Below are 56,533 nucleotides of genomic sequence, written 5' to 3' on the forward strand. Positions count from 1 at the left end.
CGACACAGGGTTTGATGATCGTCTCCATCGCCAGCGCTTCAACAGATGCGGACAATACAGGCGCTGGCGAGTAGGCGCCCATGCCGCCAGTGTTCGGGCCAGTATCCCCGTCGCCTACGCGTTTATGATCCTGCGCAGTGCCCACGCTCAGCACGTTTTCACCATCACAAAGCACGAATAGAGAGCCTTCTTCGCCCTCCATGAATTCTTCGATCACGACCTCGGCACCCGCACCGCCAAATGCACCACTGAACATATCATCAATCGCATCAAGGGCTTCGGCCTCGGTCATTGCGACAATCACGCCTTTACCTGCCGCAAGCCCATCAGCTTTGACCACGATAGGGGCACCATTCTCGCGGATGTAATCTTTGGCCGGTGCTGCGCTGTCAAAACGTGCATAGGCCGCTGTAGGTGCGTCACATGCATCGCATAACTCTTTGGTAAAGGCTTTGGACGCTTCCAGCTTTGCCGCTTCTTGAGAGGGGCCAAAGGTCAAGATACCTGCCGCGCGTAAGCTGTCACCCACACCCGCCGCAAGAGGTGCTTCGGGGCCGATGATGACAAAATCAATACTGTGATCTGTGGCAAATTGCACAACCGAAGGGCCGTCGTTGATATCAAAGTTGGCGCATTCGGCGATCTGTGCGATGCCGGCGTTGCCGGGGGCCACAATCAGGCGGTCACATTTGGGGTTTTGCTTTACGGCCCACGCCAACGCATGCTCACGTCCGCCGCTTCCCAGAATAAGAATGTTCATCGCGCAGTTCCCCTTGGCCTTGGTTTGCGTGCGTTCTAAGCTGGTGTGAAGTGATGCACAAGGAACGGCCTGTGATGGATTTGATCGACGACCCCCGTAGCGGTGAAAACGCACCAGAATTTAGCGTTTCCGAAATTTCGGGCGCGGTCAAAAAGACGGTTGAGGGTGCGTTTGGGCATGTGCGCGTCAAAGGCGAGGTGGGCCGTGTGATGCATGCGCGCTCAGGACATCTTTATTTTGACATCAAAGACGACCGCACCGTGCTTGGCTGTACCACTTGGAAAGCCCAAGTCGCGCGCCTGAACGTGATCCCCGAAGAGGGTATGGAAATTGTGGCCACTGGCCGGCTTACGACATTTCCGAACCAGTCAAAGTATCAGATGAACGTTCAAGACGTTAGCGTGGCCGGTGTTGGTGCGTTGATGGCCATGCTTGAAAAGCGCAAGACCAAGCTGGCCGCTGAGGGGCTTTTTGATCCCGCGCGCAAAAGCAATATTCCATTTTTGCCAGATGTTATCGGGGTTGTGACCTCGCCAACCGGTGCTGTCATACGTGATATTCTGCACCGGTTGCGTGACCGGTTTCCACGCAAAGTGCTGGTCTGGCCTGTGGCCGTTCAGGGTGCGAATTGTGCCGCTGAAGTGACCCGTGCGATCGAGGGGTTCAACGCCATGACGCCCGGTGGCGCGCTTCCGCGGCCTGACGTTTTGATTGTTGCACGTGGTGGTGGCAGCATTGAGGACCTGTGGGGATTTAATGAGGAAAATGTGGCGCGCGCGGCTGCGGCCAGTGATATTCCTCTCATCTCTGCTGTCGGGCACGAAACCGACACAACATTGATCGATTATGTTTCGGACAGGCGCGCGCCCACGCCAACGGCGGCGGCGGAAATGGCGGTGCCTGTACGCCTTGATATGCTGGCCTTTGTAAACGAATGCGGCGGGCGTTTGTCGCGCGGCCTTGCAAACGGGATGACGCGTCGTGCAGACCGCCTGCGTGATCTGGCCCGTGGCCTGCCGCGGCCCGAGCGGTTGACCGAAGACCAGCGCCAACGTTTGGATGCGGCCTCTGACAGATTGGATGGCGCGCTGAACCGTTTTGTCAGTACCAAACGGGTTGCTCTGGCTGATGTTGCTGGTGGCGTGCGCCCCACAGTGCTGAGCGCGCGGATCGCCGAAGCACGCAGGCGCACGGATGATCGCGCGCGCCAATTGGTGCCTGCATTGACGCGCAAAACGGAACGCCGCCGCGAAGCATTGGCAGGCGTAAGTGCGCGTTTGCGCCCTGCAGTGGTTGCAAGTGAAATCACCAGACAGCGCGAACGCACTGGGATGCTTGGCATCAAGATGAGCGGTGGCGCCACGCAACGCATTACAACTGCGCGTGCAACGCTTGATGGGCTTGAAAGACTGCGCAAAACATTGGGGTATGAGGCCACGTTGGAACGCGGCTTTGCTGTGGTGCGCAGCGCAGGTGCGGTCATTACGCAAGTGGATGATGCGCGCGCTTCTGATGCCTTGGAAATCCAGTTCAAAGATGGCCGCGTTTCACTGGGGTCCGCAACGGGATCGCGGGATGCTGAAGCGACTGTGAAAAAGCCATCTACTGCGCCCAAAAAACGGATCAAAAAGGATGACACCCCGCCCGAGCAAGGCACGCTGCTTTAGGTTTGCATGTTGTTGTGGGTGGTGCGGTTGGCGGTGTTGGCTGTTGCTTTGACACGCTCCGCGTCCGCTTGGCCCTGCTAAATGTCGCTTTTGCCCCTGACCGCAGTTTGTGAACGGGGCTACAAGAAAATAGATTTTTCGGGGGATGCGCAAAATGGCATTGGACAGCAAGGATATGGACGCGGGCAAAGGCGTTTGGAAATCGGGCAAAGGCAAGGGCCGCCGCCACACCAAAGGCCGTCAGCTTGATGATGCTGCGTGGGGCGAAGTGCAAAGCCTGCTTGACGGGAAATCCCGCGACCGTGATCTGTTGATCGAGCATTTACACTTGATCCAAGATAAATTCGGCTGCTTGTCCGCGGCGCACCTACGTGCCTTGGCCGAGGAGATGCGTTTGTCTATGGCCGAAGTTTATGAGGTGGCGACGTTTTATGCCCACTTTGATGTCGTCAAAGAAGGCGAGACCCCGCCGCCTGCGCTGACCATCCGAGTGTGTGACAGTCTTTCGTGCGAGCTTGCAGGCGCCCAAGCGTTGCAAGATGCGTTGGAGAAGGGACTGAATGCCGATGAAGTTCGCGTGGTGCGCGCGCCATGCATGGGACGGTGTGATACGGCACCGGTGCTTGAGCTGGGTCACAACCACATTGACCACGCTGATTTAGCCAAAGTCGAAGCGGCAATCGCGGCGGGTGACACACACGCCCATGTGCCTGGTTATGAGGCGTTAGATGCCTATCGCGCCGCCGGTGGTTACGACAGCCTGACATCACTGCGCCAAAGTGGCGATTGGGAAGTGGTACAAGAAAAAGTGCTGTCTTCCGGTTTGCGCGGCTTGGGTGGTGCTGGTTTTCCGTCGGGCAAAAAATGGGGTTTTGTGCGTGCAAACGCAGGACCGCGTTACTTGGCTGTAAATGGTGATGAGGGCGAACCCGGTACATTCAAAGACCGCTATTATCTTGAGCGTACACCGCATCTTTTCCTTGAGGGTATGTTGATCGCAGCTTGGGCTGTTGAGGCCGAGAAGGCGTTTATTTACATGCGTGACGAGTATCCTGCAGTGCTCGAAATATTGCGCCGTGAGATTGCGGCACTTGAGGATGCGGGTATCGTTGAGGCCGGCTATATTGACCTGCGCCGCGGTGCGGGTGCGTATATCTGCGGTGAGGAATCCGCGATGATTGAAAGCATCGAAGGCAAGCGCGGCATGCCACGGCACCGGCCTCCTTTTGTGGCTCAGGTTGGCATTTTTGGCCAGCCTACGCTGGTCCATAACGTGGAAACCCTGCATTGGGTCGCGCGCATCTGTCGTGAAGGCCCCGAGATTTTGAGCAGTGTTGAGAAGAATGGCCGCAAAGGGTTGCGCAGCTATTCTGTGTCGGGACGTGTGAAGAACGCGGGCGTTTATTTGCTGCCCGCTGGCTCAACCATCACGGATATCATCGAAGCAGCTGGCGGCATGGCTGACGGGCACGTTTTCAAAGCCTATCAACCGGGCGGGCCGTCTTCTGGGTTGTTGCCTGCTTCCATTCACGATGTGCCGCTTGATTTTGACACGTTGCAGCCGCTTGGCACCTTCATTGGCTCTGCTGCTGTAGTGGTGTTGTCAGATCAGGATCGTGCCCGTGATGCGGCGCTGAATATGCTGCGCTTTTTTGAAGATGAGTCCTGTGGTCAATGCACACCGTGCCGTGTGGGCTGCGAAAAGGCTGTAAAGCTGATGCAGGCCGATACGTGGGATCAGGGCCTTCTGACCGAGTTGAGCACCGCAATGGTCGATGCCTCAATTTGCGGTTTGGGACAAGCGGCGCCAAACCCGATCAAATTGGTCATGGAACACTTCAAAGACGAAATCTGAGTACTTCTGCAGGGCCAGTGCGCAAAATTACAGCGCGTCTGGCCCTTGCGGTGCAACGGGCATCTTTCAAAAGCGCTGCCAAAGGGTTAGATCACTAAGTGAACCCTTTTCGGAGAGCCGATTTGTCTTTTTTCAATAAGCTGAAATCCAAGCTTTTTAAGTCTTCCTCCAAACTTGAGGAGGGATTGGATGCGATTGTCGAGGATGGTGGCACGGTCGAAGAAGAACCGCAGTCCGACGTAGCCGTTGCGGCAGAGGCCGAGGCTGAAGTCCAAGTCCACGACGCGCCTGGATCGGAACCGGTTAGTGAACCAGAAAAAGCGGTGCCGGAGCAATCTGCGCCGGATGAGGCCGTGCGGGATGAGGTGGAGTTTGTCAACGAACCTGTTGACGTAGCCGCTAAAACCGAAACTCCTGAGCCTGAGCCTGAGCCTGAGCCTGAGCCTGTTGCGGCGCCCAAGGTCGAAATACCTGCTGCCCCACAAGAAAAACCAAGCTTTTTGGGCCGTGTCTTTGGCCGAAGCGCTAAGCAAACTGCCGCACGCAAACGTGTGCTCGACGACGATATGCTTGAACAGCTTGAGGAGTTATTGATCGCCTCAGATATGGGGGTTGATACGGCTCTGCGCGTCACCGCAAACATGGCTGAGGGCCGCATTGGTAAGCGCCTGTCGACCGCTGAGATCAAGTCCTTGCTTGCCGGTGAAGTGGCGCGGATCATGGAACCTGTCGCCAAACCTATGCCACTTTATGCTAAAAAGCCCCAAGTGGTTCTGGTCGTCGGCGTAAACGGGTCTGGCAAAACCACGACGATCGGCAAGCTGGCCCTTCAGTTCAAAAATGCAGGTAAAAAAGTGGTCATCGCCGCCGGTGATACGTTTCGCGCCGCTGCCGTTGAGCAATTGCAGGTCTGGGGTGAACGGGCTGATGTGCCGGTTTTGACCGCACCCGAAGGATCTGATCCGGCTTCGCTTGCGTTCGACGCAATGATCAAGGCCGAGGCAGATGGTGCTGATTTGTTGATGATAGATACGGCTGGTCGCTTGCAAAACCGCGCTGATTTGATGGAAGAGTTGTCAAAGATCGTGCGTGTCATTCGCAAGAAAGACCCTGATGCACCTCATAACACGGTGTTGGTGCTCGATGCGACCACGGGGCAAAATGCGGTGAACCAAGTTGAGATTTTCCAAAAACTGGCTGATGTATCCGGCCTTGTGATGACCAAACTGGACGGCACCGCAAAGGGTGGCGTTTTGGTTGCGCTTGCCGATAAGTTTGGCTTGCCCATTCATGCGATTGGCGTTGGTGAACAGATTGATGATTTATCCCCGTTTGACCCCGAAGAATTTGCGGCGGCCTTGACCGGCGCGGATGTTTAGAAGCGAAAAATAAATATGAGTGAATGGTTGGTCTCGCTGGAGGGAACAGAAGCGGGGCATCAACTTGCGCTTGTTCTTGCGCTGTCTGCGGCGTTCTTGCACGCGGTCTTTGGAGCGCTGCAAAAAGGGCGTTTTGATCCTTGGCTGTCGCGTGCGTCGATTGATGCCTGTTTGGTTGTTATTTCGCTGCCGGTCGCGCTGTTTTTGGTGCCGTGGCCCGAAGGTGGTGCGTGGTGGTTGATGGCCGGTGCAGTGGTTATCCACTTGATCTACAAAGTGCTGATCGCCATGGCCTACACACGCGGCGCCTACACAGTTGTCTACCCTGTGATGCGCGGCACGGGGCCGCTTTTTACTGTAATCGGCGCTTATTTGATTTTTGGTGAGGTCTTCACAATCGTTCAGTGGTTGGGCGTATTCACACTTGTGGCGGGTATTTTCGGACTGGCTGCGTACAACTTTTTCCGGCTTGATAGTGGCCGCGATACGCTAATCCCTGCTTTGTGGTTTGCAGTCTGCACGGGGCTTTTTGTAGCGATCTATACAACTTATGATGCTTACGCGATCCGTGCATTGCCTGATCCATTCACGTTCATCGCATGGTTTTTCTTACTCACATCGATGGATTTTCCGCTGTTGATGCTGTGGCGCTACCGTAAAGGAGACTGGCCTGATGTGCGAGGTTTGATGGGGCGCTCGGTGATGGGGGCATTTATTGCCTATGGCTCTTTTGGGGCGGTGATGTTGGCCACGCGCCTTGATAAAGTAGGCGAGGCGGCTGTGCTGCGCGAAACCTCAGCGGTTTTTGCGGCTTTCATTGGCTGGATATTTTTGAAAGAAACAGTCGGTCCAAGACGGATAGGCTTGATGGCGCTCATTGCGCTTGGTGCAGTTATTGTGGAAATGGGAGGCTAACAAATGGCCGGAAAACCAATCAATCCAATCGTCAAACAGGTGCTTGAGTTAGGGCCGACAATCGCGTTTTTCCTGATCTATCTTCGCATCAAAGACGACAGCTTTACGTTTGCGGGCACTGAATACTCGGGCTTTATCGTCTCCGCAGTGATTTTCATTCCAATCCTGCTAGCAGCAATGGGTACGCTTTGGGTGCTGACAGGTGAGTTGAGCAAGATGCAGGTCTTCACCGCCTTCATGGTTATTTTCTTCGGCGGGCTGACAGCGTGGTTCAACAACGAGACCTTCTTCAAGATGAAGACGACCATTGTTTACGGTGTCTTTGCAGTGCTTCTGGGCGGTGGGCTTTTGCGTGGGCGCAGCCTGCTGGCTTATGTACTGGGCGATGCGATGCCCATGCGCCAAGAGGGCTGGATGATTTTGACCAAGCGGCTGACAGCGGCCTTTGTGCTTTTGGCAGTTGCGAATGAAGTTGTTTGGCGGACCATGTCCACGGACGCTTGGGTCAAGATCGAGACATTCGGGTTCCCGATTGCTCTGTTTGCGTTTCTGTGGGTGCAGATTATTGCATTGCAAAAATATATGGACGAGCCAGATCAAGCGGACTGAGTGGCGCGCCCATATTTTTGACCTCGGTGGCCTACTTCGTTTTGAATAGCGCTTTTTGTGCGTCCTTGCTGGAATGATCGCCACGCTTTTCAGCCAGCAGCGCACGCCCCTCAATAACAGCAGGCCGTGCGCTGACGGTCTCAAGCCAGCGGTGTAAGTTCGGCTTATCATCCAGCGTCTGTTGCTGGCCTTCCCACAAAGACGCCCACCCCCAAATTGACATATCGGCGATTGAATAAAAATCCCCTGCCACAAATTCGTGTTTTGCCAACTGCCTGTCTAGCACTCCGTAAAGGCGCGCGGTTTCTGCACGGTAGCGGTCTTTAGCGTAAGGAATATCTTGGGGCGGATCCATCGCCGGGGCGTATTTTAGGAAGTGATGCGCTTGTCCGGCCATGGGGCCTAAGCCGCCCATTTGCCACATTAGCCATTGATCTACTGCGATGCGGTCACGCTTAGTCGGGCCGCCGAACTTGCCAGTCTTGCGCGCCAGATACTGCAAAATAGCACCGCTTTCAAAAATAGATATCGGCACACCGTCTGGCCCATCAGGATCGGTGATCGCGGGCATGCGGTTGTTGGGTGCTATTTGCAAAAAGGCGGGATCGAATTGATCGCCTTTGCCGATGTTGATTTCATGCAGTTTGAACGGCAAGCCCATCTCTGCAAGTGCAATGCTGACTTTCCATCCGTTGGGGGTGGGCCAGTAGTACAGATCAATCATGGGCAAGCTCCTGTCATCACAATTTAGCAAGACAATGGCGGATTTGATTTATTGTGCAAGGGCCATGCTTGACGGCTCGAGCGGGCTTGGCATAGAACAGTTTCGTGGCGATTTGTTACCGGATTGCGGGCCACGTTAAATATGCCGCTAAAGAGGGTCAGGTGCCAGCGTTGCAACCCCGCCCTTGACCGGTGGGGTTTTTTATTTGGGCCACGGCCCGCCGAAGGAAAATGACATGACAAAGAAACATCCTCGCACTGCCGCCGTTCACGCAGGCACCCGCCGCAGCCAATACGGTGAACTTTCAGAGGCGATGTTTTTGACCCAAGGGTTTGTCTACCCCACAGCTGAAGCCGCTGAGGCGCGCTTTGTCTCGCTTGGTGAGGACGAGTTTATCTATGCCCGCTATGGCAACCCAACCGTGCGGATGTTCGAAGAACGCATCGCGGCGATTGAGGGCACAGAAGATGCCTTTGCCACGGCCAGCGGCATGGCTGCGGTGAACGGCGCCGTGATGGCCGGTCTGAAAGCAGGCGATCACATCGTGGCCGCGCGCGCGTTGTTTGGGTCGTGTCTTTATATCCTCGACGATATTTTGCCGCGCTTTGGTGTTGAGGTCACGTTGATTGACGGCACTGACCTGAACGCATGGAAAGAGGCCCTGCGGCCGGATACCAAAATGGCCTTCTTTGAGACCGTCTCGAACCCTGCTCTGGAAGTGATCGACATTGCTGCGGTGTCCAAACTGGCCCACGCGGTGGGCGCCTATGTTGTGGTGGACAATGTGTTCTCAACGCCTGTCTTCTCTGACGCTGTGGCGCAAGGGGCCGACGTGGTGGTCTATTCCGCGACCAAACACATTGACGGTCAGGGCCGTGTTCTGGGTGGTGTCGTTCTGGGCAGTCGCGATTACATTCGCAAAACACTTGAACCGTATCTAAAGCACACAGGCGGTGCGATGTCGCCGTTCAATGCGTGGACGCTGCTTAAAGGGCTTGAGACGATGGATCTGCGTGTGCGCGCACAAACGCAAAGTGCTTTGGAAATCGCTAAGGTTCTGGAAGGCGATGCGCGTCTGGAGCGGGTTATCTACCCCGGTTTGCCCAGCCATCCGCAGTATGACATTTGCATGAAACAGCTTGGCGCGGGTGGAACAGTTTTAGCCATTGATGTGCGGGGCGGCAAAGACGCCAGCTATGCGATGCTGAACGCGCTTGAAGTATTTACCATTTCAAACAACTTGGGCGATGCAAAATCAATCGTCACCCCACCTGCTTTCACGACGCATCAGCGTTTGCCCCAAGAGCAAAAAGACGCATTGGGCATCACGGAGGGGCTTGTTCGCATCTCGGTCGGGCTTGAGCATACTGCCGATTTGATCGCTGATCTTGAACAGGCGTTGGCGCAAATTTAAGCGTCAGACTCCGCATTTAACTGATCTAAAGCCGTTTGTGTCACGTAATTGTTTGGTAATATGTGCTACGCCCCTTATGTCTGAGTGGTTCGCGTTGCCCGATAACCAACAAGGGGAGGGACTTTAGATGAACTTTCACACGCCCGATATGGACCGTGAGCCTACCCGAGAAGAAGCCGAAGCGGCCCTTGCTGTTTTGCGGCGGTGGGCCGGTGGCGCCACAGATGTTGAACGCAGCGATCTTGATCCGGCTGTTGCGCGTTTGACTGTTGATGCCCCCACCGATTATCCAGACTTGTCGCATCAGTATCCGGCCGAGTTTACGGTGGACGCGGCGTATAAAGCATCGCTGCCTGATCTCCAAAACGGCCCCACATCCCTTATCCGCGGTGCTAAACGTCAAATTCAGCATGTGGGCATTAGTAACTTCCGCCTGCCAATTCGGTTTCGGACCCGTGATAACGGCGATCTGACCCTTGAGACATCTGTTACGGGCACCGTCAGCCTTGATGCTGAGAAAAAAGGCATCAACATGTCGCGCATTATGCGCACGTTTTATCAATCCGCTGATGAGACCTTTAGCTTTGATGTGATTGACCGAACTCTTGATGCGTATAAAACCGATTTGGAAAGCTTCGACGCGCGTATCCAGATGCGTTTTTCCTTCCCTATGAAAGTTGCCTCTTTGCGGTCGGGGCTGTCTGGCTATCAGTATTATGACATCGCGCTTGAGTTGGTTGAACAAGCAGGCGTGCGCAAAAAGATCGTGCACCTGGATTACGTCTATTCCTCAACGTGCCCTTGTTCGCTTGAGTTGTCAGAGCATGCCCGCCAAACCCGCGGACAACTGGCAACGCCGCATAGCCAACGTTCGGTTGCGCGTATTTCGGTGGCGCTTGAAAATGATGCGCAGGTGTTGTGGTTTGAGGATTTGATCGAAATGGCCCGCCGCGCCGTGCCAACTGAGACACAAGTCATGGTCAAGCGTGAAGACGAACAAGCTTTTGCGGAACTGAACGCGGCCAACCCCATTTTTGTTGAAGACGCCGCGCGGCTTTTTTGTGAGCAATTGCAAGCTGACCCGCGCGTTGGCGACTTCCGCGTGATTGCCAGCCACCAAGAAAGCCTGCACAGCCACGATGCGGTCAGTGTTCTTTTTGAAGGCGATACCTTTGCGTCAGACAGCATCGATCCCAAGCTCTTCGCCACGCTGTTTCACGTAGGCTAGAACAAAGCTGTGGTGCCCGCTTGCGACCCTAGTCATGCATGCTGCCTTGACACCCCATGGCGCAGGGTCCAACCCTTCTGACCATGTTGGATCTGCGTCCTATCGGTTATGTCATTGGCCTTTTGGTGGCCGCTTTGGGGTGCGCGATGCTGCTTCCCATGGCAGTGGATTTGTACGCCGGTGACCGCAATTGGATGGCCTTTTTGGAAAGCGCGATCATCACTGTTTTCACAGGTGGGCTTATCGCACAAAGCTGCGCTAATGCGGATCATCGCGGCCTCACCATCCAGCAGACATTCATTCTGACCACTTTTGTTTGGCTGGCATTGCCACTGTTTGGGGCTTTACCTTTTTATTTCGGCGCAACCCAAGCAAGTCCTACGGATGCGTTTTTTGAGGCCATGTCTGCCCTGACAACCACGGGCGCCACTGTCTTTTCTGGCTTGGGTGATCTGCCTGTGGGGATCAACATTTGGCGCGGTGCGTTGCAGTGGCTTGGGGGCATCGGGATTATTGTTGTGGCAATGGTCTTTCTGCCTGAGTTGCGCGTTGGAGGCATGCAGATTTTCCGCTCAGAGTCTTTTGATACTTTTGGCAAAATCCTACCCCGCGCCACAGAGATTTCGAGCAAAATTTCCGTGATCTACATCTCGATTACAGCCGCTGCGATCATTGCTTATTTGGCATGTGGGCTGTCGGGGATGGATGCGTTTATGCATGCCATGACAACGGTTTCCACGGGCGGGCACTCTAATTATGACGCCTCGTTCAGCGCACTTCCCGCCGCTGCCGAGTATGTAGCCGTCGTGTTCATGATCGCTGCTGCCTTGCCGTTTGTGCGCTATGTACAGCTTATCTCAGGTGATAATCTTGCGCTGTTGCGGGATGCGCAAATCCGCGGCTTCTTGATCATTCTGGCTGTTGGCGTAGCGGCCGTAACGATGTGGCTCTGGTCACAGGGGGGCTTTTCCGAAGAGGCGTTGCGCAAGGCGCTTTTCAACGTCACGTCCATCATGACGGGCACTGGTTATTCCAGCGCGGATTACATGCAGTGGGGCAGTTTTCCTATTGCCGTGATCTTTTTCATTGGACTTGTCGGGGGCTGTGCTGGCTCGACCTCTTGTTCGATCAAAGTGTTCCGGTTCCAGCTGCTGTTTGCCTCGATACGTGCGCAAATCAACGCAATCCACTCGCCTCACGGTATTTTCACGCCTCGCTACGAAGGCCGTGCGATTGAGGAAGACGTGGTAAACTCGGTCATGGCATTTTTCATGGTGTTTGTCGTAACTTTGGGCGTTGTGGCCGTGTTGCTTGGCCTGACTGGCTTGGATTTTACCACATCGGTTTCGGGTGCCGTTGCGACTTTGGCCAATATTGGTCCTGGCTTGGGGGACAAAATTGGACCTGCGGGCAATTACGGTGATATCAACGTGGCCGCAAAATGGATCATGATTGCGGCGATGGTCATCGGACGCCTTGAGTTGATGGCGGTCTATGCCATGCTGACCCTGCGTTTTTGGCGCAACTGATTATTCCCAACACTGCACCAGAACGGTAAATTCGCGGGCCTGTAGCGTCAGCTCCTCTGGCGAAAGGCGCTCCGTTGCGCTGTTTGGGGCCTCAATCGTAACATCAGCCGCTTTTGCAAGATCAACCAAAGTGCTGCTGTTGATTGCAAATTGCACATCCGCAGGTAGAGCTTGCGCGCTTGGGCTTTGGCGGGGGGCCAGCATGCCGATCACCGCGTTGTTGTTTGCCACAACGGGCCCGCCGATATCGCCCCTTCCGGCCAGCATAGACAGGCGGCTTAGGTCAGCCTCACCTTGCAATCCACGCAGGTCTTGCAGTGTTCCAAACGTCAGTGTCGCCGCGCGCAACACACCGCCATAGGGGTATCCCGCAACTGCAACGCTTTGCCCAAGCCGAATGGGGTCGCCCGTAAGCTGCGCATAGGATGCAGGGGCAAGCGGCTCAATGGGTATGAGCACGGCAAGCTCACCGGTGCCTGTGGTGCTTGGGTTCGCCAATGTTGCGGTGTAGCGATCGTTTAATGAAATACGCCCGCATCCCGCGACGTTTGCGGCATGGGTCAGTACCGTACCTTGATCATCGATGAAAAAGCCTGATCCTGCCCGCAGCGGTTGGCGTATTTCAAGACCCGCGACCAGATCAATTGCCTGCTCGGCAGGATCACCCAAAGTGGGGTCCAACACCCCTTCAATCGGTGTGAAGCTGTCTTTGAGGCCCTGAACAATCCGCGCGCGGCGCGGCTCGTCACCGGCGGGCCAGATCAGCGTGAAGCCTTTGATCTTGGCGCGTTTCGTTTCCGCAAAAGTGTAGCTGATGAAATCATCCCCAATGCCTTCCATCTCAAAAGTGTCGTCACGAATTTGCCGCGCGCCGTCAGACGGAACAATTTCAAGGGTCTGCATGATGTCGTAAAGCCCGCGCAATTCAGGTTCTGCCCCGTCCTGCGAGATCAACAAAAGCTGGGCTTGCTCTATGTTGCCCGACGCTGTGAAAAGGGCAAAAGGTGGCGCGTAGGCGTCAAAACTCACAATATTCGTAGGCACCAGCATTTCGATGCCCGCTTTTGCTTCGCGCACCACCTCAAGACCAAGCCCCTCAAAAACCGCATTGAATTGTTCAAGTAAAATGGCCCGCTCGCCGGTGGTCAAAATGCCAGTCTCGTCAAATCCTTGCTGTGCTTGCCATGCGCGCATCGCACCACGTGTGCCGCGCCCGTAGGATCCGTCAATAGCTGCTGCGTAAACACCTGCCCACGCTAACGCGCGTTGGAGTTCTTTTTTGTTGTCCCTTGATAAAAGCCGTTCTGATCTTTGCGCCTCGGCGCGCGTTTCATCGGGAATGTATGCCTGTGGAATTGGGGTAAGCTCAGCTGTTTCAAGTGTCGGCGTTACTGTTGGCGCCTGTGTTGGTGTCGGCTCACCTACCTCCGGAGTAGTGGCCGGAGCCGCGGCCGCAGTCTCGGCAAATTGTGCGCCGATCGGGAAAAACTGCTGCTGAAGGCGAGACGAAAATTGCACAAAGCTGTCGCGGGGCACCAACCCGTCGCGGCGCAATTGGCGCAGGGCCGCGCGGGCGTCCTCAGCGGTATATGGCCCCAACAAGATACCGTACCAGCCCGACCCAAGGTCGAAGCCCGCCACATTTGGGAAGGTCTGTCCGTAGTCGCGTATCCGGTCTTGCGCGCCCAAAAGGGTTGATTGCGCCTCAATCTGGATCCAGCTGCTTTCTTGTGGCGTGACTTGTGCAGCCGGTGCGGTTTGCCCTGAAATGGTCTGCTGTGCCAACGCGGGCAGGGAGGCAGTCAAGGCGGTTGAGCATGCGAAAAAACAGGCGGCAGTAATAGGGCGCATAAGGTCTCACTCTTGAAAATTGGACCAGCGGTCCGGCTACGTATCCCAGCAAGATTGCCCGCAATCTATCCAGATCACAAGGTGCGCGTAGAACCAAGTTTACGGGCGCCGGTTGACCCTTGTTGGGGCACGCTTTATGGGTCAGGCAACTCTGTTTTGATAGGCGGTTCGCCATGACTACACCAGCGCTTGATACCCCGCGTTCGTTCCAAGAAATCATCCTGCGGCTGCAAAATTACTGGGCCTCAAAGGGCTGCGCGATATTGCAACCCTATGACATGGAAGTCGGCGCGGGCACGTTCCACCCTGCCACAACGCTGCGCGCTCTTGGGGACACACCGTGGGCAGCGGCTTATGTGCAGCCTTCGCGCCGGCCAACAGATGGGCGCTATGGTGAAAACCCGAACCGTTTGCAGCACTACTATCAGTATCAAGTGCTGATCAAACCATCGCCTTCTGATCTGCAGGACCTCTACCTCGGCTCATTGAAGGCAATTGGCATCGACATGAGCTTGCATGATATTCGCTTTGTCGAGGACGACTGGGAAAGCCCCACGCTGGGCGCTTGGGGTCTTGGCTGGGAAGTGTGGTGCGACGGTATGGAAGTCTCGCAGTTTACGTATTTTCAACAAGTTGGCGGGCATGATTGTAAGCCGGTTTCAGGCGAGCTGACGTACGGGCTTGAGCGTTTGGCCATGTATATTTTGGGCATCGATCACGTGATGAATATGCCGTTCAACGACCCCTCCGCGCCAATCCCGCTGAGCTACCGCGACATCTTCAAGCAAACCGAAGAAGAGTATGCGCGCTGGAACTTTGATGTGGCAAACACCGAAACTCTCTTGCAGCATTTCAAAGACGCCGAGGCCGAGTGCGAAGCGATTTTGGCGCAGCCGCACGAGGATCCAAAAACGGGCAAGCGCATCGTGATGGCGCACCCCGCCTATGATCAGTGCATCAAGGCGTCACACGTGTTCAACCTGCTGGATGCGCGCGGCGTCATTTCGGTGACCGAGCGGCAGGCCTACATCGGGCGTGTTCGTGCGCTGGCCAAGCGATGCGCAGATGCGTTCGTGCAAACTGAGGCGGGCGGATACAAGGCGGCTGAGGCATGAATGGCGCACGCATCGCAATATCGGCCATTGTCGTGAGTGCTCTCATCGCGGGTATCGCGCTCTATTATCTTCAGGTTTACGCTTTTTATGATGAGGTCACGGACGGCGGTGTTGAACTGACCCCTGTGACCAGTGATGTGGCCGAGCCTATTTTGTTTGCAGACTTTCAAGCGATTGATGCAGACAGCTCACCGCTTCGGTACCGCGCATGCTTTACCACGCAGATGTCAGAGGCGATGCTGACGGAAACCTACAAAATCTATGACGCGGCCGAGCCCCGTGTGGCGCCCGATTGGTTTGAGTGCTTTGATGCGGATGCGATTGGTGCTGCCCTGGAAGATGGCACAGCAACGGCGTATTTGGGCGAAGCAAACGTGCAATACGGGATCGACCGTGTGGTAGGCATCATGTCTGATGGGCGCGGCTTTGTCTGGCACCAGATCAACGGCTGCGGCGAGGTGGTTTTTGACGGCCGTCGCGCGCCTGAGGGTTGCCCAACACCGCCGGAGACCCTTCAGTGATTTTGGCCACACCAATTTATTTGGGCGCGCGCGGAATTCCGCAGTTTGCTGCCCTTTGATCCGAAACGAAAAGATACCCTCGCGACCCGCGATTAAGGACCCGATATGCCCGATCTTTTGATTGAACTCTTTTCCGAAGAAATTCCAGCGCGCATGCAAGCGCGTGCCGCAAAGGACCTGCAAAAGCTGATTACAGGTGGCTTGGTTGAGGCAGGGTTGACCTATGCGGGGGCCGCGGCTTTTCACACCCCACGTCGTTTGACCTTGGCTGTGGGCGAGTTGCTGGCGCAAAGCAAACCGACTGTAGAAGAACGCAAAGGTCCCGCCGTTGGCGCACCCGACAAAGCAATCGAAGGGTTTTTGCGCGGTGCTGGTGTCAGCAAAGATGATCTTGAAGTGCGGACTGTTGGCAAGAAAGAGGTCTATTTTGCGGCAATCCATAAACCAGGGCGTTTGGCAGAAGATGTCATTGCTGAAGTTCTTGAAGCTGCGGTGCGCAACTTTCCGTGGCCGAAATCCATGCGGTGGGGGGCTGGCAATCTGAAATGGGTCCGGCCGCTTCATTCAATCCTGTGTATTCTCAGCGATGAAGAGGGAGCACGTGTGGTCCCTCTTGAGGTTGAAGGGATCGTTTCTTCTAACACCACACGGGGTCACCGCTTTCATGCGCCTGACGCGTTTGCTGTCTCGTCATTCGATGATTACACAAGCAAGCTTTCACGCGCTCATGTGGTTTTGGACGCGGCTGAGCGGTCTGACGCGATTTGGCAAGATGCCACTAACCAAGCCTTTGCGGGCGGTTTTGAAGTTATCGAAGATGCGGGCCTGTTGGCCGAGGTTGCTAACCTTGTAGAGCATCCGGTTGTGTTGATGGGCACAATTGATGAGGACTTTCTTGAATTGCCAGCGGAGGTTTTGCAGACCTCCATGCGCGAGCACCAAAAGTTCTTCTCGGTTCGCAGCACCAAAACGGGCCGCATTGAACGGTTTGTAACCGTGGCCAACATCGCAACAGCCGACAATGGTGCAACTATTCTGGCGGGCAACCAAAAAGTGCTGTCGGCCCGTTTGGCTGATGCAAAATTCTTTTGGGAAAATGACTTGCGCATCGCCAAAGCAGGCATGGCACCTTGGACCGATGCGCTAAGCAATGTGACGTTCCACAACAAGCTGGGCTCACAAGCAGACCGCATTACACGGATCGTCGCCTTGGCGCGCCGTTTGGCGGATGTAACCGGGTCTAATGCCAACGAGACAGAACAGGCGGCAGGTGTTGCCAAAGCTGACTTAAGCTCGGAAATGGTTTATGAGTTCCCCGAATTGCAGGGGCTTATGGGGCGCTATTACGCCACGGCCGCTGGTATGTCCGAGGCAATCGCAGCCGCAGCACAAGAACATTATTCCCCTCTCGGTCCGACTGATGCGGTGCCAACTGCGCCTGTGTCAGTGGCCGTTGCCCTTGCAGATAAGCTGGATACGCTGGCGTGCTTCTGGGCGATTGATGAAAAACCGACAGGCTCCAAAGATCCGTTTGCCCTTCGGCGTGCGGCATTGGGTGTGACTCGTCTAATTCTTGAAAACGACCTGACTTTGCCCCTTGGCGATATCATTTCAGCAGCGCACGCAGATGCAGATGCCTCTGATCTATTGGCCTTCTTCCACGACCGCCTGAAAGTCTACTTGCGCGATCAAGGCATTCGCCATGACATCATTGATGCGTGCACGGCGATGGACGGCAACGATGATTTGAACTTGTTGGTCAAACGCGCACGCGCGTTGTCGGACGCGCTAAAAACCGATGACGGAGAAAACCTGATCCAAGGGTTCAAGCGCGCCAACAACATCCTCAGCCAAGCGGAAGCTAAAGACGGGGTGGAGTACTCCTTCGGGGCAGACATCAAGTTTGCAGAAGCCGACACAGAGAAAGCCTTGTTCGGAGCCTTGGACACCGCTGACGCTGCGATTGCATCGGCAATGAAAAGTGGTGATTTTGCTGCTGCAATGTCGGCAATGGCGCAGTTGCGTGCACCAATCGATGCGTTCTTTGACGATGTGAAAATCAATGCTGATAGCGAAATTATTCGCCGAAACCGCCTGAACCTGCTAAGCCGTATCCGCACAACCTGCGGTGCGGTGGCTGACCTGACCCGTATCGAGGGATAGCGCGGTACGGCTCGGGTGGCTGGAACTGTGTGATTAAACGGCAAGGAGCAAGTACTTGTTCCTTGCCAAAAAGCCCCTATGCTGCGGCCAACTGAACGGGATGCGGCGATGCAGCAAGCTATCGAAATCAACGACTTCACGGTCATCTCAGCGCAAGCAACCATGGCTGCTGACACCCACGGCGGGCGGGCAAAATGCTTGCAGCGTCTGATCCGCCTCGACATGCCTGTGCCACGTACTGTGGCGCTACCGTTCAAAACTGTCCGCGCGATTGCCAACGGTATGGGCCCAGACTTGGGCGCTATTCTGGCGGAATTTGCGCAAGACGCTCTCTTTAGTGTGCGCCCGTCCAGCCAAGACAGTGATTGGGGGGGGCCGTCAGCAGTTCTAAACATTGGTATGAATGACGCGCGTTTTACGGGACTGTCTGATGAGATTGGCACAGACGCCGCCGCGCTGATGTATTTGCGGTTCGTGCAATCCTATGCGGTCAATGTGGCGCGCCTTGATCCTGATGAGTTCACCCAACCCATTGAGCGCCCGCGCGAGGCGCTTGATGATGCGTTACGCGCGTATTTTGCCGAAACTGATGAAGTATTCCCGCAAGACCCCAAGCAACAATTGGGCGAGGTTCTGCGGTCCATGGCGCGTGCTTGGGAAGGCACAACTGCACATTTGCTGCGCCAAGCAAAAGGCGCGCCGGCAGATGCGGGCTTGGGACTTGTTGTGCAAGAGATGAAGCTTGGCGTCGGGCGGGGCAATTGCGGCTCTGGTGTGATCATGGGCATCAACCAAACGACCGGTGAGCGGATGATTTGCGGTCGGTTCTTGGGCCAAAGCCAAGGGCGCGATGCAATGGATGCCGACCGTGCGATATACCTGACGCGAGACGCGCGCGGCCCCTCTCTGGAGGAGCGTCATCCCGAGTTATATGCGCAGCTTTTGGCGCATATGGAGACTTCGCGCGGTAAGCTGCGCGAGGAAATGGAGCATGAATTTACCATCCAAGACGGAGAGCTGTTCATCCTTGATGGTATCCGCGTAACACGGTCCGCCCGCGCGGCTGTGAATGTGGCGGTGGCTTTGGCACAAGACAAAATCATCGCGCGCGAGGATGCGTTGCTGCGTATTCCGCCCAACATGTTGTCAGAATTGCTGCACCGCCAAGTTGCGGCTGGCACTGACCGGAATGTGGTCGCAAAGGGCCTTGCTGCATCGCCAGGTGCTGCAATGGGGCAAATCACATTTTCTGCCAATGAGGCGCAGGCGCTTGCGGCGCAAGGCGAGAAATGCATATTGGTGCGCCGTGAAACTGCGCCCGAAGACATTCGTGGAATGAACGTGGCTGCGGGTGTTTTGACCGAGCGGGGCGGCATGACAAGCCACGCGGCTGTGATCGGCCGCGGTCTTGGCCTGCCGTCAATTGTTGGGGCTGCGGGCCTGAGTATTTCCGCCCGAGACAAAACGCTTACCACCCAAGATGGACTTGTCTTGAAGGCCGGTGACAAGATCACGATTGATGGCACCACGGGCGAAGTTTTGGTGGGTGAGGTCACTCTTGTGGAGCCCTCTCTTGATGGGGCCTTTCAAACGCTTTTGGGGTGGGCCGATGAGGTGCGCGATATTGGCGTGCGGGCCAACGCGGATACCCCTGCGGATGCGCAAACCGCCCGTAATTTCGCCGCGGAAGGCATTGGGCTTTGCCGTACAGAGCACATGTTTTTTGACGGTGACCGCCTTACCGTGATGCGCGAGATGATCTTTGCAGATACCTCTGAGGACCGCCGTGCGGCGCTTGAGCGGTTGTTGCCAATGCAGCGGGATGATTTCGGACAATTGTTTGAGATCATGGCGGGCTTGCCCGTGTGTATCCGGCTGTTTGATCCGCCGCTCCATGAAATTTTGCCGTCGGATCGGGATGGCATGCGCGATTTGGCAGAAGCTATGAACCTGCCGCTGTCAGATGTGATTGCGCGGGTAGATCAGATGTCAGAGTTCAACCCAATGTTGGGTTTGCGCGGGGTGCGCCTTGGGATCACGTTGCCCGAGATTTACGATATGCAAGCCCAGGCGATTTTTGAGGCAACGGCGGCAGCGCATCAGCGCGGCCATGCGGTGACGCCTGAAATCATGTTGCCTTTGGTCAGTGCCAAACGTGAAGTTGAGCTGTTGAAAATTCGCATCGATGCGGTTGCATCGGCCGTGATGGTCAGCTCGGGCCAGACATTTGACTATAAGCTGGGCGTGATGGTTGAAACGCCGCGCGCGGCTTTGCGCGCAGGCGACATCGCCCAGCATTCCGCGTTTTTGTCCTTTGGGACGAACGATCTGACACAAATGACCTATGGCTTGTCTCGTGACGATGCGGGCCGGTTTATGTCGACCTATGTGCAGCAACAAGTTTTCGCAGAAGATCCGTTTCAATATTTCGACGAAGAAGGTGTGGGCGAGTTGGTACAAATTGGTGCAGACCGTGGGCGGGCGACTGCAAAAGACGTGGTATTGTCCATCTGCGGCGAGCACGGTGGATCGGCACCAGCGATGGCATTTGCGCGCGCGCAGGGATTCGATTACGTGTCCTGCTCTCCGTTTCGGGTTCCTGTTGCACGGCTGATCGCGGCGCAATTGGCGTTGGGCCGCCCAAGCTAAGTTTCCAGCTTTTGTTTGGAACATATTGGTTTTCCTAAACCTTTTGCTGCACTGCGACGATTTGCATCCCGTGCATACCGCCTAGTCAGGAACGGGGGGTAGATTTGTATGCTGAATTGGCTTAACAGCCCGCCTCAGACGCGCATTTAAGCCTTATTTATAGATGTATTGGCTGTGCTGTCTGCCCTTGAAACAACTCTGGATGGCGCATGCCCCGAACTTCTTTGATCTCACGCGCTCAGCGCGTTTGCAGTGTTTTGGCTCTCGTTGCCGGTTTTGGCGTTATCGCTGAGACCCGCGATGCTGAGGCGGCCGATGGCACAGCGCTCAAGGTTTCAGCGCATATTGTTGGTCTTCTAAAGACTGAAAATGCGGCTTTTCAGATGGTCCCGTCAAACCGGCTTGATACGCTGACTGCTGCCCCTCAGGTGTCTTTGCTGCCAAAGCGCCGGCCCAGCGGGTTGCTCGGCGTCGCGTACGAGCGCAGTTATTTGGCGCAATTGCCTGCCGCTTCAGGAGGTGAAAGTTGGAAATGTCTCTCAGAGGCGCTTTATTTTGAGGCGCGCGGCGAAAGCGTGAAAGGCCAATTTGCAGTGGCCGAGGTCATTATGAACCGCGTTAAGTCTGCTAAATATCCCAACACTGTGTGTGGCGTTATTAATCAAGGGACAGGCCGTAAGTTTGCGTGTCAGTTCACCTATACTTGCGACGGCAAGAAAGAAATCATCGGCGAGCCACGGGCATGGACCCGTGTTGGCAAGATCGCCAAGCTAACGTTGCAAGGCAACCTTCCAGCGCTGACTGCTGGTGCGACCCATTATCATACCAAAAGCGTGCGGCCTAACTGGGCACGGGTCTATCCGCGCACCGCGACAATTGGCTTTCACCATTTTTATCGTCAAAGCTACGGCAGTTAGGGCTGTCTGGCCTTTGTAGGCCAGACCTCGAGAATTGCAGCACTTAGGACCAACGCGCCGCCGATCAGCTCGAACGGAAGCAATGGCTCTCCGACTAAAAAAGCGGCAGAAAGCGCGCCGATCAGCACTTCGCTCATCAGCAAGATGCCGACGCGCGCAGGTTCGAGCAGGGCCGTTGCCCACATCAGACCTGCCATAGAGACACCCCACCAAAGCGTGCCGGTAACAGCTGTGATCAAAAGGGTCGGCGGTGTTAGCACGCTAAGGTCAAGCGGTTGCGTTGGCAGGGCCAAGATACAAACACCCGAAAGCACTGCCGCACCACTGGCAAATGCGAAAGCCGCAAGCAGCGGTTTGATCGGTTCACGCTCATGAATGATCGTGCTCGAAAGGGACCAGCAGATGCCAGACGCCAGCGCAAGCCAGTCCCCGATGCTACGCGGTAACGGTACCCCACCATCCGCGCCGAGCATCACAAAAAGCCCAAGCAGCCCGATCACAATTGCTGCAAGGCGGGTTACGCTGGTTGTACGACCCAGAATGAAACGTGCAATCAAGGTGCTCCAGACTGGGGTCAAAAAGAAAAGCAGGATGACGATTGCCACACGCCCATAGGCAAAGCCCACCGAATACATGGCGAAGGCTGCACCGCCCAATGCCAATGCTCCGTAAGTGGGCCAATCACGCGGAACGTTCGGGCGCGCAATCAGGACTGAAATCCCCAACACAAAGGTTGCCGCGAGGGCGATGCCGAATGTACCCCAAGCCCCGGGCAGGCCTGCGTCTTGTAAATACCGGACGGGCATCCAGTAAAACCCCCACAGAACGCCGATGACAACAACGGTCACGGTTGCCACGGCGGAGGAGGAGGGCGCTTGGTTCATGGCGTTGCTTAGCATCTGGGTCGCGGGCCAGCAAACACCGTATACGGTTGCCCCCATGTCGCAATCTGTCTGGTTCTACGCAATTATCCGCGATATGCCCACGGCCATGACAAACGACATCCATCTGGCTTTTGCCCATCCGTCCGAGCGTTCCGAGGCGACAACTGCGGTTCATCCGCTCGACCGTATCTCTGTGCGCGACCATATTGTGGATGTTGAGATTGGCGCTTTTCAGCTTGAGCGTGGCACAACACAGCGCGTTCGTTTTGATATCGTGGTGGAAGTGAAGCCGCTTGAGGGGCCCATCGGCGATGATGTGGACCGGATTTTGTCCTACGACCGCATTACCGAGGCTGTTGCCATTGAGCTGGCCGCCGAGCGGTTGAACCTGCTTGAAACCTTGGCAGAACGGATTGCGGACCGTATTTTGATTGAGCCACAGGCGATGCGTGCTTTTGTACGCATTCAAAAGCTGGACCGTGGGCCGTTTGCCCTTGGGGTTGAGATTGTACGCTCGAGGTCGCTGAGTGTTGTTGAGGACGCGCCGGAAACGGTTCACCCTTGTGTTGTTTATCTGTCAAACGAGGCACTTCATTCGACGCATCTAAGCGGCTGGATTGATACACTTGCAAAGCGCGAATTGCCTTTGATCTTGTGCGTTGGCATGGGCGAGACTACCGCGCCGGCCGTATCACTTGGCGCGCCGCAACGCCGGATTGATTTGCTGGCAATTGAACAAAACGCTTGGGTGCTGGCCGCCCGTGACGCGCGATGCGTGGTGGTTGGAACGTTGACTGAGCTCGATTGGTCAATGAAAAATGGCCAAATCGCCGTATGGGCACCGTCTAAAATTGTGCTCGATGCTGTTGAAGGACCCGCGACGGCCCCATCTGATGGCCCTTCATTAGCAGCCTGGTTTGCCCGCCACATGAGCGCGTCTGAATTGATGCTTATCGGCGCTGAGTTGCCCGCGGATGCCGCAGTTGGCGATATTCGTGTCACACGTCATGCCGACGATGCGGCACAGCTTTGAGTGTCACGAAGGCTAATGACTGACTATTTTCGCCCAATCGTTCAGACTGATATCGCCCGTCCGAACGGCGCCTATGTTTTGGCGGGTGGGTGGACGTGGTTCGACACCGTAGAAGTTATGAGCCGCAACGCGATACCGCGCATCATCCCGGCGGCTGACGTGCCAGATCACGTTCTATCGCGTCTTACGTCCCCGCGTGGGCAGGTTGCGGGGCTTAATATGGCGCGTGCCAACATCATGGGTATTCTCAATGTCACGCCAGACAGCTTTTCCGATGGCAGTAAGTTCGAAGGTTTTGACGAAGCAATAAACCACGCGATTGCGATGCAGGAGGCTGGTGCGGATATGCTGGATATCGGCGGGGAAAGCACGCGGCCCGGTGCGGACTATGTGCCCAGCCACGTTGAGATAGAGCGCACGGTTCCCGTGATTGCAGCTTTGCGAAACCACGACGCAACAGCACACACGCCAATCAGCATCGACACACGAAAAGCAGATGTTGCCGAGGCGGCTTTGGCGGCGGGTGCGACTTTGGTCAATGATGTCTACGCGATGACCCATGATCCGGCTATGGGCACAGTCACCGCGTCGTCCCGTGCGCCTATCTGCTTGATGCACGCAAGCGGGGATCCGGAGACGATGCAGGACGATCCGCAGTACGATGACGTTGTGCTCGATGTGTATGACTTTTTGTCTGAGCGCATTGAGGCGGCTGTGGCGTGTGGGATTGCACGCACAGATATCTGGATCGATCCTGGCATTGGTTTTGGCAAAACGCTTGAGCATAATCTGGCGCTGTTGAAACGGCTGAGCGTGCTACACAGCCTTGGGTGCCCGATCTTGCTCGGGGCGTCGCGCAAACGCTTTATTGGCACAATCACAAATGCCCCCCAAGCGGACCAGCGGGTTATTGGTTCTGTCGCGGTGGCGCTTGAAGGGTTTCGGCAAGGGGTTCAGATCACCCGCGTTCATGATATAGAGGCGACACGCGCAGCTTTTGATATGGCCGGCGCAATTTTGTAGCTAACGGGTACTAAATATGACTACGAAACTGTTTGGCACCGACGGGGTGCGCGGCACGGCGAACCAATATCCTATGACCGTCGAGATGGCTTTGCGCCTTGGTGCAGCGGCGGGGCGGTACTTTCGCCGTGACAACAAACGTCACCGTGTCGTGATTGGCAAAGATACCCGTCTGTCGGGCTACATGTTTGAGAACGCTTTGACGGCCGGATTTACCAGCACCGGCATGGATTGTTTCCTGCTAGGCCCGGTGCCCACACCGGCGGTGGGGATGTTGACTACATCGATGCGCGCGGATGTGGGCGTGATGATTTCCGCCTCCCATAACCCGCATATGGATAACGGTATCAAGCTATTTGGTCCTGATGGGTTTAAGTTGTCAGATGAGGCAGAGGCCGCGATTGAACAACTGGTTCACGAAGGCACCAGCCCCGCGCAACCTGATAATATTGGCCGCGCCAAGCGAATTGATGAGGGGCGTTTCCGCTACGGTGAGCGCCTAAAAACATCGCTTGCAGGTATCTCGTTGCAAGGGCTGAAAGTTGTGATTGATTGCGCGAATGGTGCGGCGCACCGAACGGCGCCCGAGATTTTATGGGAACTTGGCGCTGATGTGATCCCCGTTGGGACATCGCCAAATGGGTTCAACATCAACGACAACTGCGGCTCAACGGCACCGCATATGGCGGCGCAAGCGGTTATTGAAAACGGTGCGGATCTGGGCATTTGTCTTGATGGCGACGCAGACCGCGTGATGATCATCGATGAAAAGGGCCGCATTGCAGACGGCGATCAGTTGATGGCGCTTTTGGCAGGCTCATGGGCGTCTGCAGGGCGTTTGAACGCGCGTACTTTGGTTGCCACAGTGATGTCGAACCTTGGTCTTGAGCGGTACCTAGCGGATCGCGGGATGACCTTGTTGCGTACGGCGGTTGGTGACCGGCATGTGGTTGAAGCGATGCGCAAAGGCGGGTTTAACTTGGGCGGCGAGCAATCGGGCCATATTGTGATGACGGACTATGCCACAACCGGCGACGGCTTGTTGGCGGGGCTGCAGTTTATGTGTGAAATGATCCGTACCGGTCACAGCGCGTCTGATCTGTCGAGTACGTTCGAGACTGTGCCACAGCTTTTGAAAAACGTGCGCTACCCAAGCGGAACAGCGCCGCTTGAAGCCGCGTCAGTTCAGCAGGCGATTGCTGCGGCTGAGGTTGATCTGGCTGGCAAGGGGCGGTTACTTATCCGTAAATCAGGGACTGAGCCGTTGATCCGCGTCATGGCCGAATGCGAAGATGCGACCCTTCTTGAAGCAGTGGTGCAGGGTGTTGTCGATGAGATAGCAGCACAAGTGGTCTAGGCTGTTACTTCTTTGAGCGGATACTTTGCGCGACCAGAACCAAGCTGCGCCATTGGCTGATCCCGATACCCAAAAGGATGAGCGCGAGGGCGATGAACAGCTGTGCTGACAGGGCCTCGCCAAGCAGTACGATCCCGAACACGGCTGACCAGATTGGCACTTGATAAGACGTCAGTGACATAAAGACGGAGCCCGCTGATTGCACAACAATCACACGGATTGCCGCAGCCAAGCCGGTTGGCAGGGCAGCAAGATAAAAGACCGTTAGGGTCTCAAAACTCCAGCTAAGACGTGGCATGCCTTCGGCAATAATCGCAAATGGGATAAGCATCGCAGCGCCGACAGCTAGCGTGCCACTGGCGAATGCCACGGGCGGGATGCGCGGCGCACGCCGGGTAATAATTGAGCCGACCGCATAACACGCAGCCGCTGCAAGACAGGCAAGCTGTCCCCAAAACGTCTGGGCAGATGTGGTCTCAAGCGCGCCTTTTCCCAACAGCAGCGCCAATCCAGCAAAGCCCAGCACCACACCGATAATGCGACGTGGGCCGATGCCTTCCTCAGGTGAGAAGATATAGGCAAGCGGCAGGATAATGAGCGGGATTGCCCCCATCGCGACACCAGCGAACGCGGATGGCACGTATTGAATACCCCAACACAGCAGCAAAAACGGTGCGGTGACGGTGATAAAACCAATGACGGCGCTGTAGCTCCATCCGGATAACCCCGCGGTCTGATGAATGCGCGTGATTGGCTGGCCCATGATGACGCCCATGATGCACAAAACAATTGCGCCGAAAAAGACGCGCAGCGCTGCCAGAGTAAATGGCGGGTATTCTTGTAGCGCCACGCTGATGCTCATGAATGCGCTGCCCCAAATCACGCCCAAAAAGCAGATCAGGAACCAGTTAAATGCACCGGGATTTTCGGGGGTAGGGATGGTGTTACTCATGGGCTGACACTAGGCGCGCTTTGGTCCAGTGGCGAGAGTTAAATGCGCCTGTGCAGGCAAACACAAACAAAAAGGCCCCCGCAGATGCGGAGGCCCAAGTGAACAAGGTAAGAGACCTTAGTTCTTTTCTTTGTCGACCATTTTGCCAGCAGAAATCCACGGCATCATTTCGCGCAGTTTCGCACCAGTTTCTTCGATCATGTGCTCGTCGTTGATGCGACGTGTGCCTTTGAAGAACGGCTGACCAACAGCGTTTTCCTGCATGAAGTCACGCACGAATTTACCTGTTTGGATGTCTGTCAGGATCGCTTTCATGCGGGCTTTTGTTTCGTCGTATGGCAGCACGCGTGGGCCGCTGACGTATTCGCCGTACTCAGCTGTGTTGGAGATTGAGTAGTTCATGTTGGCGATGCCGCCTTCATAGATCAGATCAACAATAAGCTTCACTTCGTGCAAGCACTCAAAATACGCCATTTCTGGTGCATAGCCTGCTTCAACGAGTGTTTCGAAGCCTGCGCGGATCAGCTCAACAAGGCCACCACAAAGGACTGCCTGCTCACCAAAGAGGTCAGTTTCGCACTCTTCACGGAAGTTGGTTTCGATGATGCCTGAACGGCCGCCACCAATTGCGGAACAGTATGACAGACCGATTTCAAGCGCTTTGCCTGATGCGTTTTCATGTACCGCTACCAAGCATGGCACGCCGCCGCCTTTGGTGTATTCGCCGCGTACTGTGTGGCCTGGGCCTTTGGGAGCCATCATGATCACGTCGACGCCTTCTTTTGGCTCAATCAAACCAAAGTGTACGTTCAGGCCGTGGGCAAACGCGATTGCGGAGCCTGGCTTGATGTTGTCATGGACGTATTTTTTGTATGTTTCTGCCTGAAGCTCGTCGGGCATTGTGAACATGATCACATCACACCAAGCTGCGGCTTCGGCGATGCCCATAACTTTTAGGCCTTCGCCTTCGGCTTTCTTCGCGGAAGGTGAGCCTTCGCGCAGAGCAACAACAAGGTTTTTCGCACCTGAATCGCGCAGGTTAAGCGCGTGGGCGTGGCCTTGGCTGCCATAACCGAGGATGGCTACTTTTTTGTCTTTGATCAGGTTAACATCGCAATCGCGATCATAATAAACGCGCATATCAAATTCCTTTGTCTGAGTGCTTTGTGAATGTCTGAGAACCTTCTACGACCTGTTCAAGACAATTGCGATGTTAGAAATATAATTTTTGTGACTATTTTCGACAGTTTCATTCGTCGGAAATTGTTTTATAGATAAATTCATGCTTGATGACCTTGATAGACGCATTCTGCGCACGTTGCAGTACACGCCAGATGCAGCAATGCATGAAATTGCTGACCGGTGTGGTCTGACGGCCGCTAAAGTGACCCGCAGGCTTGATAAGTTGCGTGATGCTGGGCTGTACCGTGGGCAAGAGGCTGTGGTCGATTGGGCGGCACTTGGATTTGAGGTGTCCGTTTCGTTGCGCATCACCCTTGATAAAACCCAAGCGCGTGCGTTTGACGAATTTCAGGCCGCCGCCCGTGATGTGCCTGAAGTCACTGAAATTCAGACGTTTTTGGGGCGCGTAGATGTGCGGCTTTTTGTGGTCGCGCGGGATATGGCACACTATCAGATGCTTTACCGGGACCGCATCCTAACACTGCCACATATCTCGGATATTGAGGCGTTGATGTTGGTGTCGACGCTAAAATCAGATGAAAGGTTGCCGTTGTGAGCTGGGACGCGATCGATATGGCTTTGGTCAAGGCGATGCAGCGTGACGCTACACAATCTGCGGGTGCGTTGGGCCGTGATTTGGGGCTGAGCCAACCAGCCACGTGGCGCAGATTGCAAAAGTTACAAGCGGCAGGCGTTTTCAAAGGACGGCGCGTAAAGCTTGATGCCGAAAAGTTGGGTTTTGGTGTTACGGTGTTTTTGGGCGTTAAGCTGGCGACCAAAGGGCGTGTCAGCCTGGATGATTTTGAGCGCGCAGTTATCGCAATTCCCGAAGTGCAAACGGCCGAGCATATGTTGGGGCTTTATGATTACCGGCTGAGGGTGGTTGCACGGGATTTGGCTGATTTTGAGCGCATCTTGCGGCGCCGTATCATGACCCTTCCCGGTGCAGGTGATGTTGAGGCCAACGTGCTTTTGTCAGAGCAGCGCTTGCCCGGTCCGTTGTGACATGTAGCTTCGCAGCGGTATCAGCCGCGCGCCCCAAGACCGAGCTGCATCAGCGTTTTGCGAACCGGCGCCAGCGAATAAAGCGTGGCAACCCCCGCGGCGCGCGCATCGCGCAAAGGCCGCGCTGCCATCATTGAGGCACGGTTAAGCGCGTCGACACCGGTTACCCGCGCTTTGACTTCAGTCATGCGTTTACGTTCGTACTGCGCGAGCATCTCAGGCTCACCCAGCTTGGATGGGTCCCGCAGAGATAACTCCAACAGCGCCGCCATATCCCCGATGGACATGTTCAAACCCTGCGCACCGATCGGCGGCACAACATGGGCGGCTTCGGCGATAAGGGCGGTGCGTTCTGCATAAAAACGATCGCTGATTTGGCTGATTATTGGCCAAATTGTGCGCCGGCTCGCAAGGGTCAGCGAGCCATAAAGGTGGCAGGACCGCTCTGACATGGCGTCGTTGAACGCATCTTCGGGCATCTCATAAAACTCTTTGGCGCGCGCGCCGCGTTCCATCCAAACCACCGCCGAGGACGGCATCCCGTTGTAATCTGGCAGCGGAACCAACGTGAACGGCCCCCCAGTACGATGCACCTCGGTACTGACACCTTCATGCGGGATCGGATGGTTGACCGCAAAAGCCAGCGCTTTTTGACCATATCGAGTTGTGCGTGCCCCAATCCCGTGGGCGCGGCGCACAGGGCTGTTGCGGCCATCTGCGCCAATCACCAGACGTGCAGATACCTGAGTGTCATCGCTAAGGCTGACAAGCGCTTCGCTTTGGCGTGTAAGTAGTGTTTTGGTGCCGACGCCCGGCCGAAACGTGGTGTTCGGCAATTCATCAAGGCGGGCCAACATTTCACGGCGCAGCAACCAATTAGGCAGGTTCCAGCCAAAGGGCCTGTCGGAAATATCGGAGGCGTCAAAGTCACGGGTGAGGCGGGGCTCTGCAACTTCGCCGCCCGCATCCACGATACGCATCGTTTGCAAGGGGCTGGCGTGAGGGTTGAGTTTGGCCCAAATGCCTGCAGTTTCCAAAAAGTCGCGGGCGGGCTGCAACAGTGCGGTACTGCGCAGATCGCTTCCATCTGTGTTGCGTTCGGTCACTGGGGCCGTCGGATCGACACAAATTACGGAAAATCCGGCCGTGCCGAATGCAGCAGCAGCCGTCAGCCCCGCGATGCCACCGCCTGATATGAGAATGTCGATTTTTGCACGTTCCATACCTATAAAGTAGGCCCGCGATGCGGTGAGGGAAAGGTGCCTTAGGTGATCTGCGACAAAAATTCTTCCAAGTCAGCGGCCTGATAATCAATAAAGGCACTGTGGTTGGGCGTTGGACTTATCAGCACTGTGGTAAGCCCCATTTCCTTTGGGACCTCAAGGTTACGGGGGTCGTCTTCGAACATGACCGCTTTCGCTCGGTCGAACCCGTCGAGTGCGAAAACGGCTTCAAAAGCAGCGCGGTTGGGCTTGGGATGGTAATGCGCGTGCTCGACCCCGTAGATTGCATCAAACAGCCCCGCGATACCGCGCGCTGTGGTTACGTCTTCAGCGTAAGGTGCGGTTCCGTTGGTGTAGATGATTTTGCGGTTATCCAGCCGCGTGATCAGATCGCGTAGGGTTGGGCTTTGGGGGACAACGCTGAAATCAAGCTGATGCACGTCCCAAAGAAACGGGTCCGGATCAATCTGATGCTCTGCCATGAGGCCCGCCAATGTGGTTCCGTGATCGCGCCAGTAGTTGGCGCGCAGGGCATTCGCTGTGTCACGGTCCAGCTGCAAAACGCGGCACATGTAGTCCACCATACGCACTTCCATTTGGGCAAACAGCGGAACATCGGGTGGGTAAAGCGTGTGGTCGAGGTCAAACACCCAAGTCTGGGTATCACTGAAAGCGTCGCGAAGGTTGTGTGTCATCCGCGGACCGTACTTGTGTCACACTGTGGGTCAATGGCAAACGGGTTGCCAGCGTGCGAGCTGTCGGGCTAGGGTCAGGGAACGCACGAAGAACGGACGCCAAAATGTTGAAACCAAATCAAAAAGATGCATATGACCTGATCCTCGATGCGATTGATGTAGGTGTTTACAAGCCCGGATCGCGCTTGGTTGAGAGTGAGCTTGCTGACCGTTTTGGCGTATCTAGAACACCTATTCGCGAAGCGTTACAGCGCCTTGAGACACAAAGTCTTTTGACCCGTGATGGGCGAAGCCTGATTGTTGCGTCGCTGGATCATAATCAGTTGGCAGAGCTTTACGTGGTGCGGGCAGAACTTGAGGGTTTGGCCGCGCAGCTGGCCGCACGCCATGCCACACCTGAAGAAGTGAAAGTTCTGCGTGAAATGGTCGACGAAGATCACAAGCTGATGGGGGACCCGTCTGCGTTGTCGCGGGCCAATCGTAGGTTCCACAAGCAAATTCACTTGGCCAGTCATAACCGCTTTTTGGTGCGCCAGCTTGATCTTGTTCACCGTTCTATGGCGCTGTTGGCGACCACATCACTTGCGATTGAGGGGCGCGACAAGCTTGCCCTTGAAGAACACGATGCGATTGTTTCGGCTATTGAAACCGGTGACGGCGACCGTGCTTATCAGGCTCTGCGCGAACATATTTCGGTGGCTTTTCAAACGCGCCTACGTGCGGACGCCGAAGCGGTCGAGGCAACGGGGATTTAGCGCCTGCTGGCGATGGCTGGGCACTTCTGAGGGATTTGCCGTGGCTTGTTTTATCCCAGTAGAACGGATCGCGAATAAGCTCCCACAGGGCCTTGTAGCAGGCCAGTGACGCCAAGAAGAAATAGGCGTGTAGTGTGGGTATCCATATCCAAAACCGGCGATGTTCCGCCCTTCGAGTTGCAAGTGCTGTAACCGTGATGTTGGCAATTTCAGCCATGATGAACATCGCCACGATTGCACTTGTCAGCCAGCTGATCCCCGTGCTTGAAGCCACCTCTTGAACGGGCAGAAGCCACAAGCCTAAAATCAGGGGCGCCAATGCGAATTGGCTAAGCGTACACAAAAAGATCAGCTGTACGCCCAGAAACCCACGCCATCCTAATTGCGTGAAAAGCGCCTTTGGTTCCTTCATTAGCACCATATATGTGGCGGCGTATCCCTTTAGCCATCGTGAGCGTTGACGGATCCAAGCGCGTGGCGCGCAGCACGCTTCTTCATAGGTCGTGGTGTCAATCAATTCGGTTCTGTAGCCTGCTTTGGCCAAACGCATGCCGAGTTCGGCGTCTTCGGTCACGTTGTGCGCGTCCCATCCGCCTAATTCCTCAAGGACGTGCCTGCGAAAGAAAACTGTTGTGCCACCCAGTGGAATTGGCAGTCCGAGGGCTTGGAAGCCTGGCAAGATTAGTCTGAACCACGTGGCGTATTCGAGGGTAAAGCAGCGCGACATCCAGTTTTGTTTTGGATTATAGAAATCGAGAGCACCCTGCAGGCATGCCACTTCGGCGGGGCGGTTGGCAAAGCCATGGACAATCTTGAGCAGCTGATCTGGTTCCGGCGCATCTTCAGCATCATAAATCCCGATGATGCTGCCACGACAAAAATCGAGTGCGTAATTCATCGCGCGTGGTTTGGTTTTAAGGCTGCCCTTAGGAACCTCGTGAACCCGTATCCAATGGGGCAAAATCGTCTCGCGCAATGTGGTTTGGGTCACCTTATCACTGGCTTCGGTGATCAAGCACACGTCAAGCTTTTCACGGGGATAATCGAGGCGGCTAAGCTGTCTGACTAACTGTCCGGCGATGTTGCGCTCATTCAGAAGGGGAACCAAAATTGATACTGTTGGTAATTGAAGGAGTGCGGTCTCTTGGCGTGCTTTGAGGTTTTGGCACAGATAAACAATGCTGGCCCAAACGCGGAGCGCAAGAACTGCGAACATGCTGAGAATGGCCCAGCCAATCAGCGCTGCAAATAGGACCTTTGGCATAAACAAAGCGACGCTGCCAAAGCCCAAGAGCCAGAGAATTTTTGCTGTTCTTGATGTGGGCTTACTTAAATGCCGGCAACTATCTTCGGAATGAACACGACTTTCGGCCAGTTCAGCCAGCCGTGTTTTGTGATCATTGGCGATGACATCTGTGATCTGATGGCGTGTTGCCAGTGCCATTTTGAGCGGATGCAGGTGATCGGGTAAATGTGCAGTGTCCGCTGCAAAGCTTGTAGGCGATGATGTCACGACTAAAGTGGCGGAGCCCACATTACGCAGTGGAATAATGGCTTTCTTGATACATTTCCTGATGTCTACATCTTCAAGCAACTCGGGTTGGCGGAACGGAGTTGCGGGGTCAACTATACGTGCACCGCATTTAAGGCTTTGAGCGCGCAGGATATCCGCCTCGTCAAGCATGAACATAAAATTAACATATTCGCAGGTTGGCGTCCAATCATGCCGTGCATTGCTAGCAACTTCTTGCGCATCGGCAGGTGCAAGTGTTCCGAGGTCAAGCATCACATCAAGCAAGGGGCTACTTGCGTCCTGAGAGCCGCTTTTTACCGAACCAAACGAATGTCGTGATTGCCCCTCAACAAGGGTAAGTGGATGGGATGACATGACAACTCTTTACTAACGCACAGCCGCAATAAGCTGCATGTTAGTGATGGCGTCTGATCCTTAAAGAGTGGTTAAACCCAAGCCGTTCAAGCAGATGTTTTTGCCTGCTCAGACATGTGCTCTACAAACCGTTCAAACAGGTAATAACTGTCCATCGGGCCCGGACTTGCTTCAGGGTGGTATTGCACGCTGAACACGGGCCGATCAGCCATCCGGATGCCACAGTTAGACCCGTCAAACAAAGAAACATGCGTTTCTAGCACACCGTCGGGTAGTGTTTGGCTATCTACCGTGAAGCCGTGGTTCATTGAGGTGATCTCAACTTTCCCGGTTTCCAAATCCTTAACAGGGTGGTTGGCGCCGTGGTGGCCGTGGTTCATTTTCACAGTTTGTGCACCAAGGGCGAGAGCCAACATTTGGTGACCCAGACAGATACCAAAGACCGGAATGTTAGATTGCGCCAAAACGTCTTTGATCATTGGTACAGCGTAAGTACCCGTCGCTGCCGGATCGCCCGGACCGTTTGACAGGAACACACCGTCGGGTTTGTGTGCCAACACTTCTTCTGCTGTCGCTTTTGCGGGTAGAACAGTTACATCACATCCCGCAGACGCAAGGCACCGCAAAATGTTACGTTTTGCGCCGAAATCTAGCGCGACTACTTTGAAGCCAGCCTCGCTGCGCTTTGCGTGGCCATCGGGCCAAGCCCACCGCATTTCATCCCAAGTGTAGCTTTGTGCACATGTGACGTCTTTTGCGAGGTCGAGCCCTTCGAGGCCCTTGAAATCACGGGCTTTCGCGACGAGCGCTTCAATATCGAATTTTCCATCTTCGCGGTATTCCATCGCCACATGTGGCGCGCCTTGGTGGCGTATCGCGCGGGTGAGGGCGCGTGTATCAACGCCGCCCAGCCCCATGCGGTTGCGTGCGCTAAGCCACTCACCCAGTTCTTGTGTTGAGCGCCAGTTCGATGCGTCTGTCGGGTCCCACTTCACAACCATGCCGGCCGCGATTGGGTCTGCGTGCTCATCATCTTCTGGTGTGATGCCTGTGTTGCCAATGTGTGGGAACGTAAAAGTAACAATCTGGCCGGCGTATGACGGGTCTGTCATAATCTCTTGGTAGCCGGTCATTGCCGTGTTGAAGCAAAGTTCAGCTTCAACGATGCCTTCTGCACCGAAGCCAAATCCGTAGAACAACGTTCCATCTGCAAGGGCGAGGCAAGCTGTGGGGTGAGACGTGTCAGTCATGGCGCAGATTCCGGTTCATCAGGTCAAACTTGGCGGAACATAGGCACTTGGCGTAAGGGCGTCAACAGGCGGTCTGTGCATTGGGTGAATATATAATTTCATATATTTATCAATGACTTGAGGACTTCTCGTCGGGCTTGAGTTGTAACGCTGTTACGCCTATACCTTAGTCCTTTAACTTAACTGACAAATTAGGTCCTGCCATGACAATGAAAGAACAGATTTCTGCCGCGCTGAAAGAGGCGATGAAGGCGAAAGATACTGCCCGCTTGTCAACGCTGCGGTTGGTGAACGCCGCGATCAAAGATCGTGAGATTGCTGCGCGTGGATCTGATGAGGTGGTCTCTGTGAGCGATGCCGATATCACGTCTATTCTGGGCAAGATGGTCAAGCAGCGCAAAGAAAGTGCCAAAGCCTATGAAGAGGGCGGGCGTCTGGAGCTTGCGGAAAAAGAGCTACAGGAAATCTCGATCATCGAGGATTATTTGCCAAAGCAACTTGATGCGGACGAAACCGCAGCCGCAGTTCAAGAAGCCATTCGCACGACCGGGGCCGAGGGCATCCGTGATATGGGTAAAGTGATGGCAGCGTTGAAAGCTGCCTATACCGGCCAGATGGACTTTGGCAGCGTAGGCCCGATGGTCAAGGATCAGCTGAATAGCTAGGGGTCGCTTCACGGTGTTCTTTGAGCAGGCGTTGCACGTCATCATAGAGTGTGACGCGCTCATCAGCTGATAAAAACGCGCCAAGCTCGACCTCGCGGTTGGCGCCTTTCAACGTAACATAGTTTTCTACGGGTCCGGCCTTAGTGTGCATGTGTGCGCTGACCCAGTAGGTGTTAGCTTGCCAGCTTTGGGCCGGTGCACGTGGGTTGATCCGCGACAAAGCAGTTGTTTCACAATCAATTGTAAGCGTTTCGCGCACCGCGGCGTCTTTCTGGTTGCGGCGGATCGCGCTCCAGACTGCCCAAAGTGCGATGATAAAGAATGGCAGCAGACCCCAAACAACGGGGCTGCCCAGAATGGCGATTGCGGGCAGAAAAATTAGGCTGCTGGTAATGCCGATGAACCAGACGAAGCCTTGTGGTGTCATCGATTGGTGAGGCCAAAGTGTTATGGTGCAAGGGTTTTGATTGGTAATTTGATAGGGCATGTCGTCTGTCGCTTGCGTGTCTATTCTTGCCCAGAAGTTAGGCTGCTCTTGCGAGTTAGCAATGCTGACCACTGCTTTTCCACTGTATGTTTTGCCGCAGGTCAAAATGAATGACTTCCATCCGGTCAAAAAGAAAAAGCCCCCGCCGATAAAGGCGAGGGCTTTCTTGTTTCGTCGTGGGCTACAACGCTTAGTGCGCGTGGCCTTTGTCCCAGTCTTCCTGCTTTGGAAGAATTTCAAATGTATGCTCTGGGGGTGGTGATGGAAGTGTCCACTCCAGCGTATCTGCATACTCGTTCCATGGGTTCGCTTCTGTCACGCGGCGTCCTGCAAGCAATGTGTAGAACAGAACCACGATGAAGAAGAGGAACGAACCAAACGACAGGAATGCACCGATCGAGGAGACGTAGTTCCAAGTTGCGAACGCTTCGGGGTAGTCGATGTAGCGACGAGGCATACCCTGACGGCCCAAGAAGTGCTGCGGGAAGAATGTCAGGTTTGCACCGATAAACATTGCCCAGAAGTGCAGCTTACCAGCCCACTCGGGATACATGCGACCGGACATTTTCGGCAGGTAGAAGTAGATACCTGCGAAGATGCAGAACACCGCCCCAAGGCTCATCACGTAGTGGAAGTGAGCAACCACATAGTATGTGTCATGATAAGCGCGGTCTACACCGGCTTGTGACAATACGATGCCTGTTACACCACCGACGGTGAAGAGGAACAAGAAGCCGAACGCCCAAAGCATAGGTGTTTTGAACTCAACAGAGCCGCCCCACATTGTCGCGATCCAGCTAAAGATTTTCACGCCGGTCGGTACCGCAATCACCATCGTTGCCATCATGAAGTATGACTGTTGCGTCAGTGACATGCCGACTGTGTACATGTGGTGCGCCCAGACAACGAAGCCCAAGACACCAATTGCGACCATCGCGTAAACCATTGGCAGGTAGCCAAAGATCGGCTTGCGCGAGAATGTTGCGATGATGTGGCTGATGATACCAAAGCCCGGCAGAATGATGATGTACACTTCCGGGTGTCCGAAGAACCACAAGATGTGTTGGTAGAGAACAGGGTCGCCACCGCCATCAGGCTGGAAGAAGGACGTGCCAAAGTTGCGGTCTGTCAGCAACATTGTGATCGCACCTGCAAGCACGGGCAGTGCCAGAAGGATCAACCATGCAGTTACAAAAATAGACCATGCAAAAAGTGGTACTTTGTGCAGTGTCATACCCGGCGCACGCATGTTCAGGAACGTGGTGATGATGTTGATCGCACCCAGGATCGAAGATGCGCCGGAAACGTGTACAGCAAAGATTGCCAAGTCCATCGACATGCCGGCTTCTGACGTTGAAAGCGGTGGATACATGACCCATCCGACGCCTGAGCCCAATTGGCCGTTGCCGCCTGGTGCCAACATTGATGCGACACCCAGCGACGTACCTGCGATGAACAACCAGAATGACAAGTTGTTCAAACGTGGGAAGGCCATGTCTGGCGCGCCAATTTGCAATGGCATGAAGTAGTTACCAAAACCACCAAACAAGGCGGGGATAACAACAAAGAACATCATCAAAACACCGTGGTAGGTGATCATGACGTTCCACAGGTGACCGTTTGGCGTACAAGTTGCCTCAGATGCGAGGAAACGTGCGCCTTCAAGACACATGTATTGCACGCCAGGTTCCATGAGCTCGAGGCGCATGTAAACTGTGAATGCTACGGAAATGAAACCGACGATACCCGATGCAAATAGGTAAAGAATGCCGATGTCTTTGTGGTTTGTAGACATAAACCAACGGGTAAAGAACCCGCGGTTGTCTTCGTGCTCAGCGTCGTGGCCGTGAATGGCGGCGTCTGCCATGTCCGGTGCCTCCGTTTTTGTTGGTTCCCAATGTATATCACCCCACGAAGCGACTCGTGGAGGGTATTCTGACCTGTTACTAAGGCACAGCCGCTATCAGAGCAATGTTAATACGCCGTAAAATGTGGGCTAAAATGGCGCAGGTCATTCAAGTTGGAACGATCTAAATATCTGATTTTACCGCCAGTTTAGAATTGTAAACAATTGTATACGTTGAAGATCTGGCCCGTCGTAACGGATTGTTTTTGGTATTTCAGTGCTTTGTTATTTCTAAATGATCGCGGGAAAATGCGTCTCAAACGTTTTGCGTAATGCGACGTCGAGGTCGTCCATCGTAACAGGAAGGCCCAAATCCACCAGCGATGTAACACCGTGATCTGTAATTCCGCAGGGCACAATGCCGTCAAAATGCGACAAATCCGGTTCAACATTGATTGAAATGCCGTGAAAGCTGACCCACTTGCGCAGGCGAATTCCAATCGCGGCCACTTTATCCTCAGCCATGCCACCATTCGGGCCAAGCGGCTTTTCAGGCCGCTCAACCCAAACGCCAACCCTACTGTCGCGAATATGACCGGTCACATTGAACTCGCCTAACGCGTCAATCACCCAAGCTTCCAGAGATTGCACAAACGTACGCACATCACGGCCCCGTTTGTTCACGTCAAGCATAGTGTAGATGACCCGCTGTCCCGGCCCGTGATATGTATACTGTCCGCCACGCTTACTCTCAAACACGTCAAAACGGTTTGGGTCGGTCAAATCACTTGGGTCCGCCGATGTGCCTGCAGTGTAAAGAGGGGGGTGTTCAAGCAGCCAGATCGCCTCGTTCATCGTGCCGTCGATGATCCCTGCAACGCGTCGCTCCATCTCAGCGCAAGCCGCGTCATATGAGACCAAAGACGTGGAGGTAATCCATTCGACCATTTAGAATTTCCTAGCTTGCATGTCCCTGCCTACTGACAATCCGATGGCGCAGCGGCAATTTTGCAAGGCAATATCAGGCCATGTTGAGATTGTCATGAGTGACGTGCATTTTTTGACTTGTAAGGCCGCCGCAGTTTGTCTAAGCCGCGCCCATACCAAGCACATGAACATGCGGTCGTGGCGGAATTGGTAGACGCGCAGCGTTGAGGTCGCTGTGAGGTAACACTCGTGGGGGTTCGAGTCCCCCCGACCGCACCATTGTAGATTTCCAAAGCAGTTTCCCATCAAAAAGGCCCCAACGATTTAACGTCAGGGCCAAAGTAATGGTTTGTATTCTGATAACGGCCTTAGGTGCCGTCGTCGTTCGCCGCTACTAGTGCGGCTACCCCGATCAACAGCAACGTTGGCAAGAGCCAACCGATATCATCGTCTTCTGGTTCCAACACTTCTGGATCGACAAGGCCTTCCGCAAGCCCGCCTGCATATGCCGCAAAACCTGCAATTCCTAATCCAATAGAGATCAATAGTAATTTCTTAATCTGGCCCACCAACTCGTTAATACCTTGTTAACTTTATCAGATAGGCCTGTTTTTCCACGTCTTAATTTTTGCCGGTGGTTGTGCCGTAGGCTTCAATTGATTTGCCAAAGTAACTAAGCACGATGCCTTTAATGCGCGAGAGCCAGATCACTACGTCGCCCAAATGCGCTTTTGCCCGTTTGGGGTAGAAGGGCAAAAACATGAACGCACATAAAACGGCGAGTAGGGTCAGGATTATAGATCGGTAGATTTGTATTATGTCGCGCAGCAATCCTTGGGCAGTGCCATAATTGATCCTCCGACTGACACTGGCGTTTAGGGCGTTGTGAGTTGTTCTGAGCGAGAGATACTGCAGCGTTGTCCGATCTCTGTCCACGTCCTCGGATATTTTTGCAGATGGCACCCAATATATTTTCTGCCCCATTTTGAGTACCGACTTGGAAAACGCGGTATCTTCACCGCCTGTTTTGTTGAAGCGGTTATCAAACCGAAGCCCCGCGGCCTCCGCCCCAAACAGATCGCGGTGGAAGAACGCGTTTCCAGTTGCGGCAATCGTCATTGGCTGGCCAAGCCGGTAGCCAGACATTTCTGTTCTGCGCCGAAATGCCGATAGCCCCTTTGGGTATCGGAACACATACGGGCCCGTAAATGCGCGTGCGGTTGGATATGATGCGATTGCGCGCTCATACTCGAGCAGCCAAGCAGGGTCAGCTTCTTGGTCATCATCGAAACTGGCGACCCATTGGCTGCCTCGGGCATCCGCGATGTCCAAGCCCCTGTTGCGTGCGTGTGCTAACCCTTGTTTGGTCTCCAAAACATGAATGACCGGCCAGGGCCACGCTTGCGCGGTGATCCACTGCTGAACTTTTGGGTGTTGTTCGTTCTCAACCACGATGACATCCACGTCGTGATCTCTGCATGGGATCATCATCGCAAGTGAGCGCATTGCACGCTTGAAAAGCTCGGGGCGATTGTGGGTGCACATCACAATGCTGATTTGGCCACGTTTTTTTGACAGACGACGGGCATGCGCTGCGACAGGAAGGTCCGCTGAGGGCAGTTTTCGCAGTTGAAGTTGCGGCCAAAGAACGGCTAGGCCTGCCGCCCAGGCACGGGTCAATCTTAGTCTTTCACGGGCTATATGGGCCGTTCTCCATCGACCCCGTACAATATAAAATCCCGTCTCTTCAAGTAGTTTCCAGCCGAAGTTAAAGCCTTTCAACGCAACGCTCATCCATATTTTGAGAGGTTCGTTTCTAAGGCGTTTTGAGTTTTGTTCAATTTGTGGATCAGGAACCGACAGGTGCTGAAGGTGCCGTATGGTTTTGGTCGAGGTGTTATCCCTAACGCGTGCGAACGGGACGAAAGTGGCGTGATCTGCGCCAAGCGGCCCCAGCTGAAGCAGTGGGGCTTTTATGACGTGATTGGCTTGCCACAGCACAGTGGCTTCTTCGCCGTATGAAATGCCATCGTAAATCCCAGATGTTTGCTTGCAGTCGTTATCCACGGGACCAAAAAACGCGGCTCTCTCAGGCCAAAGGCTTGCGGCTTTTTGTATTTCAGCAAGCCAGTAGGGATCCGGTGTTAAACCGAATGCAAAGAATGCAAACCACTCGCGGCCACTCTGGCTAAAATGTGCGCGCGCCGTGCGATATGTTTCGTGCCAATCGGACGCAGCTACGCTGACAATCTCAATCTGCGCGCAGTTGATATCATTGACGACTTTATCCGCCTGAGCCCTTGCTTCTGATGTACCTTCACTGATGAGCACCATCAGATGCGCCCGTCCGCTGCAGCCTTCCAGAGCAGCCTCAAAATGGCACAATGTTGTTTCGATATCTTTTGGGGTTTCACCGGCCTCGACAGCGATGAAAATATCCAACGAAAAAGTGGGCGACATTACTGAGTACTCGTTAAGTCTGAATTGCGCGTTTGCAATCCATCGGCCACGTTACGGATGTAGTATACGCTTGATGGCGGGGTGATGTAACGGGTGCAAGGGTGAAGCGGTTATCAACAACATTGGTGTGTATTTTGGTCCCATCGGTGCTGGGGGCCGCGGACTTTAACCTTACGCCACGGGGTGTCTCGGGGCTTATTGATATGCCTGATGCGTTCATGTTGCCGGATGCAGAAAGCGCGTTAAGCCTTGCACGTGACAAGGACTTTTCTACGCTGAACTTCACGTTCCAAGCGCTGCCAAGGCTTCAAACCTCGCTCAGCTTCGCGACGTACGACGATATTGGAGCTGGAGTTTCGTCCGAGAATACCTCGCTCAATCTGAAATATGCGCTGACAGATGAAGGGCGTATTTTGCCTGCGATCAGCGTGGGCATTAACGGGCTGTTTGGAAACGATCGTGATGCGGCCGAGTATATTGTGGCGAGCAGAACACTGCACAGACCGTTGAGGCCAGCGTGGGTCTGGGGTGGAGACGCTACGGGGGGACGGCAGATGTTTCCGCACCATTTGGTCAGCGTCCCGCGTTTGACACCGCAAAGCGCGCCAGTTTTGATCACCTGTTCAAAGGGGACGCTGGCGTTTTTGCAGGCCTGTTGTGGCACACACCGGTAGACGGGCTTTCACTGGCCGCTGAATACAGCAGTGATACTTTTGCCAACGAAGCAGTGATGCCAGATAGCCGGTTCAATTTTGGTGCGCGTTACGAGGTCAGTGAAGGACTGACACTTGGGGCCAATCAGCGCGGTGGCGATACCGTCGGTGTGAAGCTGACCCTTTCTGGCAACCCAAACCGGCCACGTGTTGCACAGCCTGTTGGGGCTCCGCCTGTATTTGTTGGCGCGCGCAGTGGTGCGGCGCAAACATGGGGCGGTGCGGCGTCGCCTGATTTTGACCGCTTGGCGGGGTTGCTGTCCGAACAAGGCATTCAATTGCAAAAGGCAAAGTTAGACGGAGACGTTGCGGCGGTCCGTGTTGTGTCTTGGAGCAATGCAGCAGTGCCCAAAGTGATTGGACGTACGGCGCGTGTTTTGGCGGCGACCTCACCGCAAAGCGTCAACGTATTTGATATTTCGCTAACCCTGAACGATCTGCCCACGAAAACCTTTACGATCCGGCGTAACGACATCCATCAATTGGTTGATCAGCCACGGGGTGGCTCGCAAGTGTTGGCCAACACAGGGATCACAGGCGCGTCTGATAGGGCCCAGACATGGGACTGGCAGCAACAACAGCAGCCAGGGTTTTATTGGTCGGTCGCACCGCGCATCCAGCTTGATGTGACTTCTGACAATGAGTTTGATCCTGTGGCGGTTCTAAATGCGTTCGGTAAATATACCGTGTCGCCATCCCTGAGTTTTGTGGGCGTGCTTGATTACTTGTTGGCGGGGGACAAAAATCAAGACCCCGCACCCGCGTTGCCAATGGCGCGCAGCGATAACAGCTCGTATGACCGGAGCTCGGTGCAACTCACGCAACTTGCGGCTGTCTATCAGCGCAAACTTTCCGATACGGTTTACTCGCGGTTTTCCTTTGGCCTTCTAGAGCGCGGCTATGGCGGGGCCAGTGCCGAAATCTTATGGACCCTAAACGCCAGCAATTTCGCATTCGGTCTTGAAGTGAACGAAGTGAAGAAACGTGACTATGACGACCCATTTGAATTTGTGGATTACACGGCCACCACGGGCCATGGCTCGGTCTATTGGGACACAGGGTATAAGAGCGTTTCTGCGCAGTTAGATGTTGGTAAATACCTAGCGGGAGACTGGGGCGGCACAGTGACCCTGTCACGCTATCATGCAAACGGCTGGGACACCTCGCTGAGTGCGACACTCACGGAAGCCAACAAAGACGAGCAACTCAAGTTGGGCCTACGGGTTTCGATCCCGCTGGGTTGGGTCGCACCGACCACGACCGCACAGAAAAGTACGCTGCGCTTGGGCGGTATTTCCGGAGATGCTGGTGCGAGGTTGAATGTGTCTGACCGGCTTTATCCCAAGGTGCGTGATGCGGGTGATCAGCGCGTATACGACAGCTGGGGGGAGTTCTGGAAATGATGCGCGCGATTGTTGGAGCATGTCTGCTGTTATCTACCGCTTGCTCATCAGGGGGCAGCAACGGCCAGCTTTGGAAACTGGCCAGTGAGCAGCTTCGGGATGGACGTGCGGGGTCAAGCCAACAGGTCTCAAGGGCTGAGATTTCGCGTGACCAAATTGACGTGCTTGATCTTGCAAATATCCGTGTCGAGGTACCTGATCAAAAGTTGAGAACGCTGGCGCTGGCCAACCGTGCACGCGGTAACCGTGTGTCATACCTTACACCGTCTAAACGCCAAATTACCCTCAAAGGTGGGTTGGTCGTTGCAACTCAGGGCTTTGGGTTTGACTTGCTGCCAATGCAGGTCGAAAGCAACGACCCGATCGCTTTTCCACTCCCACCAAATAGGTGGCCCGAGGCAATTACACGAACATATTTTACCCCAGGTCGCGGGCCTGACGGACAGTCTTGGAATGTCAGATGTAGCTATAGTGCGGGTGACACGGTGCGTATCACATTGGCTGAGCTGAGTTATACAACCCGTCAAATGATCGAAACTTGCGAGGGCGGAGGGGCCGGATTCCGCAACCTCTATTTTGTGGATGAGCGTACAGGGTTTGCGTGGCAATCGCGCCAATGGGCGGGGCCTGATCAGGGGTATCTCAACGTCGAAGTTCTTGAACCGCTTGATTAGGCGTCACGACAAGATCAACAACCAGACCCAGATAGACACCATGTTTGCGGCAGTGCCCAAAAGGACCGATGTAGCGGCCACACGTTTTGCCCGCCCGTACATGTTTGCGAATAAGTAGGCGTTGATACCGGGGGCGGAGGCGGCTGTAATGATAGCTGAGCGCATCTCGAAGGTAGACAGATCAACCAGCTGACCAACGCTGTAAACGATCACTGGATGGACCACTAACGACAGGGCGACAACGTAAAGCACCGTGGTCATATCACCTTCGGGTTTATAGCGGTGTAACACGCCGCCAAGTCCGAAAAGTGCGGCGGGCAGGGCGGCACGGATCATCAAATCAATGGCGTCTTGCAGCACACTCGGCACGGTCAATCCGGTGAGGTTCACGATGAAGCCAAGCGAAATGCCGATGATCAGTGAGTTTTTGATCGTAGAGGTAAATATGGTGCGCGCAACGTCACGGGCAGGCGCGCCGTGGGCTTTGGCAAGCTCCATCCCGATGATGCCAATGCTTAGGTTAAGTGGCGCGTGAATGGCGATGATGGCGTAGTTACCGGTCAGGGCCTCGGAGCCAAAAGCGCGCTCGGTAATTGGCAGGCCAAGAAGTACGGAGTTTGAAAAGAGCGCCACAAACCCGATGGCAACTGCGTCTTCCCAATCGCGTTTGAACAGTACTCTGGCACCGATCAGCCCCAAGGCGAAACACACAAATGCGCCTAAATAAAAGCTAAGCAGAATGGGCCAGTTGAAGGATTGGTCAAGATCAAGGTTAGCGATGGCCGAAAACAGCAAGCACGGGATCGCAAATCCTTGGGCAAACTTCATCAGCCCATCAACATATTCTGCCTTAAACAATCCACCCCACGAGGCGGCATAGCCGAAACCGACCAACAAAAAGACAGGAATAATGACGTCAATCAGAGCTTGCATGGCGGGTCCGGGGTGGGTGAGCAGCGTCGCGGGCCTCCGGCGGGGATATTTGAAAACAAAAGAAAGCTAGAGCTGAACTTTTATCTGCATCCCGTCGAAAGCTGGTGTGACGTGATCAGGGGTTTCACGGTTGAGTGTGTCGTAGTCAAGATCGAGATGCATGTTGGTCAGCACCGCTTGGGACGGTCTCAGGCGATCCACCCATTCAAGTGCTTGTTCAACATTGAGGTGTGTCGGATGCGGTTCATAGCGCAGGGCATCAAGAATGAAGTATTCAAGGTTGTGCAGCATCGCAAAACCATCCTCACCCATGCTGGACACATCAGGCATGTACGCCACGTTGCCAATTCGAAAGCCAAGCGCCTCGATAGAGCCATGGGTCACGCGAATTGGCGATAGAATGATTTCGCCGCCATTGCCCGACACAGTAACATCGCCATCGATTGCATTGAGGTTCAAAATAGGCGGATAGCTTGATCCAGCCGGCTGGACAAAGGCGTATCCAAACCGCGAAATAAGGTCGTTTGTCGTGTCGCCATCGGCATAAACATCAAGGCGGCTGCGCATATTGTAAACGATCTGGCGCAGGTCATCGATGCCGTGGACATGATCTGCGTGGCTGTGGGTGTAGACAACCGCATCCAACGCGCCGACACCCGCATCAAGCAACTGGCTGCGCATATCGGGTCCAGTATCGATCAGGACCGTAGTGGTGCCTTCATCTGTGTGCTGCTCAATAAGTAGCGCACAGCGGCGACGCCTGTTTTTAGGATTACCTGGATCGCACGCCCCCCAGTTTCCGCCGTTGGGCCCCAATCGCGGAACGCCTCCTGATGAGCCGCAACCGAGTATGGTAAACACCCGCTCCATTTAGGCGGCCTTTGAGAAGAGGCGATGAAAGTTGTCTGTGGTCGCTTTGGCGAAATCATCAAGCGATATGCCGAAGACCTCTGCGCCAACCGCCGCGGTGTGGGCCGTGTAGGCGGGTTCATTTCGTTTTCCGCGAAACGGCTTTGGTGCTAAATACGGGCTGTCAGTTTCCACCAAGACACGGTCCAGTGGAGCAGCGGCAAAGATGTCGCGCACTTCTTGCGATTTGGGGAATGTCGCGATGCCCGACATGGACAGATAAAATCCCAGATCGAGAGTACGGCGCGCCAGCTCCGGCCCACTTGAAAAGCAATGCATGACACAGTCAAACGGACCCTTGGCGTAGGCCGCCTCAAGGATATCTGCCATGTCCTCATCTGCCGCGCGAGAGTGGATGATCAGCGGCAGCCCTGTTTCGCGGGCGGCATCGATGTGTACGGCAAGAGAGGTTTTTTGTACCTCAGCGCTGTCGGCCGTATAGTGATAATCCAGACCGGTCTCGCCGATGCCTACAAACTTGGGGTGCTGCGCAAGGTCAACAAGGTGTTTCACAGTGGCCATCGGCTCATCCGCGGCAGACATTGGGTGCGTACCCGCCGCATAGTAGACGGATGGAAATTCTTCAGCGATTTTGCGTACTTGTGGCTCGTTCTTCAACTTTGTGCAGATCGTTACCATTTTGCCCACACCGGCCTCAACGGCCCGCGCCACGATATCTGCGCGTTCTTCGTCAAAGTCTGGAAAATCGAGGTGGCAGTGGCTGTCGACTATCATGGTGGCTACCTTTTTGCGGCCCATTTGGCGGCTTCTTGGTCAATCTTGAGGCCCGTATCAACGACCAACACCGCAGGGTCAAGGTTGACCGCTTTGCCATGCCTAAGACGTGCGCCAATGTCTTGGTGAAGTGCCGCCCATGCCTTTCCCGCAGCTTGATTAGGGCAAAGGCGTTGTAGCAGCGCGCCTTCGTTGTGTGCTGCCTCCACGGATGGTGCACCTGTAATGCCGGTGCGTGCGATCCGTGACAACAACGTGTCAATCTGGTTCAAAAATAGATCAAACTGGGGTGCCTTGGCGCGGCCAATCATGCCGTCGCCGAGTTTACTGAGTTTAGCTCGGTCAAGGCCTGGCGCGTTTTGGAGTAACTCAACCAGTCGGGCATATGTATCAAGACCGCCAAGGTTCAGTAGCCTTAACGCTTCCCCAACAGAGCCATCTGCGAGAGCGTTCAGGTGATCCATATTCGTGGGAAGTGGTACACCCGCTTGCGCCAAGGCTTGGGTCATATCCTCTGCAGATAACCTGTTGAAAGACAGCGTACGGCACCGTGACCTAATGGTTGGCAGCAGGCGCGAAGGCTGATGGCAGATCAGCAAAAGCGTGGTGTTTGCAGGTGGCTCCTCAAGCAGCTTCAAGATGGCATTCGCGGTCTGAACATTCATTTCATCCGCCGCATCAATGATCACAACGCGCGGTGTGCCGTCGGCCGCAGACATGGTCAGAAATTCTTTGAGCCTGCGTGCCTCATCGACGGTGATTACAGTCTTAAGTTTGCTTTTGTCCTTCTCATCGACGGCGCGACGCAAGACGAACAGCCCGCTTTCGGATCCGGCGGCCATTCGGCGTGCAACGGGATGCTCTGGATAAATGTGCAATGTGCTGGGCGCCGCCGTATCGCCGAACATATCCGGCTTTCCCGCTGGGGGCGTGGCGATCAGAAATCTTGCAAAGTGATAAGCGAATGTCGCTTTGCCGGTACCGCGCGGGCCTTGCAGCATCCACGCGTGATGTTGCCGCCCAGAGGTGAATGCATCAAGTACCGCAGCCTCCGCCGCCCCATGCCCAAACAGGCGTGTGGTTTCGCGCGGATGTGGCGCACCTTCAATGCGGTCGGGTTCGGGCAGATCAGACATAGCAAAGGTGTGCCACGGGTCTGGGGCAGGTAAAAGCGCTAATTGCGCCTTCTAAATGACTGCGGCTTGGACGTCGTGCCAGACGTCCTCAATGGACCTGTTTCCATCAATCACCCGCCAACGGGCAGGATCCTGTTTGGCGAGATCAAGGAACCCTGTACGAAGGGCCTGCTGAAATTCGAGGCCCATGTCCTCAAAGCGGTCTTCGCCGCTTGATCTGGCCAAGCCGCGTTGCAGCGCTGTTTTCGGGTCCATGTCGATCAATATCGTCAGGTCAGGTTCACGCTCAATCATCAAACTGTGCAACGCATCTACTTTGCTGCGTAAATCGCCACGGGTCGCACCTTGATAGACCCGTGTGCTGTCGGCAAAGCGGTCACTGATCACCGTTGTGCCGCGTTCAAGGGCAGGGCGGATGGTCTTTTCAAGGTGGTCACGACGGGCCGCTGTGAATAATAAAAGCTCTGTTTCAGCGGACCAGCGATCTGGCTCCCCCTCAACCAGCAGGCGGCGAATTTCTTCGGCACCGGTTGAACCACCGGGTTCGCGGGTCAAAATTGCGTTGGGCAGGGCGTCAGCAAGGCGGCGCGCTTGGGTCGATTTGCCAGAGCCATCGATGCCCTCAAAAGTAATGAAACGTGCAGTCATGGATTAATTCGTCGCCATAAGGGGAACTGTTGGTCCGGCTATTTTGCGGATGACAACGCGGCTTGCGGTGCGCATGCGGCTCAGAAAGCCACCGGCAGAAACGTCGTGTTCAGCAACTAACGGGATACGGGTGTCGGGAAGGCCATTAACACTTACCACCAATTCGGCCAGAACATCGCCTTTCAAGATTGGTGCTTCGATCGGGCCTGTGTAGGCGACTTCGGCCTTTACCTGATCCGCAGCCAAGACGGGGAGCAGCATGGAAAGATCCTGCGCAACCGCAAGGCCCACCAGCGGCAAATCACCATTCCAAACCTCAGCATCGGCAACCTTGGTACCGGCCGTGATGATATCTTTCTGAGCGAACTGACGAAAAGCCCAATCAACGATGCGTTCTGCTTCTTCGGCGCGTCCCGCTGCGGTTTCGAGGCCAGTGATTACAAAAATTACACGGCGATCACCTTGTTTTGCGCTACCCACAAGGCCGTAACCCGCTTCTTGTGTGTGGCCGGTTTTCAGGCCGTCTGCCCCAATATCAAGTGCCAGTAAAGGATTGCGGTTCAACCGGTTTGAGCTTTCTGTCGGGTCAAATAAAAATTCGCGTTGTGCAAAAAGGGGGTAGTGCTGGGGGAAGTCTTTGATCAGCAGGTCCGCAAGCGTGCCAAGGTCGCGCATCGACATGCGATGGTCGGGTGCGGGCCATCCGTTGGAGTTGGTGAAATTGCTGTCCATCATCCCCAATTGGCGCGCGCGGGCAGTCATCATTTTCGCAAAGCCAGCCTCGGTGCCGTCTACGCTAAGCGCCTCGGCAATGACTGCGCAGGCGTCGTTGCCCGACAAAACAATGATGCCCGTTATGAGGTCCGCGACACTGACGCGTTCGCCGCGTCTAAGAAACAAAGTAGAGCCGCCATAGTTCATCGCGTTTTGACTAACGAGCAGCTCTTCATCCATGCTGAGCCTGCCGTCTTCTACAGCTTCAAACGCCATATAAAGTGTCATCAGTTTGGACATTGACGCCGGTGGCAAAGGTTTCGATGCGTTCTTGGCCAGCAGTACCGTGCCGGTTGTCTGATCGATGACGTAAGCGGCCGTAGCGCGGGTTTCAAAACTATGGGCAGCGCTGAGGGGCAGTATCAAAAATGCCAAAACGATGAGTAACCGGTGGGTCATATGTGCCTCATTGCTGATCTGAGCATGCGCCGTGATCTTGGCGCGTGCTGTCTAATTGGTGACGTAATAGGCGTCATTAAAGCCGCGTGATTTGACCTTTTTCAACAGCCCCGCGCGTTCAGATGTATTGGTCGCTGGCCCAACGATGACGCGCCAAAAAGTTTTGTCATTGCTGGTGCCTTGAAGAACCTGCGGGATAATGCCCGCCTGACGCATCGCCTCAGCAGTGTTCTTTGCGTTTTGCTCAACGTTGAAAATGCCAATTTGAATAAACGGCTTATTCAACGTGGACACAGCGGGGCGTGGTGTTGGTTTGGCCGCTGGCGGCTGTTCCGTTGATGCATCAATGGCGTTGGCAGCGGTGGTCACAATATCATCGAGAGGCTGCGCTTCAACTGCGGCTGGTTTTTCAATGGCTGTTTGCGCAGGCGTGGTTTGCGTTGGTTCTTCCACTGCTTCACGGCGCAAAGCCGTCACATTGAGCGGCACCGGCTGTCCCGCCAACACCCCGATTGCGTCTGCGGCATCTGAGGAAAGCTGAAGGCTGGGGCCGGGATTGTCGCGTTCACGGCGAAAAAGAGCACCGATAACAAATTTACCGTTCGCTTGATTTCGAATAATGACCCGCTCGGGATCTTTCACATCAGGGTGGGCCACCCAGACACCACCCAAGCTTGGGCGTCCATCCCAAAGGCCTGTTTCTGTCACTTGAAACACGTCTGGTGCTTCGACGTCGCGTTCAACAAGTCGCGCGGTAGTTGCGGGCGTCACGGTCGCATCGGGGCTTGTTTGCAGGGCTTTAAGGGACAGCTGACCGTTCTCGTCACACCCCGAAAGCAGCACCGCCGCTGCCAAAAAAGCGCCAACGGAATGCACTGTCGTGATGCGTTTTGCAGCCATAATTCTGTCCGTCCTGTGTGCCTGCTGTGCGACAAGGTTGACCCTGTTCGCTATCTAATTTCCACAACCTTATCGAAAGGTCATGCTTTTGAAAAGCGACGGAAATGCTTTAGGCAACATTCCCCACTTTTCGAATCAAAATTTGCACGCTACACGGTCCAAACGCGGAGGTTTGGCAGAGTGGTCGAATGCACCGGTTTTGAAAACCGACGTACGTGAGAGCGTACCCAGGGTTCGAATCCCTGAGCCTCCGCCACCTTTATTTAAATTTGATTTCTAGGTGGTTAGCGGCTTTAGCTAAACCTGGCTGGTTTGGAGCAAAGCTCGAAGGGCTATGCAGATTACCCACTGCACAGCACATCCGGCCTTTAGCTATTCTCAGAAAACCAAATTAAAGCAACTCATCCCAAACCTGCGATCAGTTTGGGGATGTTGGTTTTGAATTTGAAGAAACCTGCCGTGGCATAGGGCCAAGCTTGCGCGTCATAGTCTGGCATCGCTTGGGTCAATGCTATTCCTTTACCTTTCAAGGCCTTGTCGAGCTTCTTTAAAGTGTCATTGGCGGGGCCTACGGGGGCGTAGTTTGCAGCGACTTGATCGCATTCCAGATCCGCGGCCATCTGTGCGATGGCTTCCACATCCAAAATTTCCGGGGTCATTCCCAATTTGTCTGCGAAGCGCTCACCGGTGTCTTGAAGCCCGTCTTCTGTGAATACCCGCACGTTTTCCGCTACGTTCAGCGGCGTGCGTGCATCGTGACAAGCTAGGGCAGCTGCGCCGACAACTTCACATCCTCGGGTTGCGTTCAGCACGGTCGAAAGCGCCATGTCATCTTCGTGGATCACGATTAGTGTCCGTGCGCCGGCTTGGGGCGCATCTGGTGTTTTGATCGGTTGCCGGTCGGGGTTTGCAAAGCCGCTCAGAGGTTCCGCGTGGGGGGCAAGGCCCGTTGGCCTAAAACGCCCTTCGGTGTATTTTGTGATGTTGTCGGGGCGGGCCAGATAGGTCTTGCCCACGGTTTGAAGTCCGCCGACCCACCGCCATGAGCAGGTGTTTGATGCGGCATCGCCGTCAAGCAGGTGGCGCATGAAGAAATCCGCGCCCAACTCCCAAGGTAGCCGAAGCGTGAAGATCCAGATTGATGCGAACCACATCCGTGCGTGATTGTGCAGATAACCTGTCTCAGCCAGCTCTTTCGCCCAATGATCAAAACAGTCGATCCCCGTGGTGCCGGCGCACGCGGCTTCCCACTCGGCGCGCAGCCCACTTTGGGTCTGCACATTGTTCAGCGCCGCGTTCAGCCCTTGCTTATACATCCCCCAAACTGGCGCGCGCATCTCAAGCCAGCCCTTCCAATAGGTGCGCCAGTAGACTTCTTGAACGAATTTTTCGAGACTTTGTGCGCTGTATCGTCCCAGAACTGTACGCAAGACTTCTTCTTCTGTGATCAGTCTGTGACGGATATAGGGAGAGAGTTGTGACACGCCTTCGTGGCCTGCAACGTCATAATTTCTCCGCAGGCCATAGCGCCCTGCGCGTGGCACGAATGAGGAGAGGCGCTCGAGCGCGGCGGTGCGGGTCGGGGGGAAATGTGTTTGTGTCATGGGCGGCAGATAACGCGCCATGAAGTGGTTTCAACAAAAAGCCTCGCGCCGCCTTGCAGCCCGCTATCACGCGTCCTAATCTTATCTTAGTAAATTGAGGCTACTAAGTAGCGGCACACACATGCAGGATGAGGCATTCCCATGAAAGATCCAGTCGAAACATATATGAACCTTGTCCCTATGGTTGTTGAGCAAACCAGCCGTGGCGAACGCGCCTATGACATTTTCTCGCGTCTTTTGAAGGAGCGGATCATCTTTTTGAACGGCCCCGTCCATGATGGCATGTCGCAGCTTGTCGTGGCGCAGTTGCTCCACCTTGAGGCTGAAAATCCGTCCAAAGAGATCAGCATGTACATCAACTCACCAGGTGGTGTGGTGACGTCAGGTTTGTCCATTTATGACACCATGCAGTACATCCGTCCCAAAGTATCAACGCTTGTGATTGGTCAGGCGGCATCAATGGGCTCGCTTTTGCTGACGGCTGGCGAAAAAGGTATGCGCTTTTCTCTGCCAAACAGCCGCGTGATGGTTCACCAGCCTTCTGGCGGATACCAAGGGCAGGCGACAGACATCATGATCCATGCTCAGGAAACGCAAAAGCTGAAGACCCGTTTGAATGAAATTTACGTCAAGCACACGGGCAATAAATTGAAAGACGTCGAAGCAGCGCTTGAGCGTGATAACTTCATGTCGCCCGAAGAGGCAAAAGACTGGGGTTTGATCGACGAGATCGTTGAAAACCGCTCCAAAGGTGACGACGCGTAGTGACGCTTTTCCATCGGAATACTTGGGCCGGACATGAATGTGTTAAGCCCTTGTTAACCTTTGATTGCAGCACCGCTTAAACGATTAGAAGAATGCCCCCAATTTCTCGAAATGGGGGCATTTTCGCATTGTAGCCGATTTTTGCCTGTCTTAGCATGGGTCGACGTCAAGATGGCACCAAACGCAACTCGGGGGACACGCCCCCAAAGGATGATACTATGACCAACCAAGCAAGCGGCGACGGAAAGAACACACTTTACTGCAGCTTTTGCGGTAAATCGCAGCATGAGGTGCGCAAACTTATCGCGGGTCCAACGGTATTCATTTGTGATGAATGCGTTGAATTGTGCATGGATATCATCCGTGAAGAGACAAAAGCGACCGGTCTGAAGTCATCCGAAGGCGTGCCAACGCCGCTCGAGATTTGTGGCGTGTTGGACGATTATGTCATTGGCCAAGCCAAGGCAAAGCGCGTGCTGTCGGTGGCGGTTCACAACCACTACAAACGACTGAACCATGCTGGCAACGGCTCAGACATCGAGTTGGCGAAATCAAACATCATGCTGATCGGGCCAACGGGGTGCGGAAAAACACTTCTTGCCCAAACTCTTGCGCGCATTCTTGATGTGCCCTTCACCATGGCCGACGCCACCACATTGACCGAAGCCGGTTATGTTGGGGAAGACGTTGAAAACATTATTTTGAAGTTGCTGCAGGCGTCTGAATATAACGTCGAGCGCGCACAGCGCGGCATCGTCTACATCGACGAAGTTGATAAAATTACACGTAAGTCTGACAATCCATCAATTACCCGCGATGTGTCGGGCGAGGGCGTGCAGCAGGCTCTGCTGAAGATCATGGAAGGTACAGTTGCGTCTGTGCCCCCCCAAGGTGGGCGCAAGCATCCACAGCAAGAGTTTTTGCAGGTGGACACAACCAACATTCTGTTCATTTGCGGCGGGGCGTTTGCAGGCCTCGATAAGATCATTGCGCAGCGCGGCAAGGGATCTGCGATGGGCTTTGGGGCTGACGTCAAAGACGAAAGCCAAAAGACTGTGGGTGAGTACTTCAAAGACCTCGAACCTGAGGATCTGCTGAAATTCGGCCTGATCCCGGAGTTTGTTGGCCGCTTGCCTGTTATTGCGACGCTCGAAGACTTGGACGAAGACGCTCTGGTTACGATCTTGACCCAGCCTAAGAACGCGCTGGTGAAGCAATACCAACGCTTATTTGAGCTTGAAGATGTTCAGCTGACTTTCACCGATGATGCGTTGTCCGCGATTTCCAAGCGCGCGATTGAGCGTAAAACTGGTGCGCGTGGCCTGCGCTCGATCCTCGAAGACATCTTGCTTGATACCATGTTTGACATGCCCGGTCAGGAAAGCGTCACCGAGGTGGTGGTCAATGAAGAAGCTGTTAATTCTGACGCAGAACCCTTGCTGATCCACGGTGATACAAAGGCTAAAGAAGACGCTACCGCATGATCAAGCGCATCCACTCCGGAGGAGAATTTGAAGCCAAGATTGGTTATTGCCGCGCGGTTGTTGCGGGTGGATTCGCGTTTGTCGCCGGTACCGTTGGTCAAGGTGATGACGTTGTCAGCCAATGCGGTTCAGCGCTTGGGACCATCAAGAATGCGTTGACCGAGGCGGGCTCCGACATCTCCAAAGCGGTGCGCGTTACGTATTACTTGCCCGACATCACTGAGTTTGAGGCCTGCTGGCCGCAGCTTTCTGAGGCGTTCGGTGATAATCCGCCTGCGGCCACGGTGATTGAAGCAAAGCTTTTGCATCCGCGCTTCCGGATTGAGATCGAAGTTACAGCGCTGGCCTAACCGCACTGCGCAGATCGTATGCAAAACGTAATCTGCCTAGACGTTGGGGCACAAATGCGGCATAGCAAGGCAAGCAGATCAAAGAGGGCACCCATGGGTATTTTGAACTTCGTGAAACGGGCCGCCGTTTGGTGGGACGGACAAACACTCGGAACACAGCTATGGACGTGGCGCAAAGGCACTTTGGTCGGCCAAGATTCCCAAGGAAATCAGTTTTATCAAAGCAAAGACGCCGCGCGCCGTTGGGTGATTTTCAATGGCGAAGCAGATGCTTCGCGGGTTGATCCGGACTGGCATGGCTGGCTGCACCACACGTGGAACGAAACGCCCACAGATGCACCACTGGCACACAAGCCATGGGAAAAAGAGCACCTGCCGAACCTAACTGGTACAACCCTTGCCTATGCGCCCGCAGGGTCTATCCGTAAAGGCGACCCAGCACCGCGTAGCGACTATGAGGCGTGGACGCCGGAGTAAGTCACGGGGTTCTGACCGATTTTTCTGTAAATAGGCAAAGGTGTTTGCATGACGTATTCCCGCGGTGAAATTGCCCTTGGTGGCGTCGTTCTGGCGGCAGCTACTGCCTTTTTGATCTATGCAGCAGGCCTGACAGGGTTTGGAGCAAGCTCTGGTGGCCAATTCACGCTACAAGCAAGCTTTCGTAGTGCCGATGGTGTCGCAGTTGGGACAGATGTTCGGTTGGCTGGCGTCAAGATTGGCGCTGTTACGGCGATGGATTTGAACCCTGTCACCTACCGCGCTGAAACGAAACTGGCGATCGCAGATGGCGTTGAAATCCCCGATGATAGTGCAATCTCAATTGAATCTGAGGGCCTTCTTGGCGGTAACTTCGTCAACATTTCCCCCGGTGGGTCAGAGTTCTACTTTGCTAGCGGCGATGAGGTTGAAGACACCCAAAGTGCCGTTAGCCTGATCACACTGCTGCTGCGTTTTGTCGGTGGATCGACTGAATGACAGTGGTTTGGCGTTCTTTTGTTGCGCTATTTCTATCCGCGTCTGCCAGTTTCGCGCAATCTGCTGACACTGCAACAGGCGGTACTCTACGCGTCCTCGACAAAACCAACGGCACTGTTTCAGACTTTGACCTTGCATCAGGTCAGTCGGCTCAAAAAGGCTTGATTAGCGTACAGCTGCGCGAATGCCGGTACCCCACGTCAAACCCGACAGGCGATGCCTTCGCGCTGATTACAGTGCGTGCGCAAGGCGCTAGTGATCCCGTCTTTGACGGTTGGATGATTGCATCTGCACCGGCGCTGAATGCGCTAGAACACCCGCGCTATGACGTCTGGGTATTGCGTTGTAAAACATCCTGAGGGCTTGGCGCACGCCCGTCTGTGAACGCAAAATTAGCACTTTGAGAGAGCGCCATCCCAAGACGGCGATGATATTCCGTCCGTGGAATTTCTACAGCACCAAGGCTGGCGAGGTGATCTGTAAGAAACTGAGTATCAAACAAGCTAAACCCTTGGGTCCGCAGCATATCGATCAAATAGGCGAGTGCAATTTTTGATCCATTAGTCGCGTTCGAAAACATGCTTTCGCCAAAAAACGCAGTTCCTATGGCCACCCCGTAAACACCGCCAATCAGGCTATTGTTTTCGCCGCGTACCTCAATTGAGTGGGCATCCCCGCGGTTATGCAGTTCGAGGTACAGCTCTTTGATCTGCGCGTTGATCCAGGTTTCGGTTCGCGCTGCACATTGATCAACGACTTCTTCAAACGCCTGATTAAGGGTGACGCTGTGCGGTGTGGTGCGCATCGCTTTTGCCAGTGACCGTGAGATGTGAAAACGGTCCAGCTCGAAGATGCCGCGCTGACGTGGGTCGACCCAGAAGACCTCATTGACCTCACGACCTTCTGACATCGGGAAAATACCCGAGCGATAGGCTTGAAGCACCAGATCGGAGCTGAGTTTTTCCATTGGCATGTGGCATGAGCCTTTCTTGCGTAGCGTGCGCCAGCTTGGCCCAAAAAGAAAGGGCCAGTCTTTCAACTGGCCCGATGTATTATGTTTTCAAGGGCTTAGCCCTGCAAGTTTGTTTCAAGCCAGTGTTCAAGCCAATGGATATCATAATTACCATCCAGAATGTCTTGCTCTGCCAGAAGTGCGTAAAACAGCGGAACAGTTGTATCGACACCGTCAACAATCAGCTCTCC

At 54.7% G+C, this 56,533-nt stretch carries 51 protein-coding genes, 2 tRNA genes, 2 pseudogenes and 1 riboswitch (2 of these 56 cut by a window edge); of the genes and pseudogenes, 30 read left to right on the forward strand and 25 right to left on the reverse strand.

Annotated elements, in window-relative coordinates:
* Positions 1-760 carry the 5' portion of a phosphoribosylamine--glycine ligase gene (gene purD / locus NeNHUV3_RS11700; RefSeq protein WP_391481566.1) on the reverse strand. It extends 503 nt beyond the left edge of the window, so 760 of the gene's 1,263 nt are visible here — the first part of the coding sequence; it begins with the start codon at positions 758-760; its stop codon lies off the left edge, out of view.
* A 74-nt stretch (positions 761-834) separates the two neighbouring features.
* Here purD and xseA point away from each other — a divergent pair, with 74 nt between their 5' ends.
* The 5 genes from xseA to NeNHUV3_RS11725 all read left to right on the forward strand — a co-directional run bounded on the left by xseA (position 835) and on the right by NeNHUV3_RS11725 (position 7,185).
* Entirely contained in the window at positions 835-2,427 is a 1,593-nt protein-coding gene (xseA, locus tag NeNHUV3_RS11705) for an exodeoxyribonuclease VII large subunit (protein ID WP_391481567.1), read from the forward strand.
* Positions 2,428-2,581: 154 nt separating this feature from the next.
* Entirely contained in the window at positions 2,582-4,282 is a 1,701-nt protein-coding gene (locus NeNHUV3_RS11710) for an NAD(P)H-dependent oxidoreductase subunit E (protein ID WP_391481568.1), read from the forward strand.
* Positions 4,283-4,404: 122 nt separating this feature from the next.
* Positions 4,405-5,661: a signal recognition particle-docking protein FtsY gene (gene ftsY, locus NeNHUV3_RS11715; RefSeq protein ID WP_391481569.1), complete on the forward strand. Its 1,257-nt coding sequence runs from the start codon at positions 4,405-4,407 to the stop codon at positions 5,659-5,661.
* Positions 5,662-5,676: 15 nt separating this feature from the next.
* Positions 5,677-6,576, forward strand: coding sequence for an EamA family transporter (locus NeNHUV3_RS11720; protein ID WP_391481570.1), 900 nt, complete (start codon positions 5,677-5,679; stop codon positions 6,574-6,576).
* 3 nt (positions 6,577-6,579) lie between these two features.
* Positions 6,580-7,185, forward strand: coding sequence for an inner membrane-spanning protein YciB (locus NeNHUV3_RS11725; RefSeq protein WP_391481572.1), 606 nt, complete (start codon positions 6,580-6,582; stop codon positions 7,183-7,185).
* 31 nt (positions 7,186-7,216) lie between these two features.
* Here the strand turns inward: NeNHUV3_RS11725 and NeNHUV3_RS11730 are convergent, their stop codons facing one another.
* Positions 7,217-7,909 (reverse strand): glutathione S-transferase N-terminal domain-containing protein, encoded by a 693-nt coding sequence (locus NeNHUV3_RS11730; RefSeq protein WP_391481573.1) that lies wholly within the window; start codon positions 7,907-7,909, stop codon positions 7,217-7,219.
* Between the two features lie 94 nt (positions 7,910-8,003).
* Positions 8,004-8,081: riboswitch (SAM riboswitch) on the forward strand.
* 63 nt (positions 8,082-8,144) lie between these two features.
* On the opposite strand from NeNHUV3_RS11730, the gene metZ reads away from it, so the two are divergent.
* The 3 genes from metZ (at position 8,145) to NeNHUV3_RS11745 (ending at position 12,080) form a co-directional block, all read left to right on the forward strand.
* A complete protein-coding gene (gene metZ, locus NeNHUV3_RS11735) occupies positions 8,145-9,323 on the forward strand; it encodes an O-succinylhomoserine sulfhydrylase (protein WP_391481574.1) in 1,179 nt (392 codons plus the stop codon).
* 127 nt (positions 9,324-9,450) lie between these two features.
* Positions 9,451-10,551 (forward strand): GTP cyclohydrolase FolE2, encoded by a 1,101-nt coding sequence (gene folE2 / locus NeNHUV3_RS11740; RefSeq protein WP_391481575.1) that lies wholly within the window; start codon positions 9,451-9,453, stop codon positions 10,549-10,551.
* A gap of 83 nt (positions 10,552-10,634) precedes the next feature.
* Entirely contained in the window at positions 10,635-12,080 is a 1,446-nt protein-coding gene (locus NeNHUV3_RS11745) for a TrkH family potassium uptake protein (protein WP_391483256.1), read from the forward strand.
* Here NeNHUV3_RS11745 and NeNHUV3_RS11750 read toward each other — a convergent pair whose 3' ends face one another.
* Positions 12,081-13,931, reverse strand: coding sequence for a trypsin-like peptidase domain-containing protein (locus tag NeNHUV3_RS11750; RefSeq protein ID WP_391481576.1), 1,851 nt, complete (start codon positions 13,929-13,931; stop codon positions 12,081-12,083).
* 173 nt (positions 13,932-14,104) lie between these two features.
* On the opposite strand from NeNHUV3_RS11750, the gene NeNHUV3_RS11755 reads away from it, so the two are divergent.
* From NeNHUV3_RS11755 to NeNHUV3_RS11775, 5 genes are all read left to right on the forward strand, one after another.
* Positions 14,105-15,046 (forward strand): glycine--tRNA ligase subunit alpha, encoded by a 942-nt coding sequence (locus NeNHUV3_RS11755; protein WP_391481577.1) that lies wholly within the window; start codon positions 14,105-14,107, stop codon positions 15,044-15,046.
* Positions 15,043-15,567 (forward strand): DUF6446 family protein, encoded by a 525-nt coding sequence (locus tag NeNHUV3_RS11760; RefSeq protein ID WP_391481578.1) that lies wholly within the window; start codon positions 15,043-15,045, stop codon positions 15,565-15,567. The genes NeNHUV3_RS11755 and NeNHUV3_RS11760 overlap by 4 nt, the downstream gene beginning before the upstream one ends.
* A gap of 105 nt (positions 15,568-15,672) precedes the next feature.
* Positions 15,673-17,730 carry a glycine--tRNA ligase subunit beta gene (gene glyS, locus NeNHUV3_RS11765; protein ID WP_391481579.1) on the forward strand — a complete coding sequence of 686 codons (2,058 nt, stop codon included), beginning with the start codon at positions 15,673-15,675 and terminating at the stop codon, positions 17,728-17,730.
* Positions 17,731-17,808: 78 nt separating this feature from the next.
* A complete protein-coding gene (locus tag NeNHUV3_RS11770) occupies positions 17,809-20,379 on the forward strand; it encodes a putative PEP-binding protein (RefSeq protein WP_391481580.1) in 2,571 nt (856 codons plus the stop codon).
* A gap of 209 nt (positions 20,380-20,588) precedes the next feature.
* On the forward strand, positions 20,589-21,296 hold the full coding sequence (locus tag NeNHUV3_RS11775) for a cell wall hydrolase (RefSeq protein WP_391481581.1): 708 nt from the start codon (positions 20,589-20,591) through the stop codon (positions 21,294-21,296).
* On the opposite strand, the gene NeNHUV3_RS11780 is transcribed toward NeNHUV3_RS11775, so the two are convergent.
* Positions 21,293-22,180, reverse strand: coding sequence for a DMT family transporter (locus NeNHUV3_RS11780; protein WP_391481582.1), 888 nt, complete (start codon positions 22,178-22,180; stop codon positions 21,293-21,295). The two genes, NeNHUV3_RS11775 and NeNHUV3_RS11780, sit on opposite strands and share 4 nt — an antisense overlap.
* A 106-nt stretch (positions 22,181-22,286) precedes the next feature.
* Here NeNHUV3_RS11780 and NeNHUV3_RS11785 point away from each other — a divergent pair, with 106 nt between their 5' ends.
* From NeNHUV3_RS11785 to glmM, 3 genes are read left to right on the forward strand one after another with little or no spacing between them, the layout of a single operon-like run.
* Positions 22,287-23,213, forward strand: a complete 927-nt coding sequence (locus NeNHUV3_RS11785) for a dihydroneopterin aldolase (RefSeq protein WP_391483258.1) — start codon at positions 22,287-22,289, stop codon at positions 23,211-23,213.
* 15 nt (positions 23,214-23,228) lie between these two features.
* The gene (folP, locus tag NeNHUV3_RS11790; protein ID WP_391481583.1) at positions 23,229-24,236 is read left to right on the forward strand and encodes a dihydropteroate synthase; all 1,008 of its coding nucleotides are present in this window, start codon (positions 23,229-23,231) and stop codon (positions 24,234-24,236) included.
* Positions 24,237-24,252: 16 nt separating this feature from the next.
* Entirely contained in the window at positions 24,253-25,593 is a 1,341-nt protein-coding gene (glmM, locus tag NeNHUV3_RS11795) for a phosphoglucosamine mutase (protein WP_391481584.1), read from the forward strand.
* 4 nt (positions 25,594-25,597) lie between these two features.
* Here glmM and NeNHUV3_RS11800 read toward each other — a convergent pair whose 3' ends face one another.
* Entirely contained in the window at positions 25,598-26,545 is a 948-nt protein-coding gene (locus tag NeNHUV3_RS11800; RefSeq protein ID WP_391481585.1) for a DMT family transporter, read from the reverse strand.
* Between the two features lie 117 nt (positions 26,546-26,662).
* Positions 26,663-27,703: pseudogene (gene ilvC, locus NeNHUV3_RS11805) on the reverse strand (ketol-acid reductoisomerase); the annotation flags it as partial.
* 124 nt (positions 27,704-27,827) lie between these two features.
* On the opposite strand from ilvC, the gene NeNHUV3_RS11810 reads away from it, so the two are divergent.
* Positions 27,828-28,283 (forward strand): Lrp/AsnC family transcriptional regulator, encoded by a 456-nt coding sequence (locus NeNHUV3_RS11810; RefSeq protein WP_391481586.1) that lies wholly within the window; start codon positions 27,828-27,830, stop codon positions 28,281-28,283.
* Positions 28,284-28,300: 17 nt separating this feature from the next.
* Entirely contained in the window at positions 28,301-28,732 is a 432-nt protein-coding gene (locus NeNHUV3_RS11815) for an Lrp/AsnC family transcriptional regulator (RefSeq protein ID WP_391483260.1), read from the forward strand.
* 20 nt (positions 28,733-28,752) lie between these two features.
* Here the strand turns inward: NeNHUV3_RS11815 and NeNHUV3_RS11820 are convergent, their stop codons facing one another.
* Positions 28,753-29,955 carry a UbiH/UbiF family hydroxylase gene (locus NeNHUV3_RS11820; RefSeq protein ID WP_391481588.1) on the reverse strand — a complete coding sequence of 401 codons (1,203 nt, stop codon included), beginning with the start codon at positions 29,953-29,955 and terminating at the stop codon, positions 28,753-28,755.
* A 41-nt stretch (positions 29,956-29,996) separates the two neighbouring features.
* Complete coding sequence (locus NeNHUV3_RS11825) at positions 29,997-30,650, reverse strand: pyrimidine 5'-nucleotidase (protein ID WP_391481589.1); 654 nt, start codon at positions 30,648-30,650, stop codon at positions 29,997-29,999.
* A gap of 104 nt (positions 30,651-30,754) precedes the next feature.
* On the opposite strand from NeNHUV3_RS11825, the gene NeNHUV3_RS11830 reads away from it, so the two are divergent.
* Positions 30,755-31,405: a GntR family transcriptional regulator gene (locus NeNHUV3_RS11830; RefSeq protein WP_334066708.1), complete on the forward strand. Its 651-nt coding sequence runs from the start codon at positions 30,755-30,757 to the stop codon at positions 31,403-31,405.
* Here NeNHUV3_RS11830 and NeNHUV3_RS11835 read toward each other — a convergent pair.
* Complete coding sequence (locus NeNHUV3_RS11835; RefSeq protein WP_391481592.1) at positions 31,290-33,293, reverse strand: glycosyltransferase family 2 protein; 2,004 nt, start codon at positions 33,291-33,293, stop codon at positions 31,290-31,292. The two genes, NeNHUV3_RS11830 and NeNHUV3_RS11835, sit on opposite strands and share 116 nt — an antisense overlap.
* Positions 33,294-33,379: 86 nt before the next feature.
* On the reverse strand, positions 33,380-34,543 hold the full coding sequence (carA, locus tag NeNHUV3_RS11840) for a glutamine-hydrolyzing carbamoyl-phosphate synthase small subunit (RefSeq protein ID WP_391481594.1): 1,164 nt from the start codon (positions 34,541-34,543) through the stop codon (positions 33,380-33,382).
* 203 nt (positions 34,544-34,746) lie between these two features.
* On the opposite strand from carA, the gene NeNHUV3_RS11845 reads away from it, so the two are divergent.
* Positions 34,747-35,208, forward strand: a complete 462-nt coding sequence (locus NeNHUV3_RS11845; protein ID WP_341247112.1) for a GatB/YqeY domain-containing protein — start codon at positions 34,747-34,749, stop codon at positions 35,206-35,208.
* On the opposite strand, the gene NeNHUV3_RS11850 is transcribed toward NeNHUV3_RS11845, so the two are convergent.
* The 3 genes from NeNHUV3_RS11850 to lipB form a co-directional block, all read right to left on the reverse strand.
* On the reverse strand, positions 35,186-35,695 hold the full coding sequence (locus NeNHUV3_RS11850) for a DUF2244 domain-containing protein (protein ID WP_391481596.1): 510 nt from the start codon (positions 35,693-35,695) through the stop codon (positions 35,186-35,188). The two genes, NeNHUV3_RS11845 and NeNHUV3_RS11850, sit on opposite strands and share 23 nt — an antisense overlap.
* Positions 35,696-35,885: 190 nt before the next feature.
* Complete coding sequence (gene ctaD, locus NeNHUV3_RS11855; protein ID WP_391481598.1) at positions 35,886-37,562, reverse strand: cytochrome c oxidase subunit I; 1,677 nt, start codon at positions 37,560-37,562, stop codon at positions 35,886-35,888.
* A gap of 270 nt (positions 37,563-37,832) precedes the next feature.
* On the reverse strand, positions 37,833-38,489 hold the full coding sequence (lipB, locus tag NeNHUV3_RS11860) for a lipoyl(octanoyl) transferase LipB (RefSeq protein WP_391481600.1): 657 nt from the start codon (positions 38,487-38,489) through the stop codon (positions 37,833-37,835).
* Between the two features lie 171 nt (positions 38,490-38,660).
* Here lipB and NeNHUV3_RS11865 point away from each other — a divergent pair.
* Positions 38,661-38,747: transfer RNA gene (locus NeNHUV3_RS11865), tRNA-Leu, on the forward strand.
* Between the two features lie 89 nt (positions 38,748-38,836).
* Here the strand turns inward: NeNHUV3_RS11865 and NeNHUV3_RS11870 are convergent.
* Positions 38,837-39,037 carry a hypothetical protein gene (locus tag NeNHUV3_RS11870; protein ID WP_391481602.1) on the reverse strand — a complete coding sequence of 67 codons (201 nt, stop codon included), beginning with the start codon at positions 39,035-39,037 and terminating at the stop codon, positions 38,837-38,839.
* Positions 39,038-39,089: 52 nt separating this feature from the next.
* Positions 39,090-40,928 (reverse strand): glycosyltransferase family 2 protein, encoded by a 1,839-nt coding sequence (locus NeNHUV3_RS11875; RefSeq protein ID WP_391481604.1) that lies wholly within the window; start codon positions 40,926-40,928, stop codon positions 39,090-39,092.
* A 218-nt stretch (positions 40,929-41,146) separates the two neighbouring features.
* Between NeNHUV3_RS11875 and NeNHUV3_RS11880 the strand changes: the two are divergent.
* Positions 41,147-43,044: pseudogene (locus NeNHUV3_RS11880) on the forward strand (YjbH domain-containing protein).
* Complete coding sequence (locus NeNHUV3_RS11885) at positions 43,041-43,718, forward strand: YjbF family lipoprotein (RefSeq protein WP_391481605.1); 678 nt, start codon at positions 43,041-43,043, stop codon at positions 43,716-43,718. Before NeNHUV3_RS11880 ends, NeNHUV3_RS11885 begins: the two are co-directional and overlap by 4 nt.
* Positions 43,719-43,721: 3 nt before the next feature.
* On the opposite strand, the gene NeNHUV3_RS11890 is transcribed toward NeNHUV3_RS11885, so the two are convergent.
* The 7 genes from NeNHUV3_RS11890 to NeNHUV3_RS11920 all read right to left on the reverse strand — a co-directional run bounded on the left by NeNHUV3_RS11890 (position 43,722) and on the right by NeNHUV3_RS11920 (position 50,152).
* On the reverse strand, positions 43,722-44,651 hold the full coding sequence (locus NeNHUV3_RS11890; protein ID WP_391481607.1) for an AEC family transporter: 930 nt from the start codon (positions 44,649-44,651) through the stop codon (positions 43,722-43,724).
* 66 nt (positions 44,652-44,717) lie between these two features.
* On the reverse strand, positions 44,718-45,521 hold the full coding sequence (locus tag NeNHUV3_RS11895; RefSeq protein ID WP_391481608.1) for an MBL fold metallo-hydrolase: 804 nt from the start codon (positions 45,519-45,521) through the stop codon (positions 44,718-44,720).
* Positions 45,522-46,319 carry a TatD family hydrolase gene (locus NeNHUV3_RS11900; RefSeq protein ID WP_391481610.1) on the reverse strand — a complete coding sequence of 266 codons (798 nt, stop codon included), beginning with the start codon at positions 46,317-46,319 and terminating at the stop codon, positions 45,522-45,524.
* Complete coding sequence (locus tag NeNHUV3_RS11905) at positions 46,301-47,431, reverse strand: DNA polymerase III subunit delta' (RefSeq protein WP_391481612.1); 1,131 nt, start codon at positions 47,429-47,431, stop codon at positions 46,301-46,303. The genes NeNHUV3_RS11900 and NeNHUV3_RS11905 overlap by 19 nt, the downstream gene beginning before the upstream one ends.
* A gap of 51 nt (positions 47,432-47,482) precedes the next feature.
* The gene (tmk, locus tag NeNHUV3_RS11910; RefSeq protein WP_391481613.1) at positions 47,483-48,079 is read right to left on the reverse strand and encodes a dTMP kinase; all 597 of its coding nucleotides are present in this window, start codon (positions 48,077-48,079) and stop codon (positions 47,483-47,485) included.
* Between the two features lie 3 nt (positions 48,080-48,082).
* Complete coding sequence (locus NeNHUV3_RS11915) at positions 48,083-49,252, reverse strand: D-alanyl-D-alanine carboxypeptidase family protein (protein ID WP_391481615.1); 1,170 nt, start codon at positions 49,250-49,252, stop codon at positions 48,083-48,085.
* A 51-nt stretch (positions 49,253-49,303) separates the two neighbouring features.
* Positions 49,304-50,152, reverse strand: a complete 849-nt coding sequence (locus NeNHUV3_RS11920; protein ID WP_391481616.1) for an SPOR domain-containing protein — start codon at positions 50,150-50,152, stop codon at positions 49,304-49,306.
* 166 nt (positions 50,153-50,318) lie between these two features.
* Between NeNHUV3_RS11920 and NeNHUV3_RS11925 the strand changes: the two genes are divergently transcribed.
* A tRNA-Ser gene (locus NeNHUV3_RS11925) sits at positions 50,319-50,408 on the forward strand.
* A 145-nt stretch (positions 50,409-50,553) separates the two neighbouring features.
* Here the strand turns inward: NeNHUV3_RS11925 and NeNHUV3_RS11930 are convergent.
* A complete protein-coding gene (locus NeNHUV3_RS11930; protein ID WP_391481618.1) occupies positions 50,554-51,756 on the reverse strand; it encodes an FAD-binding domain-containing protein in 1,203 nt (400 codons plus the stop codon).
* Between the two features lie 141 nt (positions 51,757-51,897).
* On the opposite strand from NeNHUV3_RS11930, the gene NeNHUV3_RS11935 reads away from it, so the two are divergent.
* The 6 genes from NeNHUV3_RS11935 (at position 51,898) to NeNHUV3_RS11960 (ending at position 55,689) form a co-directional block, all read left to right on the forward strand.
* A complete protein-coding gene (locus NeNHUV3_RS11935; RefSeq protein ID WP_048599986.1) occupies positions 51,898-52,521 on the forward strand; it encodes an ATP-dependent Clp protease proteolytic subunit in 624 nt (207 codons plus the stop codon).
* Positions 52,522-52,739: 218 nt separating this feature from the next.
* Positions 52,740-54,005 carry an ATP-dependent Clp protease ATP-binding subunit ClpX gene (clpX, locus tag NeNHUV3_RS11940; RefSeq protein WP_048599985.1) on the forward strand — a complete coding sequence of 422 codons (1,266 nt, stop codon included), beginning with the start codon at positions 52,740-52,742 and terminating at the stop codon, positions 54,003-54,005.
* Positions 54,002-54,355, forward strand: coding sequence for a Rid family hydrolase (locus tag NeNHUV3_RS11945; protein WP_391481620.1), 354 nt, complete (start codon positions 54,002-54,004; stop codon positions 54,353-54,355). The genes clpX and NeNHUV3_RS11945 overlap by 4 nt, the downstream gene beginning before the upstream one ends.
* 93 nt (positions 54,356-54,448) lie before the next feature.
* Positions 54,449-54,832, forward strand: a complete 384-nt coding sequence (locus NeNHUV3_RS11950) for an NADH:ubiquinone oxidoreductase subunit NDUFA12 (RefSeq protein WP_391481622.1) — start codon at positions 54,449-54,451, stop codon at positions 54,830-54,832.
* 48 nt (positions 54,833-54,880) lie between these two features.
* Positions 54,881-55,330: an outer membrane lipid asymmetry maintenance protein MlaD gene (gene mlaD, locus NeNHUV3_RS11955; RefSeq protein ID WP_391481623.1), complete on the forward strand. Its 450-nt coding sequence runs from the start codon at positions 54,881-54,883 to the stop codon at positions 55,328-55,330.
* Positions 55,327-55,689 carry a DUF2155 domain-containing protein gene (locus NeNHUV3_RS11960; protein ID WP_391481624.1) on the forward strand — a complete coding sequence of 121 codons (363 nt, stop codon included), beginning with the start codon at positions 55,327-55,329 and terminating at the stop codon, positions 55,687-55,689. The genes mlaD and NeNHUV3_RS11960 overlap by 4 nt, the downstream gene beginning before the upstream one ends.
* Here NeNHUV3_RS11960 and aat read toward each other — a convergent pair.
* Complete coding sequence (gene aat, locus NeNHUV3_RS11965) at positions 55,653-56,297, reverse strand: leucyl/phenylalanyl-tRNA--protein transferase (protein WP_391481626.1); 645 nt, start codon at positions 56,295-56,297, stop codon at positions 55,653-55,655. The two genes, NeNHUV3_RS11960 and aat, sit on opposite strands and share 37 nt — an antisense overlap.
* Positions 56,298-56,398: 101 nt before the next feature.
* Positions 56,399-56,533 carry the final stretch of an acetyl-CoA carboxylase biotin carboxylase subunit gene (accC, locus tag NeNHUV3_RS11970; RefSeq protein ID WP_391481627.1) on the reverse strand. The gene runs 1,215 nt beyond the window's last position, so only the last 135 of its 1,350 coding nucleotides appear in the window; the start codon falls outside the window, past its right edge; it ends in the stop codon at positions 56,399-56,401.

Source organism: Nereida sp. NH-UV-3 (assembly GCF_042939535.1).
In the GTDB taxonomy this organism is placed as follows: Bacteria; Pseudomonadota; Alphaproteobacteria; order Rhodobacterales; family Rhodobacteraceae; genus Nereida; species Nereida ignava.

Excerpts from the sequence above, each read along its gene's own strand:
- metZ (WP_391481574.1), top strand. The coding sequence starts at position 8,145 with ATGACAAAGAAACATCCTCGCACTGCCGCCGTTCACGCAGGCACCCGC.
- NeNHUV3_RS11875 (WP_391481604.1), bottom strand. The coding sequence starts at position 40,928 with ATGTCGCCCACTTTTTCGTTGGATATTTTCATCGCTGTCGAGGCCGGT.
- NeNHUV3_RS11710 (WP_391481568.1), top strand. The coding sequence starts at position 2,582 with ATGGCATTGGACAGCAAGGATATGGACGCGGGCAAAGGCGTTTGGAAA.
- NeNHUV3_RS11845 (WP_341247112.1), top strand. The coding sequence starts at position 34,747 with ATGACAATGAAAGAACAGATTTCTGCCGCGCTGAAAGAGGCGATGAAG.
- NeNHUV3_RS11785 (WP_391483258.1), top strand. The coding sequence starts at position 22,287 with ATGACAAACGACATCCATCTGGCTTTTGCCCATCCGTCCGAGCGTTCC.
- NeNHUV3_RS11850 (WP_391481596.1), bottom strand. The coding sequence starts at position 35,695 with ATGCCCTATCAAATTACCAATCAAAACCCTTGCACCATAACACTTTGG.
- NeNHUV3_RS11825 (WP_391481589.1), bottom strand. The coding sequence starts at position 30,650 with ATGACACACAACCTTCGCGACGCTTTCAGTGATACCCAGACTTGGGTG.
- NeNHUV3_RS11830 (WP_334066708.1), top strand. The coding sequence starts at position 30,755 with ATGTTGAAACCAAATCAAAAAGATGCATATGACCTGATCCTCGATGCG.
- NeNHUV3_RS11915 (WP_391481615.1), bottom strand. The coding sequence starts at position 49,252 with ATGACCCACCGGTTACTCATCGTTTTGGCATTTTTGATACTGCCCCTC.
- NeNHUV3_RS11960 (WP_391481624.1), top strand. The coding sequence starts at position 55,327 with ATGACAGTGGTTTGGCGTTCTTTTGTTGCGCTATTTCTATCCGCGTCT.
- NeNHUV3_RS11730 (WP_391481573.1), bottom strand. The coding sequence starts at position 7,909 with ATGATTGATCTGTACTACTGGCCCACCCCCAACGGATGGAAAGTCAGC.
- NeNHUV3_RS11725 (WP_391481572.1), top strand. The coding sequence starts at position 6,580 with ATGGCCGGAAAACCAATCAATCCAATCGTCAAACAGGTGCTTGAGTTA.
- carA (WP_391481594.1), bottom strand. The coding sequence starts at position 34,543 with ATGACTGACACGTCTCACCCCACAGCTTGCCTCGCCCTTGCAGATGGA.
- NeNHUV3_RS11895 (WP_391481608.1), bottom strand. The coding sequence starts at position 45,521 with ATGGAGCGGGTGTTTACCATACTCGGTTGCGGCTCATCAGGAGGCGTT.
- NeNHUV3_RS11900 (WP_391481610.1), bottom strand. The coding sequence starts at position 46,319 with ATGGGCCGCAAAAAGGTAGCCACCATGATAGTCGACAGCCACTGCCAC.
- NeNHUV3_RS11745 (WP_391483256.1), top strand. The coding sequence starts at position 10,635 with ATGTTGGATCTGCGTCCTATCGGTTATGTCATTGGCCTTTTGGTGGCC.
- NeNHUV3_RS11810 (WP_391481586.1), top strand. The coding sequence starts at position 27,828 with ATGCTTGATGACCTTGATAGACGCATTCTGCGCACGTTGCAGTACACG.
- ctaD (WP_391481598.1), bottom strand. The coding sequence starts at position 37,562 with ATGGCAGACGCCGCCATTCACGGCCACGACGCTGAGCACGAAGACAAC.
- NeNHUV3_RS11820 (WP_391481588.1), bottom strand. The coding sequence starts at position 29,955 with ATGGAACGTGCAAAAATCGACATTCTCATATCAGGCGGTGGCATCGCG.
- aat (WP_391481626.1), bottom strand. The coding sequence starts at position 56,297 with ATGGAAAAACTCAGCTCCGATCTGGTGCTTCAAGCCTATCGCTCGGGT.
- NeNHUV3_RS11815 (WP_391483260.1), top strand. The coding sequence starts at position 28,301 with ATGGCTTTGGTCAAGGCGATGCAGCGTGACGCTACACAATCTGCGGGT.
- NeNHUV3_RS11890 (WP_391481607.1), bottom strand. The coding sequence starts at position 44,651 with ATGCAAGCTCTGATTGACGTCATTATTCCTGTCTTTTTGTTGGTCGGT.
- NeNHUV3_RS11720 (WP_391481570.1), top strand. The coding sequence starts at position 5,677 with ATGAGTGAATGGTTGGTCTCGCTGGAGGGAACAGAAGCGGGGCATCAA.
- NeNHUV3_RS11950 (WP_391481622.1), top strand. The coding sequence starts at position 54,449 with ATGGGTATTTTGAACTTCGTGAAACGGGCCGCCGTTTGGTGGGACGGA.
- NeNHUV3_RS11920 (WP_391481616.1), bottom strand. The coding sequence starts at position 50,152 with ATGGCTGCAAAACGCATCACGACAGTGCATTCCGTTGGCGCTTTTTTG.
- tmk (WP_391481613.1), bottom strand. The coding sequence starts at position 48,079 with ATGACTGCACGTTTCATTACTTTTGAGGGCATCGATGGCTCTGGCAAA.
- NeNHUV3_RS11835 (WP_391481592.1), bottom strand. The coding sequence starts at position 33,293 with ATGTCATCCCATCCACTTACCCTTGTTGAGGGGCAATCACGACATTCG.
- NeNHUV3_RS11885 (WP_391481605.1), top strand. The coding sequence starts at position 43,041 with ATGATGCGCGCGATTGTTGGAGCATGTCTGCTGTTATCTACCGCTTGC.
- NeNHUV3_RS11775 (WP_391481581.1), top strand. The coding sequence starts at position 20,589 with ATGCCCCGAACTTCTTTGATCTCACGCGCTCAGCGCGTTTGCAGTGTT.
- folE2 (WP_391481575.1), top strand. The coding sequence starts at position 9,451 with ATGAACTTTCACACGCCCGATATGGACCGTGAGCCTACCCGAGAAGAA.
- xseA (WP_391481567.1), top strand. The coding sequence starts at position 835 with ATGGATTTGATCGACGACCCCCGTAGCGGTGAAAACGCACCAGAATTT.
- NeNHUV3_RS11905 (WP_391481612.1), bottom strand. The coding sequence starts at position 47,431 with ATGTCTGATCTGCCCGAACCCGACCGCATTGAAGGTGCGCCACATCCG.
- NeNHUV3_RS11770 (WP_391481580.1), top strand. The coding sequence starts at position 17,809 with ATGCTGCGGCCAACTGAACGGGATGCGGCGATGCAGCAAGCTATCGAA.
- NeNHUV3_RS11800 (WP_391481585.1), bottom strand. The coding sequence starts at position 26,545 with ATGAGTAACACCATCCCTACCCCCGAAAATCCCGGTGCATTTAACTGG.
- NeNHUV3_RS11930 (WP_391481618.1), bottom strand. The coding sequence starts at position 51,756 with ATGACACAAACACATTTCCCCCCGACCCGCACCGCCGCGCTCGAGCGC.
- NeNHUV3_RS11935 (WP_048599986.1), top strand. The coding sequence starts at position 51,898 with ATGAAAGATCCAGTCGAAACATATATGAACCTTGTCCCTATGGTTGTT.
- NeNHUV3_RS11750 (WP_391481576.1), bottom strand. The coding sequence starts at position 13,931 with ATGCGCCCTATTACTGCCGCCTGTTTTTTCGCATGCTCAACCGCCTTG.
- NeNHUV3_RS11780 (WP_391481582.1), bottom strand. The coding sequence starts at position 22,180 with ATGAACCAAGCGCCCTCCTCCTCCGCCGTGGCAACCGTGACCGTTGTT.
- mlaD (WP_391481623.1), top strand. The coding sequence starts at position 54,881 with ATGACGTATTCCCGCGGTGAAATTGCCCTTGGTGGCGTCGTTCTGGCG.
- glmM (WP_391481584.1), top strand. The coding sequence starts at position 24,253 with ATGACTACGAAACTGTTTGGCACCGACGGGGTGCGCGGCACGGCGAAC.
- NeNHUV3_RS11760 (WP_391481578.1), top strand. The coding sequence starts at position 15,043 with ATGAATGGCGCACGCATCGCAATATCGGCCATTGTCGTGAGTGCTCTC.
- clpX (WP_048599985.1), top strand. The coding sequence starts at position 52,740 with ATGACCAACCAAGCAAGCGGCGACGGAAAGAACACACTTTACTGCAGC.
- NeNHUV3_RS11945 (WP_391481620.1), top strand. The coding sequence starts at position 54,002 with ATGATCAAGCGCATCCACTCCGGAGGAGAATTTGAAGCCAAGATTGGT.
- lipB (WP_391481600.1), bottom strand. The coding sequence starts at position 38,489 with ATGGTCGAATGGATTACCTCCACGTCTTTGGTCTCATATGACGCGGCT.
- folP (WP_391481583.1), top strand. The coding sequence starts at position 23,229 with ATGACTGACTATTTTCGCCCAATCGTTCAGACTGATATCGCCCGTCCG.
- glyS (WP_391481579.1), top strand. The coding sequence starts at position 15,673 with ATGCCCGATCTTTTGATTGAACTCTTTTCCGAAGAAATTCCAGCGCGC.
- NeNHUV3_RS11755 (WP_391481577.1), top strand. The coding sequence starts at position 14,105 with ATGACTACACCAGCGCTTGATACCCCGCGTTCGTTCCAAGAAATCATC.